The following is a 55342-nucleotide window of genomic DNA, read 5'->3' on the forward strand; positions in this document are numbered from 1 at the left end:
GGCCATCGACGAATCCCGGCGCCGCGGCTGTTCCCTGATGCAGCTCACCACGGACAAATCCCGCACGGGCGCCCACCGGTTCTACGAGCGGCTGGGCTTCACGGCAAGCCATGAGGGGATGAAGCTGGTCCTCTGAGCCTGGTCCGACACAGGCTATCCCCGCTCCGGCCCCGCGTGCTTCGACGTCCAGGCCTGGCTGTGGAGTCGCTCGAATCCGTCCAGAAGGAGATCGAGAGTGAACTCGAACTCAAACTGGTCATCGCAGCCATGTCCGACCACCGAGTCGTCGTCGTGCCTGGCGGCCGTGGCAATCTGCAGAATGTTCGGATACAGCACGGACATCTGCTGGAACCTGACGGCCTGGACCCCCGGGGGCACCTCAGCCTGAGCTTCACCGTCCGGAATGGCTGGCGAATCGAACAGTTCCTGCGTAAACCCCCACATCCGGCTCCCGATGGCATGCATGACGTGGTGTGTGAGATCGACCGAGACGCCGCCGGCCAGGAACATGCCAATGAACGAGTCCATGTACTCAAGTACGGCGGGGGTCTGCTTGGTGCGGGTCTCGAGGACCTGACGGGCCCATTTGTGGTGCTGGAGCACGCGCCTCGCGGAGAGCACTCGAAGCCGGACTGCGCTCTTCCAGTCGGTGCCGCCGGCTGCCGGATCGATCTCGCCGACGATGACTTCAACCATGCCATCGAGAAGTTCTTCCTTGTTGGCTACGTGCTTGTAGAGCGCCATCGGTACCACGTCGAGTTCTTGGGCGAGCCTGCGCATGCTGAGCTGGCCGATGCCCACCTCGTCGGCGAGCGAGACGGCTGCCCGCAGCACCCGGTCCCGGCTCAGGCGCATGCGCCGTTCCACTGCAATCTGCTGGGCCAATTTCCCTCCTCCTGTCGATTCCAATCTACGTCATTGACAGGTGTACGCCGTACACCTTAGTGTCATGTTCACTAGGCGTACGCCGTACACCTCAGGCGCGAACTAAGGAGTTTCCCATGAAAGCAACAAGGCGAGCCGCCGTCGTCGCCGGTGTGTTCTTCCTCCTCACCGAGATCGGCGCAATCGCCGGCATGATCCTCTACGGTCCTCTGCTGACAGGGACTGACTACATCGTCAGCACGGGCACCGACACCAACGTGCTGCTGGGTGCACTGTTCGAAGTGATCCTGGCCATCTCCAACGTCGGGACGGCGGTTGCGGTGTACCCGGTCGTCAGGCGGCACAATGAGTCCTTCGCCCTGGGCTACCTGAGCGCCCGCCTCCTTGAGGCCGCCGTCATCGTTGTCGGCATCATCAGCCTCCTCACCGTCGTGACTCTGAAACAGGATCTGGCCGGTACGCCCGACGCCGACGCAGCCACGTTCGTCACCGTCGGCAGGTCACTCCTGGCCATCCATGAGTGGACCTTCCTGTTCGGGCCGAACTTCGCGCTGGGAACCGCCACATTGCTGCTGGCCACCCTGATGTTTACGTCCCGCCTCGTGCCCCGCACCCTCGCCGTGCTGGGCCTCGTCGGTGGCGCGCTGGTCTCCGTCTCGGCAATCGCCGTGATGTTCGGAGCATACGAACAGCTCTCCACCTTTGGGTTCCTGGTGGCGCTTCCGGTGTTCGCCTGGGAGGTCTTCCTCGCAATCTGGCTCATTCTGAAAGGTTTCTCCCCCTCGGCTCTAGCCGGGAGCATTGCCCGGCGGGCCGGTACCGCCGTCGTCGCAGGAGTTTCACGGTGAGGGCCGCCACCTACCGGCAGTCCGGCCCTCCGGAGGTCGTCCGCATCGAGGAGACCGCCAAACCCGCACCGCGCCCCGGTGAAGTGCTCATCAAAGTCCATGCCAGCACGCTCAGCACCGCAGACCGCCGCGCCCGCAGCCGCAGCGTTCCCCGAGGACTTCAGGCGTTGGCCGCACTGGCCCTCGGCATCTTCAGGCCCCGGACCCGCGTCCTCGGGATGGATGTTGCCGGCGTAGTAGAGGCCGTAGGCCCGGACGTGAGCGCATTCACGCCAGGCGATGAGGTGGTCGCGATGCTCGGCGCCAGGTTCGGCGGCCATGCCGAGTACGTGTCGGTTCCGCAGGACGGGGCCATCACGTCCAAACCCCGCAGCATGGGCTTCGAGCAGGCCGTGACACTGGTTTTCGGCGGACTCACGGCACACGGATTCCTGACCAGAGCGGCTATCAGGCCCGGCGGCACCGTCCTCGTCAACGGGGCCTCCGGTGCCGTGGGTACGGCTGGGGTACAGCTCGCCAAACACCTGGGCGCGCGCGTCACCGCTGTATGCAGCGACGCCAACCGGGACCTGGTCACGTCGCTGGGCGCAGAACGGGTGATCGACTACGCCACGGAGGACTTCACCGCCGGGACACAGGCCTACGACGTGATCATGGACTGTGTCGGCAACGCCACTTGCGAGCGGGTCGAAACGTCCATCAACCCGGGCGGGGCTCTGCTGCTCATCATCGCCGACCTCAAGGCGATCCTTCTCGCGTCCGGCCGGAGCCGGCGAAGCGGAAAACTGGTCACCGCGGGCAACATCAAGTACACCGCTGAAGACTTCGTTAACTGTCGCCTCAGGGGGGGCTCGGGAGGTCGTGGAAAGGTCAGGACCTGGCGGAGCCCTTCGGCACGAACAGGGTATCGGCCTGCTCCAGGGACATGCCGTTGGTCTCCGGCACCTTGAACATCACGAAGAAGAACGACGCCGCCGCGAACAGTGCGTACATGGCGTAGGTCAGCGGAAGGGAGGCGGCGGCCATCGTCGGGAAGCTCAGGGTGATGGCGAAGTTGGCGATCCACTGTGCCGCTGCGGCGAGGCCCAGGGCGCGGGCGCGGATGCGGGACGGGAAGATCTCGCCGAGGAGAACCCAGACGAGCGGGCCCCAGGAGGCTCCGAAGCTGATGACGAAGACGTTGGCGGCGACCAGCGCGGCCGGGCCCCAGGCGCCGGGCAGGGAGATCGCGTCCCCGGATCCGGTGGCGGAGCTGAAGGCCAGCGCCATGGTGCCCAGCGAGAGGGCCATGCCGATGGAGCCGGCCAGCATGATGGGACGGCGGCCGATCCGGTCCACCAGGGCGATCGCCACAAGCGTCACCAAAATATTGGTGACGGCGGTGGCCACGGAGATGGTGAGCGAATCCTTTTCCTGGAAGCCCACGGCCTTCCACAGCGTGGTGGAGTAGTAGAAGATCACGTTGATGCCGACGAACTGCTGCAGCACGGACAGGATGATGCCGATCCAGACCACCGGCTGCAGGCCGAGGGCCTTACCGCGCAGGGAGCCCTTCTGGCCCGCGAGCTTGTCCTCGTCGATGGCATTTTTGATATCGCGCAGGTGGCGGTCCGTGTCCTGGTTCGGAGCGATCGACTTGAAGACCTTCAGGGCCTCCTCGTCCTTGCCCTGGAAGACCAGGAAACGCGGTGATTCGGGCAGCGTGTAGGCGATCCAGCCGTAGACGACGGCGGGGACGGCCGCGGCCATGAACATCCAGCGCCACGCCTCCATGCCGAACCAGAGGTTCTGGTCCGCGCCGCCGGCCGAGTTCGCGAACAGGGCGTCGGAGAGGAGAGCGGCGAAGATACCGGAGGTGATGGCCAGCTGCTGCAGGGAGGCCAGACGTCCGCGGACGTGGCGGGGCGAGATCTCAGAGATGTAAGCCGGGGCGATCACGGAGGCCAGGCCGATGCCCAGCCCGCCGACCAGGCGCCAGAAAATCAGGTCCCAGACGCCGAAGGCGAAGCCGGTGCCGATGGCGCTGATGAGGAACAGCAGCGCGCCGATCTTCATCGCGGGGATCCGGCCGTAGCGGTCGGCGACCTTGCCGGCCAGGTAGGCCCCCGCCGCGCAGCCGAGCAGTGCAATGGCCACGGCGAATCCGGTCACCGCTTCACTCAACGCAAATTCGTCCTTGATGGCATCAACGGCACCGTTCACCACCGAGGAGTCGAATCCGAAGAGGAAGCCGCCTACGGCACCGGCAAGCGCAAGCCACACCACCCGCTGGGGGATCTTGGCGGTGGTTTGCTCCTTGGCGATGGACATGGGGCTCCCTGGGGGTGGGTTGGGTTTGTGCTGTGCGGACGTCGTCGTCGGAAGTCGGCCCTGTTGGCCGGCGCACACGCGCTAAACAGTGTGGCACGTCACCGCCGGCGGTTCCACTTCATTTCCGGACAAGGGCGGCGACGGCGAGCCCTGCGTCCGGTGAGCGTCGCCGCTGCGGGGGCCACCCGCCGTCGTACGCTTCTAACGTTTCTGGTGAGCCGTCACATCACGCAGACTTTCACCCGCGCTGAACCGTGGCGGCCCGGATTTCCGGGGGTACGGCAACGGCAGGCAGTCCAAAAGACTGCCTGTCGTGACGCGGGGCGGTGCCGGGAGGTCCTAGCGCTCGAACCTAGTGCGCGGCCACGGACTCGGCGCCGGCCTTCGCTGCGGCCTTCGGGTCCGTGAGCTTCTTGTTCGGCAGGGCGAAGCTGATCAGGAAGGCGATGCCGGTGAGCACGGCTGCGGTGAGCATGACGGCGTCGATCGACTGGGCGAAGCCTTCGGTGATGGGCCGGGTCAGGGTCGGGTTCGCCTGGTGCAGCCAGCTCGTGTCATTGAGCGAATCGTTGCTCGCGCCGTTCTTGAAGAACGCGTAGAGCGGGGCGTTGGCCGGGTCGGCGGCCACTGCGGGGTCCTTCAGGACCTTGAGGAAGTCCGCGTTCTGCATGGCGTCCTTCATGCCGCTGGCGACCTTGTCCGCGGCCAGGCTGAACAGCATGGAGATGAACACGGCCGTGCCCACGGCGCCGCCCATGGAGCGGAAGAACGCCGCCGAGGAGGTCCCCACTCCCATGTCCTTCGCCGGCACCGAGACCTGCATGGCCAGGGTGAGCGGCTGCATGCAGAAGCCCAGGCCGAGGCCGAAGAACACCGCGATGGCACCCGGGACCCAGAGCGGGGTGTCCACGCCGAGCGAGAGGCCCATGACGGCGGCGGCTCCGGTCAGGATGGCCGTGCCCAGGATCGGGAAGACCCGGTACGTGCCCGACGCCGAGATGGTCCGGCCCGCGGTGATGGAACCGGTGAGGATGCCCACCGTGAACGTGATCATCATCAGGCCGGCCTCGGTGGGGGTGAGGCCCTTGACCAGCTGCAGGTACATCGGCAGCATCGCGATGGCCCCGAACATCCCGATGCCGATGATGAAGTTCAGCAGCGAGGACAGGCCGAAGGTGCGGTTCTGGAACAGCCGGAGCGGGATCAGGGCGTAGTCGCCGGCACGCTTCTCCGCCAGCAGGAACGCCACGATTCCCACGACGCCCAGGCCGATGCAGAGCAGGGAGCTCACGGAGGTCCAGCCCCAGCTGCGGCCCTGTTCGGCCACGAGCAGCAGCGGCACGATCGCCAGGGTGATGGCCGCGGCGCCCCAGTAGTCGATCTTCTGCTTCACGTGCTGGGTCGGCAGGTGCAGGTAGAGGAACACGACGGCGAGGGCGGCGAGGCCGATGGGCAGGTTGATGAAGAACACCCAGCGCCAGCCGTCGAAGCCCAGGATGTTGGCGGAACCGGCGAAGGCACCGCCCACCACCGGGCCCAGCACCGAGGAGATGCCGAACACGGACATGAAGTAGCCCTGGTATTTGGCCCGGTCCTTCAGGGTCACGATGTCGCCGATGATGGTCAGGGCGAGAGCCAGCAGCCCGCCGGCGCCCATGCCCTGGATGCCGCGGGCGATGGCGAGTTCGGTCATCGAGTGGACCGACCCGGCGTACAGCGAACCGGCCAGGAAGATCAGGATCGCGGCGAGGTACAGCGGGCGCCGGCCGAAGATGTCGCTGAGCTTGCCGTACAGCGGGGTGCTCACCGTCGACGTGATGAGGTATGCCGTCGTCGCCCAGGCCTGCAGCGAGAGACCGTCGAGGTCGTTGGCGATGGTGTAGATCGAGGTGGACACGATGGTCTGGTCCAGCGAGGACAGGAACATGCCGAGCATGAGGCCCACCATGACGGTGATGGTCTGACGGTGGGTCAGGACCTCTCCGGCCGCGCGTGCAGGGCTGGTTTTGGACATGGCTGCTCCAGGGGGAAGTTTTTGGGTTCAAGCATGAAAGTTGCTTTCAGTAACTATCCTAGGTGCTGCTTTGTTCCCCCCGCCACCAGATAAGGCCTGTCTCTCAGCCCCCTCTCAGCGTTCGACCTCAGCGTTCCCTCTCAGCGTTCGATAAGCATGCCGTCCGGGTCGCACCAGATCATGGCACCGGGCCGGATCCTCACGCCGTCAATCTCCAGCTCCACATCGAGCTCCCCGGCGCCGGCCTTGGCGCTCTTGCGCGGGTTGCTGCCCAGCGCCTTCACCCCCAGCGGGAGTTCCGCGATGGCGGTCCGGTCGCGGATGGCGCCGTTGACCACGACGCCGGCCCAGCCGTTGCTGACGGCGCTCGCCGCGATCATGTCCCCCATCAGAGCCGTGCGCAGCGAGCCGCTGCCGTCGACCACCAGGACGGCGCCGCCGCCCGGGGCGGCCAGGGTCGACTTGACCAGGGCGTTGTCCTCGAAGCAGCGGATGGTCCGGGCCGGGCCGTTGAAGTGCGAGCGGCCACCGAGGGACTGGAACTGGAGGGCCACGGAGTCGAGCTCCTCACCCCGTTCGTCGTAAAGGTCGGCAGTGTTGACGGTGGATGCGGCCATTGGTGCTCCTTGGACTGGGAAAAAGACGGCGGATCTTGGTCCCCACGATAGTCTGGTTCCACACTGATCTTCTGCCTGAGTCGTCAGTTCCGGGGGGAACCACATGAGCCTGTCCGATATACCCGGAGCAGCTCCGGATCCTGCCCTCGACGGCACTCCCGCAGGCAACCCGAACGGGCACCCGGACAGCAACCCGGACGGCCATCCCGCCGGAAGCGCGACGGCGGTGGCGCTCGCCGAGCCCGAGCGGCGCGTCCGTCCGGCCTGGACCGCGGGCGTGGTCCTGGTCAATCTCGGCATCAACGCGGCGTTCTTCGGCCCGATCCAGGTGCTGCTCGGCCAGCAGGCGGCGGCCTTCAGCGAAGGGGACAAGGAGGCCATCCTCGCCCTTGTGACCGGTGCCGGTGCCGCGGTATCGCTGGTGGCCAACCCCCTGTTCGGTGCGTTCAGCGACCGCACCACCTCCCGGCTGGGCCGCCGGGTGCCGTGGGTGCTCTTCGGGGCGGTTCTCGGCGCCGCGGCCCTGATCGCGCTGGCGGGGGCGCCGAACGTCGCCGTCATGACGCTGCTCTGGTGCCTCGTGCAGGCCGGCTGCAACGGCGCCTATGCCGCCATCACGGCCGCTATCCCGGACCGTGTGCCGGTCCCGCAGCGCGGCGCGGTGGGCGGCCTCGCCGCCATGGGCCAGACCGTGGGGATCCTCATCGGCGCGGTGATCGCCGCTGCCGTCACGGGAAACTTCGCCGCCGGGTACCTGGTCTGCGCGCTGGCGCTGCTCGCCGGCGTCGTGCTCTATTTCTTCAAGAACGACGACGTCCCGCTGCCCCCGCAGGCACGTCCCCCCTTCAGCGTGGCCGGCTTCGCCAAGAGTTTCTGGATTTCCCCGGCGCTCTACCCGGACTTCGCGTGGGCCTGGCTGACAAGGCTGCTGGTGAACATCGGCAACCACATGGTCACGCTCTACCTGCTCTTTTTCCTCAAGGACGCGGTCCACCTGGAGGAAACGCAGGGCATCGCACCCGAGTTCGGCGTGCTGATCCTGACGGGCCTGTATGCCGTCATGGTCATCATCACGAGCGTGATCGGCGGCCCGCTGAGCGACCGGATGGGCAGGCGGAAGCCGCTTGTCATCATCTCCTCGGTCATCATCGCGGTGGCCTCGCTCATTCTGGCCTTCGCGCCGACCTGGACCGGGGCCCTGATCGGCGCCTCGGTGCTGGGGATCGGCTTCGGTTGCTACCTCGCGGTGGACTTCGCCCTCATCACCCAGGTGCTCCCCACGGCGCTGAACCGCGGCAAGGACCTGGGCGTCATCAACATCGCCAATTCCCTGCCCCAGGTGCTCGCGCCGCTTATCGCCTTCCCCTTCGTGACGCTCTGGGGAGGCTACGTGTCGCTCTACGTGGCGGCCGCGGTGATCGGTCTGCTGGGGGCCGTCTTTGTGGTCAAAATCAAGGGCGTTGACTGAACCCTGAACCCGGGCACGTTGCGGCCGGGGAGCCCGGGCCGGCCCGGGCGGGCGCCCGGTCCGGTGACGTATAGTGGACGGGAATTGCCGCGGCAGCGCTGGGGAGGAACTCCTTGCGGCTGCCGAGAAAAACGACCCCCGGAACGCTGCTGATGCCTGAAAATCACTCAGACCTGCCACCGATGGCCCCTCCGCCCACCCTGCCCCGGCAGCGTCTGCGCTACACCCGGATTCTCGAGGTCGCCGCCGGATTCGTCCGCAAGGGACTCGACTCCGTGGTCCTGTCCGAGGTCGCCGCAATGGCCGACGTCCCGCTGGGAACCCTCTACCGCTACTTTCCCTCCGCCACCCAGCTCGTCCTGGCGCTGTACCGCAAGCAGCTCGCGGAACTCTACGCGGCCACGGAGGCGCCGGCCGCGACAGGGGACAGTCCGGCGCCCGGCGCCCCTGCCGCCACCGCCACCACCACCGCCACCGCCACCGCCGTACACCTGAAGAAACCGACGGGACGTTCCGCGAATCCGTCTGCGGGAAACTCCCGGGGGGAGGTTCCCGTCCAGGCGCTCGCCGGGGTGGTGATGGAGATCTTCCACATGCGCCTCATGCAGCCCGCCGTCGAGCAGTGCCTGAGCAAAGTGGTCTACGTGAAGGGCACCGACACCACCCGGCTGCTCCGCGAGATCGACGCGCTGGCGGAGAAGGCCGTCACCGCAGCCAGCGGCGACGCCGCCGTTTCCCGCGTGCTGCTGCAGACCGTCACCGGCCTGGTGCAGTCGGTCCGCTGCCGCCGCCTGTCCCTCTTCGAGGCCGAGGAGGACCTGAAGAAGGCCTGCTCCCTGCTGTCGCGAGCCCGCCAGGCCCCGTCACCGGTCTAGACCAGTAACGGCCAAAAGTCACACTTCTCAGCGAGACAAGTCGCGGCAGCACGAGGAAAAACGTTTCACCATATCTTCGCAGTCGTCTTCCGGCACCTTGCCGGCGTGCAGCGTTGCTTACCATTGCAGAACCGGAGCGGCCCCGCCGCCAGCAGTCCCCGGAGCTTCACCGCCGGCCCGCCATCCTTGGGCCGCTACCGACGTTCCCCCAGCCCATCTTGAGCATCCCTGTGCTTGAGCTTCCATGAGCCGTGCGCCCACGGTGAGCCCCAGGAGACAACGACGTGTCCACTGAAACGATCATTCCCGCCGACACCACTTCCCCCGCAGAGCCGGCAGCCGTGCTCAGCGACGAGGAAATCTTCGCATCCCACCAGGGCGGCAAGCTTTCGATTTCCAGCACCGTCCCGCTCGCCAGCAAGCGCGACCTTTCGATTGCCTACACGCCGGGCGTCGCACAGGTCAGCCGCGCCATCGCCGCCGACCCGGAGCTGGCCAAGACCCTCACCTGGGCGCAGCGCCTCGTGGTGGTGGTCAGCGACGGCACGGCCGTCCTGGGCCTCGGCGACATCGGCGCCAGCGCCTCGCTGCCCGTGATGGAGGGCAAGTCCGCCCTGTTCAAGGCCTTCGGCGAGCTCGACTCCATCCCGCTGGTGCTGAACACCACCGACGTCGACGAGATCGTCGAGACGCTCGTCCGGCTGCGCCCGAGCTTCGGCGCCGTCAACCTCGAGGACGTCTCGGCGCCACGCTGCTTCGAGCTCGAGGAAAAGCTCATCGAGGCCCTGGATTGCCCCGTCATGCACGATGACCAGCACGGCACCGCCGTCGTGGTCCTCGCCGCCCTGACGGGCGCCGCGAAGGTGACCGGACGGGAGCTGGACGGCCTGCGCGTCGTGATTTCCGGCGCCGGTGCGGCCGGAATCGCCGTCGCCGAGATCCTGCTCACCGCCGGCATCGGTGACGTTGTGCTGCTGGACTCCCGCGGCGTGATCAACAAGGACCGCGCCGACATCGCCGCTGATCCCGCCAGCAAAAAGGCCCAGCTGGCCGGGCGCAGCAACCCCCGCGGCATTTCCGGCGGCCCCGGCGAGGCGCTGATGGGTGCGGACGTCTTCATCGGCGTCTCCTCCTCCAAGCTGGCCGAGGAGCACCTGAAACTCATGAACCACAGCTCCATCGTCTTCGCCCTGTCCAACCCGGACCCGGAAGTCCTGCCGGAGGTCGCACGCAAGTACGCGGCCGTCGTCGCCACCGGGCGCAGCGACTTCCCGAACCAGATCAACAACGTCCTCGCGTTCCCCGGGATTTTCCGCGGCGCCCTCGACGCCGGCGCCCGCCGGATCACCCCGGCGATGAAGCTGGCCGCGGCCCGCGCCATCGCCGCGCTGGCCGAGGACGAGCTCTCCGCGGACTACATCGTGCCGAGCCCGCTGGACCCGCGCGTGGCCCCGGCCGTTTCGGCCGCCGTCGCCGCGGCGGTGGAAGCGGAGTAACTACAGCTGAACCGACGACGACGGCGGCGCTACCCCCTTTCCCGACGGGGCAGCAGTCGCCGTTGCCGTCGTCGCCCGCGCAGCCGGCGCCGCCCGCCGCACCACGCCCTGAACCATAGACTGGGGCGATGAACCCCGAGACTATTGTGACGATCCTCTGCGGCCTGGCCATTCTGGTGGGCGTGGCCGGGACCATCATCCCGGTGCTCCCCGGCAGCCTCCTGATAGGGCTGAGCCTGCTGGCCTGGGCGGTCTGGGGCGGCGCCGGAACCACCGGCTGGGTGGTGTTCGGCATCGGCCTGGTGTTCGTCCTGGCCGGGATGGCGGCCAGTGCCGTCCTGACCGGACGCAAGCTCAAACAGCACAGCACCCCAGCCGCTCGGTCGTGGCCGGGCTGGTCCTGGGCGTGGTGGGCATGTTCATCATCCCCGTCGTGGGGCTGTTCGTGGGCTTCGCCGCCGGGCTTCTGCTCAGCGAACTGCACCGCACCCGCGTCTTCGGCACCGCGGTGGCCTCCAGCTGGGCCGCGCTGAAGGCCACCGGGCTCGGCATGATGGTCGAGTTCGGCCTCGCCTGCCTCGCGGCGAGCACCTGGGTGATCGGCCTCTGGGTGGTGGCCGCCGCCTAGTTGATGGGTCTGGACAGTCGTGGTGGCCGCTGCGCTGCGTTCCTGCCCAGTTACTCCCGCCCGCGAGGCGCCGGCTGCTCCGGGATCGCCGGAAACGCATGGGGTTCCGGTGCGGGACGACGAAGCAACCGGGAAGGAACGACGCACTACCTGCCTCCGGACGCAGTCAGTCAATCCCGGAGCCCACTAGCATGGGTGCATGAGCGCCGGACCCGCAGAATCCGCCCCCCAGCGACCTCTCCTGTACCGCGACACCCGCGACCTGTCGCCCTTCCGCAAGCCGCTGGTCCGGGCCGGGCTCTGCTACCTGATGTCCGGGCTGCTGGCCTACTCGCACGGCGGGTACCTGCGCGCCGCCGAACTGCTCCAGCGCGGCCTGTCCGTCAGGAACGACGACGACGCAAACCGCTACGCCTCCGAGTACCTTTCCGGTGTGCTCACCCGGGTGGAGGTGGCCGAGCGGATCGAGGTTCCGGTCCTGTTCAGCGAGGAGGCCGTGTTCCTCGCCCTGTCCCACTCGCTACGGGAGACCCGGCCAGGCGGAGGCCGCGCTGGCGGCGTTTGCCGGGATGCCGGCGTCGTTGCCGATGGCCCTGGCCCGCTGCTTCCTCGCGGCCTCGCTGGGGCGGGATGCGGAGGTGGCGGCGGACACCGAGGGCCTTCTCAATGGCGACGACCTCTCGGCGGCGCTGCTGCTGGTTCGGGCCCGTTCGCTGCGGAAACTCGGCGACGACGGTGCCGCCCGGGCCGCGCTGCAGGAAGTCCTGCGCCGCCGGAAGACGGACTTCACGCTGCGCAGCGATGCCCTGACCGACCGTGCGCTGCTGCTGCTGGACAACGGCCGGAAGTCGCTGAACCCGCGGGAATGGCAGCGCCGGAAGCCGGCCGAACTGGAGAGTGAGAAAGTGGTCCGGAAGGATGCCGAGATGCACGAACTCTGGGACCGCGAATACGGCCGGGCGGCCGACGACGATAGCGGTCGACGACGATAGTGGCTGACGCTGACGTGCTCCCGTCCCAGCTCAGGCCGCATATTCAGGTGCCCGGTACCCTTGCGGGCCCAGGGAACCGGGAGTACAAACAAGGCATGAGAGACGCCGCCGCCCGCTGGGTTCAGCACTACATCACGGCCTGGGGCTCCAACGAGCCGGACGACATCCGGGCCCTGTTCACAGAGGACGCCGTCTACTTCACCCGCCCGGATGAGGCGGAGCCGTGGCGCGGGCGGGAGCAGATCGTAGAGCGCTGGCTTGCCGCCCGGGACGAGCCCGGCGACTGGACCTTCGAGTGGAAGCTGCTGGCGCTCGACGGCGGCCGGGCCTTCGTGCAGGGCCTCACCACCTACCAGGGGGACCGCCGCAGCTACGACAACCTCTGGATCATCCAGCTCACCGCGGACGGCCGCGCGTCGTCCTTCACCGAGTGGTACATGCCGCGCAAGTGACGGTTCCACCCGAAGGGCGGTGGCTCAGCCGCGCGACAGGGCCTGGCCCAGCAGCGGCACAAGCTGTTCGGAGAGCAGCACAACGCCCAGCACCACCATGATGATTCCGCTGGCGAGGGTCACCCGCCGGGCTGCTCCTGGCCGGGAGTGCAGGAGCTTCCGTGCCAGCAGCGCCACGCAGGTGTAGACCACGGCCACCAGCAGGACGAAGGTCAGGCCCAGAAGCCCGGACTGTACCGGCACCGGCAGGGACGCTTCGGGGCTGACGAACTGCGGCACCAGCGCCACATAGAACAGCAGGCCCTTCGGGTTGATGCCGCTGGTGCCCATGCCCTGGAGGAACGTCCGGAACTGGTTCGCCGGTTCAGGTCCTGGTGCGGGGAAAGCTTCAGCGGCACCGCCGCCGGAGCTCGCTCCGCGCCAGGACCGGATGGTGGTGGCTCCGAGCCACAGGAGGTAGGCAGCCCCGGCCACGGTCAGCCAGCCCAGCACGCCCGGGATGCCGGTGAGCAGGGCGGCCAGGCCCGCCACCAGGAGAACGGTGTGCAGCAGGTAGCCGCCGCAGAGTCCCGCGACGGCAGGCACGAAGCTGCGCTGCCTCAGGCCTGCGGTGATGGAATACGCCCAGTCCACCCCGGGCGTGCAGGCGAGTGCGCCGGAGACGACCATGAAGGCAAGAAATAGCTGGGGATTCATGCGGGACTCCTGAGGTGTGGTTACAGGAGAAAGTCTAGGCAATTAGGGGCCAAAAGTGTTCGCTTTTTTCGCGGTGAAACGCGTCAGCGCGGTAAGATTATTGCGTAATGGACCACATTGACAGAAATATTTTGCGCCACCTCAAAGAGGACGGCCGCATGACGGCCACGGCACTCGCCGCCAAGGTGGGGCTGACCGTGGCGCCCTGCCACCGGAGGCTTCGTGATCTGGAGGTCTCCGGCGTGATCCGCGGCTACCGGGCAGACATTGACCCGGCGGCCGTCGGACTGGGGTTTGAGGCCATCGTGTTTGTCACCCTGCGGCAGGTGGACCGCGCCACGATGGAGATTTTCGAGAACCGCGTGGCGGACAACCCCAACATCGTGGAGGCCCAGCGGCTGTTCGGCTCGCCCGACTACCTGCTCAAGGTCATCGCCGAGGACCTGCCCGCCTACCAGCGCTTCTACGACGCCGAACTGACCTCGTTGCCCGGCGTCGAACGGCTGACCTCGACGCTGGTGATGAAGAACCTGAAAACCAACATCGGGCCGCCCGTCTAGCCAAATTTTCGGATTAACCCGGCGCTGATGCTCGGATGCGGTCCGCCTCAGGCGCCCAGCAGCCCGGTAGTGCGGTACGGGATGACCTCGCGGAGGAACATGCTGGTGGAGGTCCGCACAATCCCGGGGCAGAGCCGGATTTCCTCGGAGACCCGGTACAGATCGTCCGGGCTCCGGGCCACCACCCGGATCAGCAGGTCCGTGTCGCCGGCCGGCGCGTGGCACTCGAGCACCTCGGGGATGTTCCGCAGCGCGGCGATCGCCTCGTTCAGGTGGCTCTGGTCCAGCTCGGCGCTGACCGACGCCGCGACGCCCCGGCCCAGGGAGGACGGCAGCACGCGGCTGCTGTTCGGACGAAGGGCGCCCGACGCCGTCATCCGCTCCAGGCGCGACTGCACCGTTCCGCGCGCCAGGCCCAGTTTCTGGGCCAGCACCATGATCGGCACCCGGGGGTCCTCATCGAGGGCGACCAGGAGGCGCCGGTCCGTCGCGTCGAGTTCCTGCAAAGTGACCACTTCCTGTCTGTCATCACGGCCCGCATTGGTCAGACTGACCAGTGCGAATGATGTCCATTGCACCAACTGTAGGACTTCTGTTGAAATGGTGGCAACAAAGGGACGCAGGCCACCGCCGGATCCCGATAGGCTACGGGCACCCCGGCACACCACCCGGACCCTGGATGAGGCTTCCCGCAAGGAACCCGCCGCTGATTGACTCTTGTTCACACCATCGTCATTCCGCACACACGGCAAGAGCCCCTGAGCCACCGGCGTCGGTTTTCCCGAAGTCATCGGTAGCTGAGGGGGCTCTTGTGTTTGCTCCTGTCCTGCTGGGAATAGGGTGGTCCCATGACGTCCGCCGGCCGCTTCGCCCCCAGCCCCTCCGGCGAGCTGCATGTGGGAAACCTCCGGACGGCCATCCTGGCGTGGCTCTTCGCCCGCTCCACCGGCCGGCGGTTCCTGATGCGCGTGGAGGACCTGGACCGGGCCCGGGCCGGCGCCGAGGCGGAGCAGCTCCGCGATCTGGCGGCGATCGGCGTGAGCTGGGATGGCGGCGTCGTCCGCCAGACGGACCGCGGGGCCCACTATGCGGGGGCGATCGCCCGGCTCAGTGCGGCGGGCCTGACGTATGAGTGCTTCTGCACGCGACGCGAGATCCAGGAGGCCCCGTCCGCGCCGCATGCCCCGCAGGGCGCCTATCCGGGCACCTGCCGGGACCTGTCCACGGCGGAACGTGAGGCCAAGCGGTCTGCCCGGCCCGCGGCGGTCCGGCTCCGTTCCGCCGTCACCGAAGCGACGGTGCAGGACGTGCTGCACGGCAGCTACACCGGCGTGGTGGATGACTTCGTGCTCCGGCGCAACGACGGCGTCACCGCCTACAACCTGGCCGTGGTGGTGGACGACGCCGCGCAGGGCATCGACCAGGTGGTCCGCGGCGACGACCTGCTGCCGTCCACGCCCCGGCAGGCCTACCTCGCGTCGCTGCTGAATATGCCCGTTCCGGAATATGCCCACGTGCCGCTGGTCTTGAACGCCGACGGCGCCCGGTTGGCCAAGCGCGACGGCGCCGTCACGCTCGCCGACCTCGCCCTCACCGGCGTGGCGGTGGACCGGTTGCGGGACGCCCTGCTGGCCTCCCTCGGCCTGCCGGCCGGACCGCTGGAGTACGCACTCGCGGTCTTCGATCCCGCCGCGCTGCCGCGGGAGCCCTGGGTGTGGCCGGGGCTCAAACCCGCGGGCTCAGAGCTGGCCTGACCGCGCGCGGAGCTCCGCCTTTCGGATCTTGCCGCTGGCGGTCCGTGGCATCTCGTCGACGAACACCACCGACTTGGGGATCTTGTAGCGGGCCAGCCGGCCGTCCAGATGGGTCCGGAGCTGATCTTCGGTGAGCTGGGCACCCTCACGCAGCAGCACCACGGCCCGCGGGACCTCGCCCCATTTCTCATCGGGAACGCCAATCACAGCGACGCTTCCCACCGCCTCAAGTTCGGCGATGGCCTGTTCGATTTCAGCCGGATAGATGTTTTCCCCGCCGGAAATGATCATGTCCTTGAGCCGGTCCGAGACGAAGAAGAAGCCGTCCTCGTCCTTGTAGCCCATGTCGCCCGACTTGAACCAGCCGCCGGGTGCATACGACTCGGCCGTGGCCTCGGGCCGGTTCCAGTATTCAGGGATCACATTGGGACCCTTGATCTGGATTTCGCCCACGGTTCCCGGCGCCGCCGGGTGGCCGTCAAAGTCGGCGATCCGGACGTCGGTGAAGAACTGCGGAAGCCCGGAAGATCCCGCCTTCTCCCGGGACCGGGCGGCCGGAAGCGTGGTGGCCCCGGGGGCTGTTTCGGTCATTCCGTAGCCGTTGGAGAACCGCAGGCCGCGCGCTTCATACGCTTCCAGGACCCGCATGGGCACCGCCGAGCCGCCGCACGTCAGCTTGTTCAGGGAGCCCAGCTCTGTGGTCTCCCAGGCCGGGTCCTCGCACAGCATCTGGTACGTGGTGGGCACCCCGCTGATGGTGGTGGCCCGGTGCTTTTCGATGAGCTCCAGGGTCCGCCGGGCATTGAACTTCGGCTCGAGAACTACGGTGCCGCCCTTGAGGAGCGTCGGCAGCACCCCCATGTCCAGCGACGCCACGTGGAACATCGGCGAAATCATCAGCGCCACATCCGCGGAGGAAAAGTCGAAGTCCACGATCACGTTGATGCAGTTCCAGGTGATGTTCCCGTGGGTCAGCAGGGCACCCTTGGGGCGCCCCGTGGTGCCCGAGGTGTAAAGGATCATGGCGCCGTCGTCCAGCGTGACCGGTTCATCGATGGGCCGGTCCGCGCCGGAGGCCAGCACATCCTCAAAGTCCTCCACCGCCGTCGGCCCCTCAGCGGCGCCGGACGCCGCGCCGTCCGGGGAACCGTCAACGGAATCGTCGACGGCGACGAGCCTCGCCACCGCTGTTCCGGCCGAACCGCGGGCTGCCAGCTCGCCGAGGCTGCCCGCATGGATCAGGGCCTTGGCCCCGCAGTCCTGCAGCTGGAATTGGATTTCGGGCGGCGCCAGCCGGGTGTTGAGCGGGACGAAGACCGCACCCAGGCTCCCGCAGGCGAACAGGGTTTCCAGGAAGGCGGGGTGGTTCTCGCCGAGGTACGCGACCCTGTCGCCTTTGGCTACTCCGCGGTCCCGCAGGGCGTTGGCCAGGCGGGCGCTCCGGTCCGCGAGCTGGTCATAACTGAGTTCATGGTTCCCGCTGATCAGCGCAGTCTTGCTGCCCGACTTCGGGCGGCGACGTTGCAGCCACGAGCCGATGCCAAAATTCTCCACGGCGAGTCCTTTCTATGAAGAGGTTGATACGGGTCAGGCCTGGACCGTCTGGAGGTCGTTGTCCTTCGGTTCCCGGGTCAGGAGGATGAACACGATGGACACTGCCGACATGATTGCCAGGAACCAGACCACGGACGACGTCTGCTGGCCGGAGTCCTTGAAAATCTGCGCCACGATGCCAGGGGTGAATCCGGCACCCAGCAGGGTTGCCAGCTGGTAGCCCAGGGATGCGCCGGTGTAGCGGGAGGTGGTGCCGAACTGCTCGGACACGAACGCCGCCAACGGACCGAAGAGGGTGGAGTGGATCATCAGGCCGATGGCGAAGGCCACGAAGATCAGCACGATGTTGTTGGAGGAGAGCAGCGCGAACATCGGCACGAGGTAGATGACGAAGAGCACCAGTCCGCCGATCATCACCGGCCGCCGGCCCACCTTGTCGGACAGCTTGCCGCCCAGGAGCACGAACACGATGGAGACCAGGGAGGCCGCGGCATAGGCATACAGTACGCCCTGCCGGTCGGCGCCCTTGGAGACGGTGTAAGTTACGGCGAACGTGGCCAGGACCACCTGAAGCCCAAAACCCGCGGCGCCGGCGAGCATGGTGAAGATGAGGGTCTTGGGCCGACGCAGCACCTGCAGCAGCGGCATCACCGGCTTGTCTCCGCCGGTCCCGCTCATTTCCTGCTCTGCCTTTTCCTGTTCCAGGGCAGCTTTGAAGATGGGGCTTTCGGAAACCTTCAGCCGGACGAACATGCCCACCCCGAGCAGCACGAACGAGAGCAGGAACGGCACGCGCCAGCCCCACGCGAGGAACTGGTCGTTCGGCAGGGCGGAAAAGGTGCCCATGATGAGCGTGCCCAGGACGGCGCCGGTGGGGGCGCCGGCATTGACGAACGAGGCCGCAAAGCCGCGTTTCCCCGCTTCCGAGTGCTCGAGCGCCATCAGGGCAGCTCCGCCCCACTCTCCGCCCACGGCGATGCCCTGGAAGACGCGCAGGATCACGAGCAGCACCGCGCCCCAGGGGCCAATGACCGAGGCTCCCGGTACCAGGCCGATCAGGGTGGACGCCACACCCATGACCAGCATGGAGATGATCAGCATGCCCTTGCGGCCCATCCGGTCGCCGAAGTGGCCGAAGATGATCCCGCCGAGCGGGCGGGCCACGTAGCCGGCGGCGAACGTGGCGTAGGCGGCCACAACGCCCACCCAGTCGTCCATGCCGGAGAAGAAGACCTTGGGGAAGACCACGGCCGACGCGGTGGCGTAAAGGAGGAAGTCGTAAAATTCGATGGTGCTGCCCAGGTAGCTGGAAGCGATGACGGTGCGCGCTTCCTTGCGACGCTCGGCGGTACCCATGGCTTGAAGCTGGGTGAGTCCGGACATGGTTGTTCCTTTTGAACGGAGGAGAAAAAGGGGGCTGGTCGGGGCGTTACTTGTAGAAGCGGGCCAGGAACTCAGCCACGACGGCGGGGCGTTCCTGGCCTTCGATTTCGATGACGTTGGATACCTTGATCTGGGCGCCGCCCTTGACCTCCGTGACCTCTGCGATGGTGGCCTGCATGCGGATCCGCGAACCGACCTTGACCGGGGAGGTGAAGCGGACCTTGTCGAGCCCGTAGTTGACCTTGGTGGTGACGCCGTCGACGTCGAACAGCTCGCCCCAGAACGGGATGATGAGCGAGAGCGTGAGGAAGCCGTGGGCGATCGGGGCGCCGAACGGGCCGTCCTTGGCGCGTTCCGGGTCCACGTGGATCCACTGGTCGTCACCGGTGGCATCGGCGAACTTGTTGATCTGTTCCTGGGTGATTTCGCGGTATTCGGTGGCACCGAGGTCGGTGCCGGCGAGGGTGAGCAGTTTGTCGAAGTCGACGACGAGATTGGGCATGGTGTCCTCCTGGAGGGATTGGTTAGGTAGGGAACTGTCCGACGGCGGCGCCGGAGCGGGGTGGTGCTGTTTCAGTGGGGTGCTGGTGGGGTCAGCGGGTGAAGGCGCTTTCGCCGGTGAGGGCCCGGCCGATGATCAGGGCGTTGATTTCGTGGGTGCCTTCGTAGGAGTAGACGGCCTCGGCGTCGGCGTGGAAGCGGGCGACGTCGGTGGCGAGCGTGATGCCGTTACCGCCCACCACTTCGCGGGCCAGGGCCACGGTTTCGCGCATCAGCAGGGACGTCTGCATCTTGGCCAGGGCCGAGTCCTGGTCCCGGTAGATGCCCCTGGCCTGCTGCTCGGTCAGCCGGACCACCAGGGACAGGGAGGCGGTGACGTTGCCGAGCATCCGGGCGAGCTTCTCCTGGACCAGCTGGAAGGACCCCAGCGGGCGGCCGAACTGCTGGCGTTCCGTGACGTAGCGCAGGGCCGCCTCGAACGCGCCGGCCTGGATGCCGGTCGCGATCCAGGCGACATCCGAGCGCATGGCCTTCAGCATCGCCGCCACGTCCCGGAAGGAGTTCACGTTGTGCAGCCGCATGGACTCATCGACCTGTACGCCCTCGAGCGTGATGTGCGCGTTCTGCATCATCCGCAGGGCCGTTTTACCGTGGATCTTCTCCAGCGTCACGCCGGCCGCCTCGCGGTCCACGAGGAAGGCCTTGACCTGGCCGTCGGCGACGTCGCGGGCGAAAACGGCCAGCACGTCGGCCGTCGCGGCCCCGCCGATCCACCGCTTGGCACCGTCAAGGATCCAGGTGTCATCCTCGCCGTCTTGTACACGCCGCGCTGTGGTGGACAGCCCGCCGGCGATGTCCGAGCCGGAGTCCGGTTCGGTCAACGAAAAGACGCCCTTGAGTGAGAAGTCGATGACCTTCGGCATCCACTCGCGCTGTTGTTCTGCCGAGGCGCCCACCCGGATGGCGGTGCGGAAGAGCCCGGCCTGGGCGGTGTAGTACGTGGCCAGGGAGGCGTCGGTGCGGGCGAGTTCGAAGACCCGGAAGCCTTGGTAGATCCCCCGGGCCGGGCTGCTCTCCGGTCCCGGGCCCCTCAGCTCGGCGGGTTCCATCAGGTCCAGGTCGATCAGCGGCTGGGCGAGCTGATCCGGGAATTCGCCGCGTTCCCAGTACTCGGCCAGCAGCGGCCGCGCCTTCGCGTCGAGGAAGGCCCGCAGCCTGCCGAGCACGCGGCGCTCGTCCGCGGTGAGCAGGGATTCGGCGTCGTAGTAGTCGCAGACGCCGTACAGCCGCTCGTGTATCGGGGCTCCGGCTGTATCCGCGAGGCCGGTATCCAGGCTCATCTCAGACCCCCAGCCCGAGCAGGCGGACGGCGTTGTGCTTGAGGATCTTGGGCCGGACCTCGTCCTTGAGCGGCAGGTCCGCGAAGGCGCCCAGCCACTTCTGCGGCGTGATGAGCGGGAAATCGGTGCCGAAGAGGACCTTGTCCTGCAGCACCGAGTTGGACATCTTCACGAGCGACTCCGGGAAATACTTCGGGGACCAGCCGGAGAGGTCGATGTACACGTTGGCCTTGTGCGTGGCGATGGAGTTGGCCTCGTCCTGCCACGGCACCGACGGGTGGGCCATGATGATCTGCAGTTCCGGGAAGTCCGCCGCCACCGCGTCCAGCAGCAGCGGGTTGGAGTAGCCCAGCTTGATGCCGTAGCCGCCGGGGAGCCCGGCGCCCATGCCGTTCTGGCCGGTGTGGAAGATGGCCGGCAGCCCGAGTTCCTGCAGCGCCTCCCAGAGCGGGTAGAACTGCTCGCTGGAGGGGTCGAAGCCCTGCAGGCTGGGGTGGAACTTGAAGCCCCGGGCGCCCAGGTCGGTGGCCTGGTGCTTGGCGCCCTGGATGGCGTCGGTGCCGGTCCGGGGATCGACGCTGCCGAAGGGGATCAGGACGTCGTTGTTCCGGGCGGCGCCGGCAATGAGGTCCGGGATGCTGTTCGGCTCGTGCTGGAGCTGCGTGCGGGCGTCCACGGTGAACACGACGGCGGCCATGTTCAGTCTGCGGTAGGTCTCAGCAATGGAGTCCAGCGACGGGGTGCGGTCCTCAGCCTTGAAGTACTTCGCGGAGGCCTCGGTCAGGGCCGGCGGGAGGGACTGGTGGCCGTGGCCGTCCACTTCGAGGTGGACGTGCATGTCGATCGCGTCGAGCTTTGCGGCGTCGATGCCCAGCTCGTAGCGGGTGGCTGCCATCTCAGCGCGCCTGTGTTGCTGCGGGCTGGGCGGCCTCGGGCTTGAGGTCTTCGGGGAGCGGCAGGAATTCCTCGCCCACGCTCTGCAGCCTGCCGCCGAACAGCCGGTCGAAGTTTTCCACGAGGTCCTGGTAGCCCCAGCCGCCCTCGCGGTACTCGGTAGCGGCTGCTTCCGGGTGCGTCCAGATCTGCAGCCGGTCGCCGCCGGCGCCGATGGCCTGGCCGGTGATGCCTGCCGCCGCGTCGGAGGCGAGGAAGGCGATGAGTCCGGAGACGTCGTCGGCCGTTCCGAAGCCGAGTTCGTGCCGGAAGAAGTCCGGCATGGCCTCGCCGCGCTCGTCGGCTTCGACGGCCTTCTGGAAGTACGGAATGGTCTTGGTCATAGCGGTGGCGGCCACGGGAATGACGGCGTTGGCGGTGACGCCGGCCTTCTTCATCTCCAGCGCCCAGGTCCGCACCATGCCGACGATCCCGGCCTTCGCCGCGGCGTAGTTGGTCTGGCCGAAGTTGCCGCGCTGCCCGGTGGGGGAGCCGATGGTGATGATCCGGCCGGCGATGCCGTTCTCCTTGAAGTAGCCGAACGCTTCGCGGGCGCAGGTGAAGGTGCCCTTCAGGTGGACGTTGATCACGAGGTCGAAGTCCTCATCCGTCATCTTCAGCAGGGACTTGTCCCGCAGGATGCCGGCGTTGGTGACTAGGATGTCCAGCCGGCCGAAGATCTCGACGGCGGTCTGCACGAGCTGCTTGGCAACCTCGGAGCTGCCCACCGGAGCGACGACGGCGACGGCCCGGCCGCCGTCGGCCTCGATGGTGCGGACCGCTTCGTTGGCCACCTCGGCGTCGACGTCGTTGATCACTACGGCGGCGCCCTGGCGGGCGAGCTCCCGGGCGTAGGCCAGGCCGAGGCCCCGGCCGCTTCCGGTGACGATTGCTACTTTCCCTGACAGGCTCATGGCTGCTCCTTTGCACTGCGCCTTGCGGCGGATCTCCTATGGAGTCGGCGTGTGACGGCCGTCTCCCTCTGCTGGTTCAATAAGAAACCAAATCCTTGAAAATGTCAATCATTTATTTCTGCATCCAAAATACGGCAGGTCCACAAACTTTCGCGGGCGCGGCAACAGTGCGATCATTGAATAAATCAACGGCCTAGCCGGCTCCGCGCCCGAAAGGCACCATGACACTTCAGGTAAATGACGGCATCGAAGGCGCAGGGGAGCCGTCCGCGCGACTGGCGGAATCCACCATCAGCAACGATGTGGGCTTCCTGCTGGCCAAGTTGCACGCAGCAGGGTCCCTGCTCAACAATGCCGCCCTGGCGGAGTTCGGGCTGAAGGAACGTTCCTATTCCGTGCTGGCGCTGGCGTGCGGCAATCTGGGGCCGACCCAGCGGGAACTGGCGGACTTCCTCAGCCTTGACCCCAGCCAGATTGTGGCCCTCATCGACGAACTCGAACAGCGCGGCCTGGTGGAACGGAAGCCAGGGATCTCGGATCGCCGGCAGAAACTCGTGACCGCCACTTCCGAGGGGCGTCGGATCCACGCCGCTGCCCAGAAAGCAGCCCAGGCGGCGGAAGTTGCGCATTTGAGCATGCTTACAGCCCAGGAGGTGGCCTCCCTCCGGGCTATCCTCCGCAAGACGGTGTGGGCAGCCGACGCCCCGGGGCCATGAGCCGGCCCGCGCCATGGATGCGTTGCGGAAATACTGAGGGGTTCGGGAATTCTCCGAGCAGGCCGGACCCGTAGTCTGGAAGCATGTCTGAACTTGAATTCACGGAAGCACGCCCTCCGGAACCGCAGTCCGCTCAATCGAAATTCACCGTTGAGACCGCCAAAATCCTTGCCGAAGTGGCCCACAACCGCCAGAAGGACAAACTCAAGCGGCCCTACCGCGAGCACGTGATCGCCGTCGGGGATGCGCTGGCGGACTTCGACGACGATATCCGGATCGCCGGTTACCTGCACGACATTGCCGAGGACACCCCGATGACCCGGCAGGCGCTGCTGGACATGGGCGTCTCCGAACGGGCCGCGGACATCATCGAACGCGTCACGAAGCGCCTGCACGAGAACCCGGACGACTACCAGGCCGGCATCCGGTACATCGCCGAGGACCACGACGCCACGCTGGTCAAAATCGCGGACAACGCCCACAACTCGCTGCCGGAACGGGTCAAGGCCCTGGCCGAGAAGTGGCCGGAGAAGCCGCCGGTCACCCGGTACGACGAAGCCCGCCCGGTGCTTTACGCCGCCGTCCCGGTCGAGGAAACCCGGAAGATCCTGGCCCGGGTCAACCCGTGGCTGCTCGAGGAACTGGACGACAGGCTCGACGAGGCGGACCACACGGACTACGAGAACCTCGCCTACGACGACGCCCCGGAGGCGTAATCCGTCGGGGCCACCGTAACGGGCCGTGCCGGCGGACCGGACCGTGACCGCCACAGCAGGCCGACGTAGGCCAGGTCAAAGATGCTGCAGAGGATTCCGACGCCCAGGATCAGCGGCGAGTTGCCGTACACGCCGAAGACGATGGTCGGCGCAAGGGTGCCGATCCACTTGGCCACCGCGATCAGCAGGGTCTGGCCCCGGGAGCCCCCGCGGGCGACGAACATGGCGATGAACAGCCCGGACATCAGCAGGTTCTGCAGGAAGGCCGCATAGCGGGACGCGAGCTCCCAGCCGAACTCGACGATGAACAGCAGCTGCACGGCGAAGGACGCGACACCCAGCAGGAGCGCCCAGCCGATGAACAGCCTCCGCGTCACCCAGCCCGGCAGCTCGGCGCGGCCGAACTTCAGGAAGGTGTACACGATCACGACGTCGGCCAGCCCCCACGCGATGTTGAAGACCCCCTGGGCGGTAATCCCCGTCGCGACGGAGCGTGTGGCGTAGATGGCCTCCCAGGCGAAGTTCAGCCCGAGCGCGGCGGCCGGGATCGCGTAGCTCCTGTCCCTGAACCCGATCCGGATGGCATCGACGTAGACCACCGTCCAGGCCAGACCGCTCACAATCGTCAGAAACAGGATCATGGTCTCCTCCTCTCATGCACCGAGGCCAAAACGTGCTGACACAGCGAGCATATCGATGGCTGGCAGATGCCGCTCGGCGGAGGGCCAGGGAGCAGCTGACAGCCCCGTTGCAGCGTGGCCGCAACCTTTGAAGTTCTAAGATTGCGGCCAGGACGAAGACGTCTGTTTTCCATGAGGAGTAGCCATGACTGTTTATGTCCAGCCCGGCCAAGAAGGATCCAAGGTCCAGTTCAAGGACCGCTACGAGAACTGGATCGGCGGCGAATGGGTGGCTCCTACTACCGGCCAGTACATCGAGAACGTCTCCCCGGTGAACGGCAAGCAATTCACTGAGGTGGCCCGAGGGGCAGCCGCCGACGTTGAGCTGGCGCTTGATGCCGCCCATAAAGCCGCTCCGTCCTGGGGCAAGGCTTCGGCCACCGAGCGCGCCGCCGTCCTGAACAAGATCGCCGACCGCATCGATGCGAACCTGGAGATGCTCGCCGTCGCCGAATCCTGGGACAACGGCAAGCCGATCCGCGAAACCCTCAACGCAGACATCCCGCTGGCGGCGGACCACTTCCGCTACTTCGCCTCCGCTATCCGGGCCCAGGAGGGCAGGCTGTCCCAGCTCGACGACGACACCACCGCCTACCACTTCCACGAGCCGCTAGGCGTCGTGGGCCAGATCATCCCCTGGAACTTCCCCATTCTCATGGCGGTCTGGAAAATGGCTCCGGCCCTGGCCGCCGGCAACGCCGTCGTCCTCAAGCCCGCATCCAACACCCCCGCCTCCATCCTGGTGCTGGCCGAGCTCATCGCGGACCTGTTGCCCGCTGGCCTGCTGAACATCGTCAACGGCTTCGGCTCGGAGGTCGGAAAGCCGCTGGCCTCCAGCCCGCGGATCCGGAAGATCGCCTTCACCGGCGAAACCTCCACCGGACGGCTGATCAGCCAGTACGCCAGCGCAAACCTGATCCCGGTCACGCTGGAGCTCGGCGGCAAGAGCCCGAACATCTTCTTCAACGATGTTGCTGATTCCAGCGACGCGTTCTACGACAAGGCGCTGGAGGGCTTCACCCTGTATGCCTTCAACCAGGGCGAAGTCTGCAGCAGCCCGTCCCGCGCCCTCGTCCAGGACGGCATCTACGATTCCTTCATGGCCGACGCCGTGGCCCGGACGCAGCAGATCATCCAGGGCAACCCGCTGGACACTGATACCCAGATCGGTGCCCAGGCGTCCGTAGGCCAGATGGAGAAAATCCTCTCCTACATCGACATCGGGCTCCAGGAGGGCGCCAAGATTCTCGCCGGCGGGAACCAGACGGAGCTCGACGGAGACCTGGCCGGTGGTTTCTACGTCCAGCCGACAATCTTCGAGGGCCACAACAAGATGCGGATCTTCCAGGAGGAGATCTTCGGTCCCGTCGTCTCAGTGGCGCGGTTCAGCGACTACAACGACGCCATCAGCATCGCCAACGACACCCTCTACGGTCTGGGTGCCGGCGTCTGGTCCCGCAACGGCAACGTCGCCTACCGGGCCGGGCGGGAAATCCAGGCCGGCCGCGTGTGGGTCAACAACTACCACGCCTACCCGGCCGGTGCCGCGTTCGGCGGGTACAAGTCCTCCGGCATCGGCCGGGAAAACCACACCATGATGCTGGACCACTACCAGCAGACCAAGAACCTCCTGGTCAGCCATTCAGAAAACAAGCTCGGCTTCTTCTAGAGCCGATCAAGGGCCCGCCGCCATAGCGGCGGGCCCTTGACGCACCCTTTCAACAACGGCACCACCAAGGACTCCTAAATGACGAGAATGTTGATTATTGGCCCGCCCGGATCCGGCAAAGGCACCCAAGCGGAACGGATTTCCGAGCGCCTCGGCGTCGTTGCGATCTCCACCGGCGACATCTTCCGAGCCAACGTCAAAGGCGGAACACCGCTGGGGCTGGAAGCAAAGAAGTACATCGACAGCGGCGACTTCGTCCCGGACAGCGTGACCAACAAGATGGTGCGGGACAGGCTGCTGCAGGAAGACGCCACGCCAGGCTTCCTCCTGGACGGCTACCCGCGCACCACGTGCCAGGTCGACGAGCTGGACGGCATTCTGGCGTCCGGAGACCAGGTCCTTGACGTCGTCTTGCAGCTGACTGCCGACGACGGCGAACTGGTCTCCCGCCTCCTGCACCGTGCCAAGGAAACCGGGCGGAGTGATGACAATGAGGCCGTGATCCGCCACCGGCTGGACCTGTACCACGAGCAGACGGAAGCTGTGGTGGCGAAGTATGCCGAGCGCGGGATCCTGACCCAGATTGACGGCATGGGCGGGATCGATGACGTCACGGACAGAGTGATGCGCAGACTGGAACATCCCGTCAGGGCCTCCGCCGTAAGCGGACGCTAGTAAGGCAGCGGCCGTCACCGGCCGCAAATGACGACGGCGCCGCCCACCGGAGTGGGCGGCGCCGTCGTCGTCGGATCGTACGCGGCGTTGGGCCGGTTATTTCTTCAGCGACTGGGCGATCTGGGCCATGACGGTGTTGTCCGCCAGGGTGGTCGCGTCGCCGACCTCGCGGCCTTCGGCGACGTCCTTGAGCAGGCGGCGCATGATCTTCCCGGACCGGGTCTTGGGCAGTTCGGGGACCACGAGGATGGTCTTGGGCTTGGCGATCGGGCCGATTTCCTTGCCCACGTGGTTGCGGAGCTCCTGGACGATCGCGTCGCCGGTGTCCACGGCATCCCCGCGCAGGATCACGAACGCGACGACGGCCTGGCCGGTGGTCTCGTCCGCAGCCCCGACGACGGCGGCCTCCGCCACCGCGGGGTGGCTGACGAGCGCGGACTCGATCTCAGCAGTGGAGAGCCGGTGGCCGGAAATGTTCATCACGTCATCCACCCGGCCGAGCAGCCAGATGTCGCCGTCCTCGTCCTTCTTGGCGCCGTCGCCGGCGAAGTAGATGCTCTCGAAGCGGGACCAGTAGGTTTCCTTGAACCGCTCCGGGTCGCCCCAGATGCCGCGCAGCATGGCCGGCCAGGGTTCGCGGATCACGAGGTAGCCGCCGGAGCCGTTGGGCACCGACTCGCCGAGCTCGTCCACGACGTCCGCGGCGATGCCGGGGAGCGGGACCTGGGCCGAGCCGGGCTTGGTGGCCGTGACCCCGGGCAGCGGGGCGATCATCTGCGCCCCGGTTTCGGTCTGCCACCAGGTGTCCACGATCGGGGCCGGGGTTTCTTTCCGTTCGCCGTTTTTGCCCCCGTTGGCTCCGATGACCTCGCGGTACCACATCCAGGCTTCCGGGTTGATGGGTTCGCCGACCGAGCCCAGGACGCGGATCGAGGAGAGGTCGTATTTGGCCGGGATCTCCTTGCCCCACTTCATGAAGGTGCGGATGGCGGTCGGAGCGGTGTACAGGATGGACACCTTGTACTTCTCGACGATCTCCCACCAGCGGCCCTGATGCGGGAAGTCCGGGGTGCCCTCGTACATGACCTGGGTGGCTCCGTTGATGAGCGGGGCGTAGGCGACGTAGGAGTGCCCGGTGATCCAGCCGACGTCGGCGGTGCACCAGTAGACGTCCGTCTCCGGGTGCAGGTCGAAGACCGCCTTGTGCGTGTAGGCGCCCTGGGTGAGGTAACCGCCGGTGGTGTGCAGGATGCCCTTGGGCTTACCGGTGGTGCCGGAGGTGTAGAGAATGAACAGCGGGTGCTCGGAGTCGTGCCCGACGGCGGTGTGCTCGGGGGAGGCCACCCCGACCGTGTCCGCCCACCAGTGGTCACGGCCCTCATGCCAGTCCACGTGCTGGCCGTTGCGCTTGACCACCACGACGTTCTGGACGGTGTGCCCGTCAGCATTTCCCTCGTGGGACAAGGCCTCATCAACGGCGGGCTTCAGCGCGCTGGGCTTGCCGCGGCGGTAGGTGCCGTCGGCGGTGACCACGAGCTTGGCCTCGGCGTCGTCGATCCGGGAGCGGAGCGCTTCGGCGGAGAAGCCGCCGAAGACCACCGAGTGGATGGCGCCGATCCGGGCGCACGCCAGCAGCGTGATGACGGCCTCGGGAATCATGGGGAGGTAGACCGCGACCCGGTCGCCCTTGGCCACGCCGAGGGACTCGAAGGCGTTGGCGGCCTTCTTGACTTCTTCGGTGAGCTGGGCGTACGTATAGGTGCGGGTATCGCCCGGTTCGCCCTCGAAGTAGATCGCGACCCTGTCGCCGTGGCCGTTTTCCACGTGGCGGTCCAGGGCGTTGTACGCGGCGTTGACCTCCCCGCCGGCGAACCACTTCGCGAACGGCGGGTTGGACCAGTCCAGCGCCTCGGTGAAGTCCCTGGACCAGTCCAGCAGTTCCCGGGCCTGCCTGGCCCAGAACGCGGGACGGTCCGCGTCCGCCTCGGCATACTCGCCGGCGGTGACCACGGCGTTCGTCGCGGACTCGGCCGAAGGCTCGAAACGGCGGTGCTCCTGGGACAGATTTTTGAAGGCGTCGCCTGCCTGGATAGGGGTGGATGATGCCGCGGTACGGGCGTTGGACATGGGTGACCCCTGTTCTTTCTTACATATTCTGCGGTGAAAAATGCGTGCGCGGGCGGCGTATCCCTAGGGCGTCTAGGGATACGCCGCCGCCGCAGGCAGCCGGGATTGATCAGTACTTGATGACCACGCGGCCGTCGATCTTGGCGTGCTTCATCTCGTCGAGGACGGCATTCACTTCGGAGAGCTCCCTCGTGGACACCGTGGGGTGGATCTTTCCCTGGGCATAGAAGTCGAGTGCTTCCTCCAGGTCCTGCCGGGTACCCACAATGGAGCCGCGGACCGTCAGGCCCTTGAGCACAATCTCGAAGATCGGCGCCGGAAAGTCCCCCGGCGGCAGCCCGTTGAACACGATCGTTCCGCCGCGCCGGGCCATCCCAATGGCCTGGCCGAACGCTGACGGGTGCACTGCCGTGACCAGGACTCCATGGCATCCTCCGGTTTCGCGCTGGATAACTTCGACGGGGTCTTCGTGCAGGGCGTTGACCGTCAACTCTGCACCGTGCTTCTTGGCCAGGGCCAGCTTGTCATCGGCAATGTCCACCGCAGCGACCCGCAGGCCCATGGCCACGGCGTACTGGACGGCGATGTGCCCGAGTCCGCCGATCCCGGAGATGGTGACCCACTGGCCCGGTTTGGCCTCGGTCATCTTCAGGCCTTTGTAGACGGTCACGCCGGCGCAGAGCACCGGAGCCACCTCCACGGGGTCCGATCCGGCCGGAATGCGGGCGGCAAAGCGGGTGTCGACCAGCATGTATTCGCCAAAGGAACCGTCGACGCTGTAGCCGGCGTTCTGCTGGGCCTCGCACAGGGTTTCCCAGCCGGTCCGGCAGTACTGGCAGTCGCCGCAGGCTGACCAGAGCCACGCGTTGCCGACCAAATCGCCGACGGCCAGATCGGTGACGCCCTCGCCGAGGGCGACGACCTCGCCGACGCCTTCGTGGCCCGGAATGAACGGCGGTGACGGCTTGACCGGCCAGTCCCCCTCCGCGGCGTGCAGGTCGGTGTGGCATACGCCGGTGGTGAGGACCTTGACCAGGGCCTCACCGCGTCCCGGGGTGGGGACGGGAAGGTCCTGGATCTGGAGGTCCTTGCCGAACTCGGTAACTACAGCTGCTTTCATCGTCGTCATTGTCGATATTCCTTCGTCGTTTGTAGCCGCGGCAAATAATGCGCAGGCATGAAATTTGAACATCAGGCCAGAGGCCGGGCGTGATGCCCGTTGTCCGCCGAAAGCCTCGCCGGAGGTGTGCGGGTGCGGCCCGCGGATTGTCAGGCGTCGCTGGCACTTGTGCTGTGCAGGATGATGTCCGTGGTCTAAAGCCTAGGGAAGGGAGGGTTGCGACGAGGTTGCAGCCTTGTGAGTCAGGTCACCCGGGCTGGTCTGTGCCGAGCTCGGATTCCAGGCGCTCCAGGTCGGCCACCACAGCAGCCCTCTTGGGTGAGCGCGGCGGCAACAGCTTCAGCGCCGCCATGCGGACGGCAATGTCATCGCTCGCTTCCGGAAGTTCCGCATACTGGAGCAGGGCTTCCGCGCTGCCGTCCGTTAGGACCGCCTCCCGAAGGAGTGTGGAGACGCGCCTCCGCAGCGTCACCACACCCGGAGCCTCGGAGCGAGGCAACACCGGGCCGCGATAAATTTCCAGGGCGACCCTGTGTGCCCCGCGCTGGAGGCAACTGAGGACCTGTCCGGCGTCCGGCAGTACGTCCACGGTGAGTCTGTAGGGCCGGGATTCCGGGACGGCGGCAGGATTGAACTGCTGAAGGACTTTCCTCAACCGGACCATCTCCGCGCGCAGTGTCATGGCTGAGACTTCGCCGAACAGCATGCTGCCCAGCTCTTCACCGCTGAGACCATCCGGATGGATACTCAGCAGCGCCAGCATCTCGCTGTGCCTCGGAGACAGCGATACTGTTCTGCCCTCGATGCTGAGCAGCGCGTGGTCGCGGCCGAGCAGCTGCAGGCTGTTGCGATAGAGGCTTCGGACCGGGCTGCCGGGAACCGTCCTGGGCCCGGCGGATACAGGTTTTCGCCGCCGCGCGACCCGGTCCCGCTTCGCGGCGGCCAGCTGAAGGCGCTCCACGCGCAGCTGCGCCTGCGCGGCCGCGACCGTGGCCTCCACGAGGGAAAGGGTATGCGGGGCGACTGCCATCTCGGTGCCGGTGATATCCAGGACTCCGATCACGGCCCCGGTGTCTGGATCACGGAACGGCACCGCCGTGCAGCTCCACGCGTGAACAGCCCGGTTGAAATGCTCGGGACCGGTGACCTGGATGCTGCGGCCCAGCGCCAGGGCAGTTCCGGGAGCGCTCGTGCCCACGCTGGCCTCGGACCAGTCCGCGCCCTCAACGAACATCATGTGCTCGGCGCGCCGGCGCAGGGCAGCATCCCCGTCGACCCACAGGAGTCTGCCCAGTTCATCACCGACGGCCACGAGCAACCCTTGATCGGAACTGGGCTGAATCAGCAGTTTATTGATCACGGGCATAATTGACGCCAGCGGATGGCCGCGGCGGTACTCCTCAAGGGCCTCACCATCGAGGAGTAGCGAGGACGGCGGCATGTCAGGGTTGGCCTGCAGCCGCAAGGAACGCTTCCAGGACTCTTCAATGATTCTGCGAAGCGCCCCCTGCCCGGACCTGATGCCGGGCTGCTTCGATGCTGCCGGGGGTGGGGATACCGACCGGGGACTACGCACGGTGGCTCCATAGTCGTCAAGCGAAAGTGGGGCCCAAGTATGACCCCAATCACAAGCATACCGCCGCGGGGTACCTTGATCGCGGTCTGGCCCCGTCACAACGTACTGACTGAGTCCATCTAGACCCGCCCGAGGTCGTCGATGTCCTCGAGGAACTGCTGGTGGACTTCGGCGCTGACCGTGGTCCGGGTGTCGGCGATCGCGTCGAGGTATTCCTGGGTGGACGGGCCCTTCCGGACGGCCTCGCGGACTGAGGCGCTGCCCCCGGATGCCGAGCCGCCGTCGTCGTACACCGCTTTTTCCAGCGCCCGCTGGGAGGCGCTGCGGGCCGCGTACTCGATGTCCGCGGGGGAGAAGCCCTCGGTGCGGTCCACCAGGAGCTCGACGTCGACGTCGTCCACCACGGTGGCGGGGATGAAGCGCTGCCACATGGCCTCGCGCGCCTGGCGGTCCGGCAGGCCGATCGGAATGACGTAGTCGAAGCGGCCATGGCGCAGGAACGCGGAGTCGAGGGCGCGGATGAAGTTGGTGGCGCAGACCAGCAGGCGGCCGGGCTGCTCGCGGAACGCCGGGATGATCTTGAGCAGCTCGTTGGTGACGCCCTGCAGGGGAGAGGGCGGTTCGCCGGAACGCTGGGAGGCGATCTCCTCCACCTCGTCGATGAACACGACGGCGTGCTCCAGTTCGGCGATCTCCAGGAACGTCTCGCGCAGCGCGCCCGCCAGCCCCTTGGGGTCGGAGGCCAGCCGGGAGGGGAAGACCTCCACGAACGGCCACTCCAGCCGGGAGGCAATCGCCTTCGCAAAGGTCGTCTTGCCGGTGCCGGGCGGGCCGAAGAGGACGACGGCGCGCGGCGGCACCACGCCGTACTCGTCGGCGAGGTCCGCCTCTGCGAGCGGCAGGACGAGGCGGCGTTCCAGCAGTTCCTTCTCGTTGCGCATGCCCGCCACGTTTTCCCAGAGGTCGCGGGCCAGGATCCGGCCGCCGAGAAGGCTGAGCGGCTCAAGTTCCTGGCGCTGGACCGGGATTTTCCGCTCGAAGTAGCGCAGGTTCTTCTTCAGGACGAAGCCGCGGCTCAGGAACGCCTCCACCCGGGTTTCGGATTCCGGCATCAGCGCGGAGAGCTTGTTCAGCCCGTGCGGGGCCATCCGGTTTTCGACGGCGGCGAGCAGCGAGGTGCCGATCCCGCGGCCGCGGTATTCCGGGAGGGTGGCCAGGAAGACGATCCAGCCTTGGTCGTGCGCGGCCCGTCCGACGGCGGCGCCCACCAGCTGATCGCCCTGCACCGCGACCACGGCGTGGTCCTTTTCGCAGGAGGCGAGCACCTCGGAGAGCGCGTAGACCGGCTCGACATTGCTGGCCTTGAGGGACTCCCAGAGGTGGAGGATCCCGTCAAGATCGGCCGAGTGGAAATCCCTGATCCGCCAGTTGGTCATGTGGTGTCTCCCGGGTGGTTCGTCGCTGAGCCAAGTTGAGCCTGTCCGCTGAGCATATGCGAACCGGGGGCACGACAGGTTGCGGGGACGTTGCGTTACGCCCGTACCTGGAGGCCCGGTGGGGAGACGCGACGGCCGGGCTTCGGGGCCGGCCTAGAGGTGCTGGATGCCTGCCCGCTGCATGGCGTCCTTGTAAACTTCGACGTTCTTCGCCAGGAGTTCGTCCTGCTTGGTGGCCGAGACGGCGAAGGCGCGGCCGCCGAGGGCGGTGGCCTTGTAGATCTTGACGCCCCGGTTCTTCAGTGACGAGTGGTAGGTCTTCTCGAAGAGCGTCAGGAAGGCGTGGGCGTCGGCGCCGTGGGCGATGACGGCCGAGACGCGCTTGTTGATTTTCAGGAACTGGCGGAAGGGCCGCAGGCCGTCCGTTTTCTCCTGGACGTTCAGGGCGGAGGGGAGCTCGGGGTCGCGGACCCAGGGGTAGGCGTTCCACGGCATCACGTAGCGGGGGTCGAGTTCGACGGCGTCGTAGATGGAGGTGGCGCGGCGGGCGGCCTCGTCGTCGTTGAAGTGGGAGACGAAGCCCGACTCGGTGCCCTTGCCCGGGGCGATGTGGAGGCTGACGATCCGGCACTCGTCCTCGTCATGGACGGGATCGATGTAGGGGACGACCGACCCCGGCTTCTTTTCCATCAGTTCGTCGCAAAGCTGCGTTACGGCGGCGATGTTCGGTTCCTGCAGCAGGGCCTTTTTTTCGTCCCAGTCAATCGTCACGATTTCTCCCTCAGCGCTCAGCGTCCAGAAACAGGCGTCTGCTTCCACTCTACGCTTTTGGGCGCGGGGGCGTTTTTGAGGGGCGATTTGGGTCACAGGATGGGCGCTGACGGAGCCGATCCGCGGCGCCGGCCCAAGAGACGCCCGACCACTGGTCATGGCCGATCGCCGGGCGTAGGCTTAAAGCGCCTGCAGGTAGCCATCTGATTTAGTTGGGTCGTTCAGGACACGTAAGTGTCCGAGCCATCTCCATAGCGAGATCGCGAAGGTACCTGCAGGCCCTTCGTTTAAGGGGCGTTGCGTTTAGGGGGCGTTGAGCCCCGAGCCGCCGATTCAGTTTCCGTAGTGGTAATGGCAGGCCGCAATCAAGACCTCGACGCCACCGGGCGTCTCGACGAACTTGTAGACCAGCCGATGCTCGTCGGTGATGCGGCGGAACCAGTAGCCGTGGAAGCCGTGTTTGAGCGGCTCGGGTTTTCCGATTCCTTCATTGCCGTTGCGCGCAATGTCCTTGATGAGCGTGTTGATCCGCTTGAGGATCCTGCGGTCCTGGGATTGCCACCATAGGTAGTCTTCCCACGACGCCTTGGACCAGACAAGCCTCATTCAGCCAGGTCCCGCACCACACCACGGCCGGCTTCCAGTTCTTCTATCGAGCCCAGGATTCGTCGGGCGTTGGCTGGGTTGCGGAGCAGGTAGGCCGTCTCCCGCAGCGATTCGTAGTCGGACCGGGACACCATGACGACGTCTTCTTTTCCCGGGCGGGTAATAACGACGTCCTCGCGGTCGTCGGTGACCGCGTCGAGGGTCTCCTTGTAATGCGCGCGTGACTGGGAATAGGTAAGGGTTTTCACGGGACCTCCTTGCGTACAACTTATTGTACGCCTGCTAGTCCGGTCGGATCATGCCTGCAGCTCCTCGTAAACCAGCTCACTCAGCATCTTGAGCAAAGCGCGGCCGGAGCTGCCGGGCCTCGGCACGCCGTGGGGGACCCCGACGACGGTCAACTACAGCGAGGGATCCGACGTCGGCTACCGCTGGTTCGCGAAGACCGGGCAGGACCCCCTGTTCCCTTTCGGCCACGGGCTCAGCTCCACCCGGTTCGACTATGCGGACCTGACAGTGCAGGGCCGGAGCGGGGTGCGTGCCGAGTTCACCGTCACCAATGCGGGGCCGCGACGCGGGGCCGATGTGCCCCAGCTCTACCTCCTCGAGGATCCTGCGGGGACCCGGATGCGGCTGCTCGGCCTCGAGCGCGTGGACCTCGAACCCGGCGAATCACGGACCGTCTGGCTGAACGTCGATCCGCGGCTGTTGGCGTCCTACGACACCGGCCGCGGGCAGTGGCATACCCCCGGTGGCAACTACCGCCTGGCGCTCGGGCACTCGGCCGGTGACTACACCGTGGTGGCTGACGTGTCACTGGCCGAGTCCTGGTTCGGGCGATAGCCGGCCGGCCAATTCAGCAGCGTCTCAGGCCGCTGCCGCCGCCTTTGCCGTGGCCCTTGCCGATGCCCTTGCCGAGGCCCGAGGTCCGGCGCGCTTGCGCACCTTGGCGAGGTGCCGGAGTTTGTGCCGGTGGCGGGATGGTGCTGTTTCGGGAGACGAAGATCCCGGCAACGGCGGGGCGGTGGACTGGTAGCTGTGCCCGGTCGGCGTCGTGAGTTGAAACGTGTGCCGTGGCCCCGGCCGGGGTTGCGCGCTCCAGCCGGGCGCTTCCTTAGCGTGGTTGCAGGCTTCACAAAGCCCCGCGCCGTTAATGTTGGTGGTCGTGCCTCCGCCGCTCCACGGGCGGATGTGATCCAGATGCCGGATCGGGGCGTCGCAATATGGCGTACGGCAGGTGTGGTCCCGGGCCTGGACAAAGCTGCGCAGCCCGGGCGGGAAGAGCCGTGCCCGGGAGTCCATCGCGACGAGGTCGCCGGCGCCGGGGGCGGTGTAGAGCCGCCGGAGCCAAAGGTTCATGGCCTGGTCTTGGTCTTGGTCCTGGTTTTGGTCCGGGACGAGGATCTCCCGGGCCCACCCGGCGGGGACGATGCCGTAGCCCGGGAGCCGGGCGGGTTCGCCGTCTCCCTGGAACAGGGTGCGGTCGGTCATGACGAGCTGGATCTCGATGCCGTTGATTCCACCTGCCTTCCCCGTGTTGCGTTCAACCAGTGCATCGGCCATGATCTGCCCCCGGCCCCGGGGGTCTCCGCCGGCGACGAGCGCGTCGGCATGGCGGCTCAGCGCCGCGTACGCGGCCACGCCCGCGGCGACCGGGAGGAGGGCCGTCAGATAGCACATGGTGTCGGGCGCCGGGCGGAGACTGACATGGCGCTCGGCGGCGGCGTGGCTGGCGCGGTCCGCAACGGACCGCGGATCCCGTCGGTAGGCGGCGGACCGGGCCGCGGAAACAACCGCACGGTCGCCCGCTCCACTGAACGTCCCGGCGTCGGACGCCAACTCCTCGTCGACGGCGCGGCGGTCGGTCGCGGACAGGCAGGCGGTCTCACGCACTAACAGTGTGGCCCGCCATTCATTGAGCTGGCCCGTCTCCAGCCCGGCGAGGGTATGCGGCATCTCGGTGACGAGCGCCTTGGCCAAACCCAGGAGCCGGCTGCCCCTGGCCGGTGATTCCCGGCGGGCGAGGGCGATCTGCGCCGCGATGCCAGCGCCCAGCTGCTCGGCCGGCACGCCCGCGCCGGCCTGGTCGCGGCGCTGCCGCACATCAAAGGCGACGGCGATCCGGGCCTGCAGCGCGGCCGCAGCGGACTTCAAATCCTCGAGGTTACGGAGCTGGTCAATCATCCCGGCACCGTCCGCGGCCGGCCGTGCGTCAGCCAGGTTACGGATCATCTCCGTGACCGCCACACCAACCGCTGCTTTCGAAGCCACTTCGGGCCCTTGCTCGCCGTCCATGAACCCACTCTAAGAGGGGGCACCGACAATAAAGACCACCGACATTAATGCGGCCACCGAAGCTGCGTATCCGTAAAATTCGAAGGAACGCCCCGCGCCCCGATCCAAGGAATCCATGCCGATCAACAGACAGACCCTGAAAGCCGACGGGTTCACCGGTTTCCGGCCGCTGGCGGACCTCGAGATCAACCGGATCCCGCAGAAACCCGGGATCTTCGCGGTGCTGCGGCCCGAGGGATTCCGGCCGCAGTTCCTGTCCAGGAGCACGGCAGGCATCTTCAAGAAGAAGGACCCCACCCTGCGGGCGGACGCGCTCGCCGCCGAATGGGTGGACGACGCCGATATCCTCTACGTCGGGAAGGCCGGACCCGGCAGCAAGGGCAACCGCGGGCTCCGCCGGCAGATCCAGGAGTTCGTCGACTTCGGCCAGGGCAAGCCGCCGGGGCACTGGGACGGCAGGCTGATCTGGCAGCTCGCCAGTGCAGGATCGCTGATCATCGCGTGGAAGGAACTTCCCGCAGCGGAGCTGAACGCCGCCGAGGCCGGGTACCACGCCGAGTTCCGGGAGGAGTTCGGCCGCCTCCCGTTCGCGAACCTGGTCCAGGCCCGCGTCAAAGGCAGCTAGTCGCCGCCGCAGCAGGTGAATCCCGGACGAGCTAGCCGCATTTTCTCGCGGCGGGGACGCGGCTCGCCTCCTGCCGACTAAAATCTTGCCTTCCGCTAGATTAATTGTTGCGAACGTTGGCCGGTTCATCTTCCTTGACTTTCAGGCCCAATTCAAGGCATCGTCTTAAATGTTCATTTCCCAAGACGAAAGAATGCAAGCGATGCGGCCCATTGCGTACCCTGAGTTCCCCTTCAGCTCGCCGCTGGCCAAAGCCATCATCCAGCTGGAGCGGCTCAGGGGTGACTTGGGGGACGGAACCACTCGTCCCGTCGTTTTCGGACAGTTGAAGTCGCTCTTCCAGTTGCTTTCGACGATTATGAGCGCCCGGATCGAGGGCAACCGCACTTCGATTGTTGATGCGGTGGCGGGTGTGGCGGCGTCAGACAAGGCCGTCGACGGACGGGCGAACGACGAGGTACAGGAGATTGTTCAACTCCATGAGGCAACCGCGTTTGTGGATCGCACCGTGGAGCGCGGCACCACTCTCAGTCATGGCTTCGTCAGAGAGCTGCATCGCATTTCAGTTTCCGGGCTGGAGCGGGAGGGCGACAAGACGCCTGGGGCCTACAGGGTGGGTGATGTGACTATCAGCGGCTCGCGTCACCGTCCGCCGTCCCCAGGGGATGTGCACAGCGACATGACGTTGCTACTGGACTTCATCAATGAGGATGTCGAGCAGAACTACGACCTTTTGAAGATTGCGCTGGCGCACCACCGGTTTGTCTGGATACACCCGTTCGGAAATGGCAATGGTCGTGTGGGGCGGCTCCTGACATACGCAGCAATGCGGCGGCAGGGTTTCGCGGACGTCGCCGGATACCGCGGATTGAACCCCACGGCAGTCTTCGGCGAGAACCGCGAGCTCTACTACGATCGGTTGGAGGACGCGGATTCCCTGGAACCGGACGCCCTTATCAGATGGTCAACCTATGTTCTCGAAGGGCTGCTCGCTGACTTGGGGAAACTGTCGATGCTTGGCAAGCAGGAGTTCGTGACCAACAAGCTCCTGCTCCCCGCGATTGACCGTGGACTGCGTTCAGCACGGTTCACCGTGCCGGAAGCCGCAGCGCTGGGGATCATCGCGCGGATCACTGAGGCTAAGGCCGCCGACCTCAGGACCGCCTTTCCAGGTTCGGCGGCAACCCGTAGCCAGGGCATTCGCAAGCTCCTGGACCGCGGCGTCATTGAGCCAATTGGCGAGGGAAAGCGAAGCTATCGTTTGCGCTTGGCGCCAAGTGACCTGACCGGCTTACTGGTGCAACAACTGAACGAGCTGGATTTCCTGCCGAGGATTCTTCGCGACGGTGCGTGACAGGACCGGGCCCTACGTTAGACACCGCCGCCGTGCGTGAACCGCCCCGCCACTAGCGTCGCGGCTACCGGCATCGCCGCGAACGCCGCATCGGACACGTCGAACGGGTCGCCGTCGAGCACCGCGAGATCAGCCGGGTCACCAAGCCTGATTCTGCCCCGCCCGCGGGTTGAGGCGGTCAGGGCTTCCGTCCGGGTGAGGGCCTGCTCGGGATGCCACGTATGCCACGGCACCCTCCCGTCCTGGCGCGCCCGCGTGGTGGCCGCGGACATGGCAAGCCAGGGCTCCAGCGGCGCCACCGGGGCATCGGAACCGAGCGCCAGCGTGGCGCCGGCAGCCAGCAGGGACCGCAGCGGGAAGGCCCTGTGGGTGCGTCCGGCCCAGTTCGAATCGGCGGCGTCACGGTCATCCAGGGCGTGGGCGGGCTGGACGCTCGCGGTCAGGCCCAGCTCGCCGAAGCGGGCGAAGTCCTGGCTGCGGACAAACTGGGCATGCTCGATCCTGCCGCGGACCCCGGCGGCAGCGAACGCGTTCAGGGCCACCTCGTTGGCGCCGTCGCCGATCGCGTGGACCGCCGGAACAAAGCCGGACTCCCGGGCGCGGACCAGCAAGTCCAGCAGCTCCGCCGCACTCAAAGTGAGCAGGCCGCGGCCGCCGTGCGGATACGGGTCCACGCAGTACGCCGTACGGGTGTTCAGCGAGCCGTCGATCAGCACCTTGAACGGGCCAACCCGCAGCAGTCCCGCCCCGCCGTCGAGCACCTGCCCGGTGCGTAGGCCTTCTGCCACGGCGCGGTCCAGGTCCTGCGGGTAGACACCGGCGTCTACCCGGAAGGAGCCGAAGCCACCCGCCACCCGACGCAGCCACACGTCCCGGTTCCAGGTCATTTCGAAATCGACGATCCCCACGATGCCGCGCGCGGCCGCTGCCTGCGCGGATTCCCGGACCCAGGCATCCACCACCGGGTCGGGCAGTCTGCCCAGCTCGCGGGTCAGTTCAAAGGCCGGCTCCTCGCGGAGCAGCCCGGACGCGTCCACCGGCATCCCGTAGCGTGCGGCCGCCGCGCTGTTGAGCCAGACGCAGTGCAGATCGTGGCTGAGCAGGGCGGTCGGCAGGCCGCCGGTGACGCCGTCGAGCAGGTCCAGGCTGGGAACGTCGCCCCAGACGGCGTCCCGGAAGCCGACGCCCACCACGGCGCGGCCGCCGGCGTCGCTGTTGCCTTCTGCAGGGCCGTGGTCCGCGATATTCGACCGGACGACGTCGGCCGCCTCGCGGGCCGAGGCGGCGCCGGACAGGTCAATCCGGTTGGCGGCGAGGGCCCACTGGGTCATGTGGACATGCTCATCCCAGAGCCCCGGGATGACGTACCGTCCGTCCAGGTCCAGCACGCGGGATCCGGGGACACAGGGCAGTTCCCCGGCCGGAGCGATCCGCGAAACCAAACCGTCCAGCACGTGGACATCGCGCAGCGCCGTTTCGCCGGGGAGCCGCACGGCGGCAAGAACGAGGCTGGTCGCGGCATCGGCAGGCGTCTCAGGCATAGGAAACAGGCTAGGCGCCGGAACGCCCCGCGCCAATCCGGACTCGCCGCAGCGCTCCGTCCGCAGCGCTCCGTCCGCAGCGCTCCGTCCGCAGCGCGCCAATCCGGACTCGCCGCCCCGCCCCGACCGCACGCCGCCGGACAAGGGACTTTCGCCCCTTACCCGGGCCGCAAGCACGCCGCATGCTGTATTTGGGGCGGTTCCTGCACGGCCATTGGGGGACGAACCGCCTTTGTAACGCAGTACTTTTCTAACGCAGTACTGGTCTCGCTGGAACCTTGGGGAAGGAAATGGCGCTTCGCACTTTCCCGCGTCGGCAGGAAATAGCAGGAGACCACGGCCATGAATGTACAAAGAAGACCACTCGAGATCCAAGACCGCTCTCATCTGCGCACTGGCGGGCTCATGGAAACCCACGCCAGGAGTCCCCGGCTGAAAGTGACAGTCCGGATCAACGACAACTTGGAGACGTCCCGGATCGAGGTCCATGGTGTCGTGTCGGCCGCCAACATCCGGGCCCTGTATGTCGTCTGCCGCCGGGTCAGCACCAAATTGCCCGGCCATGAAATCGTGATCGATCTTGCCCACGCACGGGTGACAGCCGGCGCCATCGAGGAACTGCGCGAACGCGCACGGCTGTCCCTGCTGTCCTCCGGAATCGATGCCTCAGTGACGCCCTGCCGCCTGCGGATCGTGGACCCCCCGAGCATCATCAGAACCAACGAGATCGCATGAAAGTCCATGTTGTCTACGATTCCGCCTACGGGAACACGAAGTCGGTAGCCGAGGCGATCACGGACGCACTCGACGGCCTGAAGGCCACCGCAGTCCCGGTGGGGGATTTCAGTCCCGGCGTGCTCGCCGCGGGGGACCTCCTGGTGGTCGGCAGTCCCATTAACGGTTGGCGTCCGACGCCGAAAATCACCGAGCTGCTCTCGGCCCTCGGGGACGGCTCGCTCAAGGGGGTCAAAGCGGCCGCGTTCGACACCCGCGTGAGGATGTTCATCCACGGGGATGCCGCGAAGAAGATGACCCAGGCCCTCCGCTCGGGCGGCGCCGAGATCGTTTCCGAACCCATGCCCTTCTATGTCAAGGGCACCGAGGGGCCCCTGCGCAGCGGCGAGATTGGGAAGGCCACGGCCTGGGCGCGGGCCCTGCTGACGTCTGCGGGAGGGTGAGGCAGCGTCCAGGCTGAACGGGGAGTCCTGAAAAGGACCTTGTGAAAGGACGGCGGTCATGCGACCAGGCCGGATTGTCATGCTCGTGCTGGGCACGCTCAGCGCACTCCTGGGACTGGGGCTTCTGGCCGGTGCCGGCGCCGCCGGGTGGGCCAACTACCAGCAGCGCGACAACGGATTCTTCAGTACGCCCTCGGAGCGCTACGCTGCCGATTCCTACGCCCTCACTTCTCCACGCCTGGACGTCATGACCGAGGGCCGCTTCCCCGAGACGGGTCCTGTCAACGTGCCGGGCAGCATCAAGATCCGGGGCTCCGCGGCCGATGCGGCTAAGGCGATCTTCATCGGGATCGCCCCGCAGGCCGATGCGGCGGCCTATCTGGCCGCCGTAAAGCACACCGAGCTCATCGAGGTCAGATTCTCCCCCTTCCGCGCGCAGTACCGCGACGTTCCCGGCACCAAGACCCCGCCGCGGCCGGCCGATCAAAGCTTCTGGACAGCGTCGGCCACCGGGCCGGGGGCCCAAGAGCTCCAATGGAACCTGCGGTCCGGGAACTGGGCCGTCGTCATCATGAATGCCGACGCCAGCACGCCGGTGGCCGTTGACCTTCGCGCCGGCGCCCGCTCCGACCTGCTCTGGCCGATCTTCCTTGGTCTGCTGATCGGCGGGATTGTGCTCCTCGCCGTCGGCGTGCCGCTGATTGTGGCAGGCGCCGCGGGACTGGGACGCGCCGGACCGCCGCCGTCCGGGCCGGGGCACCCCGGGCAGCCCTACGGGGCGCAGGGCTATGGGCAACCCTATGCCGGGCCTCCCTATCCAGCCCAGCCGTATCCAGCCCAGCCCTATCCAGCCCAGCCCTATCCGGCGGGTGCCCCGGCCGGCGCCGGCCCGGTGGTGTACCCGGCCCGGCTCAACGGTGTTCTGGACCCCGATCTGTCCCGCTGGCTGTGGCTGGTGAAATGGTTCCTGGCCATACCGCATTTCATCATCCTGTTCTTCCTCTGGTTCGCCTTCATCGTGGTCACCATCGCGGCGTGGTTCGCCATCCTCTTCACCGGCCGCTATCCGCGCTCGCTGTTCAACTTCAGCGTCGGCGTGATCCGCTGGAACTGGCGGGTGTCCTTCTACGCCTACGGGGCGCTGGGCACGGACCGCTACCCGCCGTTCACCCTCGCCCGCACGGACTACCCGGCGGACTTCGACGTCGACTATCCCGAGGGGCTGTCCCGGGGCCTGGTGCTGGTGAAGTCCTGGCTGCTGGCCATTCCCCATCTGCTCATCATCGGCGTGCTGACGGGTGCGGCACGGACGTGGGTGGTGCGCGACGGCGAGTCGGTGCAGCAGGGCGGTGGCATTTCGCTCCTTGGTCTGCTGGTGTTCATCGCCGGCGTCATCCTGCTCTTCACGGGGCAATACTCGCGCGGCCTGTTTGACCTGCTGCTGGGACTGAACCGCTGGATCTACCGTGTTGTCACCTACGCAGCCCTGATGCGGGACGAATACCCGCCGTTCCACCTGGACATGGGTCCAGTGGACCCGGCGGATGCCCAGGCGCTTCCCCACGCCGGGCCTCCCGCCTGGCCCGCGGCGTCCGCCGGCCCGGCGGACCATGGGGGAACGGGCGGCCACGTGGAACCGGACGGCCCACCTGAAGCTGAACCTGGGCCCGGAACCCCGCCCCGGCCCTAGCGTCTCCTGCCCCCTTGCCACCGCGCCCGGGCGAGAACATAGTTGAGGGAATTTACCACTCCGCAGCGGGAGGCAGGCGACCATGCAGAACGTCGAGGTGCCGGGAAACGGTTTGCTGCTGGGCAAGACCGCCCTGATCTACGGTGCGGGCGGCGCCATCGGAGGGGCCGTGGCCCGGGCCTTCGCGGCGGAGGGTGCCTTTGTTCACCTCGCCGGGCGCACCGAACCGCCGCTGGAAAAAGTCGCCCGGGACATCCACCGGGACGGTGGCAAGGCGGAGACCGCCGTCGTCGACGCCCTCGACGAAGAGCAGGTCGACGCGTTTGTCGCCCGGGTGGCCAAGAAGAGCAGGCGGATCGATATCTCCTTCAACGTCATCTCCTTTGGCGACATCCAGCAGCCGCTGATGGAGATTGACGTGGACCACTTCACCCAGCCGGTGACGCTGGCCACGCGCACCCATTTCCTCACCACCCGCGCCGCGGCCGCGCACATGATCAAGCAGGGCTCCGGCGTCGTGCTGATGTTCGGCGGCTCCGGGCCGCAGACGCTGCCCGGGCTGGGGGGCTTCAAGGTGGCCCTGGACGCGATGGCGGGCCTGCGCCGGCAATGGGCCCTTGAGCTGGGAAGGCACGGCATCCGGGTGGTCACGATGGTCTCCGGCGGCATTATCGAGACGATTCCCTGGCAGGCCGAGGGGCGGGAGGAGATCGTGGCGGAGATCGCCAAGGCCGCCCACCTGAACCGGACCGCCACCCTGGCCGACGTCGGGAGCGTGGCGTGCTTCGTCGCCTCGGACAAGGCCGGGGCCATCACCGACGCCACGGTCAATATCTCCGCCGGCGCGATCGTGGACTACTGACGCAGCTTCTCACCGCCCGCGGCGTTCCGGCCCGGGCCCTCACCGCGCTCGCCGAGGATCTCCCGCAGTTCCCGCAGGATTTCCAGCTGCTGGTTGTTGAGCGCGGTGAGCCGTTCGATCTCGGCCTTGGCCTGCAGGTCCGTGTCGTAGTCGTGCTGCGCCATTGCGGCGGCAATCGCATCCTGGCGCTTGGCGGCGATGAGCAGGATGGCACCCTGCAGCCCGGCGAGCATGGACAGGAAGAGGTTCAGCAGGATGTAGGGGTACGGATCCCAGGCCACCGTGGCCAGGACCACGGAGTTCAGCAGCGCCCAGACGATCATGAAGCCCACAAAGGTACCCACGAAGGGCCAGCTGCCCATGCCGTTGCGCATGACGTCCGCTGCGCGCTGGCCTTTGCTGAGCCCCTTTTTATGTTCCGCGTGCCAGGTTCTTCTTTGCTCGGTCATGTGCCCAGCGTAAGCGCCCGGGAAGGCGGGACGGGGAAACGGCTATTCGACGCTCACCAGGATCCGCTGCACCGCGTTGTTGCCCATGCCCTGGTAGTTCCACACCTGTTCCAGCGGCTGCGTGGCACCGCTGGCATCCGTGGCGCGGCAGGACAGTTCGTGTTCGCCCGCGTCGGCCACCCACGGCATCGACCAGGCGCACCAGGCGAAGGGAGCGGCGGGGCGCTCCAGCTGGGCCGGTGCCCACTTGCCGTCGATCCCCACCTCGACGCGCTGCACGGCGCCCTGCCCGGACCAGGCCCGGCCGGTCAGCATTACCGGTCCGGCGGGCAGGATCCGGCGCCGCGTGAAGAAGTCCGGTACCCCCGGCGGGACCATCAGCGAGCGGACCTTGATCCACGTGACCGGGGAACCGGCGTCGTCCGCGTCCTGCTGGTAGCGGTACGCGACCTGCTGCTGGAACCCGTCGAAAGGCCTGGTCACCACCTTGATCGAGGTCAGCCACTTGACGCTCGCCATGCCGTACCAGCCCGGGACCACCAGCCGGAGCGGGTACCCGTGCTGCGGCGGCAGCGCGGTGCCGTTCATCCGGTAGGCCAGGACGACGTCGGGCCGGAGGGCCTCGGCGATCGGCAGGCTCCGGGCGAACTGCTGGCTCACACCGCCCTGGATCCCGGAATCCGCCCCGGTGAACACCACCTCCACGGCGTCGTCGTCCACGCCCGCCTGGGTCAGCAGGTAGGCCAGCGGCACGCCGGTCCACTCCGCGGTGCCAACTGCCTCCAGGACCCACGGCTGGCTCAGCGGACGGGGCGTGAGCAGCGAACGGCCGTTGCCCGCGCACTCCAGGGTCACCGGAAGGGTGATGCTTGGTGCCCGGCGGAGCGCCCGGATACTCAGTTCGACGGCCCGCTGAACGGCGCCGCCGATCCGCAGGTGCCAGTGGTCCGCATCGATGAACGGGATGTCGAAGTGGTTCAGCAGGTAGTGCAGCCCGGCCGGTGTGATGTCATTCCGCAGCGCCTCCAGCGGCATCGAATGGTTCCGCACGGCGAGCTGGAGCTCCTCAGCGGTCAGCGGCCCGTGGCTCGGTTCGCCGGGATGCGGCGTGAGCCTCTGGGCCTCGCGGCGAGGGGCCTTCAGGACGGACGAGTGTCTGGACATCTGCTTCGGCATGGCGTGCTGCGATTCTGCTCCGGACCAGCCCGGTTTTGGCCGGTGTCATCTGCTTTCAGGTCTACGCCGGAGCGCGGATGCCGTCAATACTGGGCCAGCCGGCGCGGCGCAGGGCAAACTCTTGACGTGGATAGCAGCGGTAAGCCGTGGTTAGCCGTGGTGCGTCGGAGGAGTCGGGGGCTCTCCTGGCATCTGGTATCCAGCGGGATATTGCTGTGTCTGCGGCGGTACGGGGTGCTGGTTGGCCGGTGCATTCCAAGCAGCCGGGTTGTTCGGACCAGTCTGGAGGCCGGCTTGAGCGCCGCTCGGAGGCGAACCGCCCTGAAGTCGGACCAACTCAGCGGTATTCTCCGCGGTGCGGATGCCGGCAACGAGCGATTCCAAGCCAATCCTCGCCAGGGCGAGGTAAATGATCACAAACAGGGGCCCGATCACCAGTAGAACCAGAACGCCCAAAACGGCATTGCGGCTGGCGAAGGCCGCGATGACGAAGCCCAAGTACATCACGCCCAACGCGATCATGATCAGGATATAGACGATCTTGGCGATCGATGGAGAAACGAATCGTGTAAAAGACAGGTCGAATAGGTTTTTCAAAATTGCCCCCAAAGTTGTTCCGGCGAAGGTGACGGTTCCATGCATCTCACGCAGAGCATACCCGCAAGGGGCCGGTGCCGCCGGAAGATGCAACTCAGGAGTACACGTGCCTAAAGTGAGTGTGACTCGGCCAGGAACTGGGCCAGTCCCAGCGGCTCGCGGCCGGTGAGTTCGTGCACCGCCGACGTCGGGCCGGCGAGCTCACCCGCGGCGATCGCGGTGTAGGTGCTCACCCAGGCGTCCACCTGCCACGGCGGCGCGCCGTAGGGCGCCCGTGAGGCGTAGGCCTCCTCGAGCGTTTCGTTCCGGAAGGTGATGGTGCGGCCGGTCCCTGCGGTCAGGACTTCAGCGGCCGTAGCCAGCGAGATGTCCTCGGGCCCGGTGAGGTCGTAGGTCCGGCCCACGTGCAGGGCCGGATCCCGGAGCACCGTAACGGCGGAGCGGGCGATGTCGGCACGCGCGACGGCGGCCATCACGCCGTCCCCGGCGGGTCCGCGGATGAGGCCGTCTTCCGCGGCCAGCAGCGGCAGGAAGTCGAGATAGAAATTGTCCCGCAGGAAGGTGTAGTCCATTCCGGAGGCCTTGATCCGCTCCTCCGTGGCGTAGTGGTCCCGGCCCAGGGTGAAGATCGAGTCGGGGGCCGCTCCGAAGAACGAGGTGTAGACGATATGCTGCACGCCGGCGGCGGCGGCCGCGTCCACAAAGGTGTAGTGCTGCTGCAGCCGGTCCTCGGCTTCGGCTGCGGAGACCATGAAGAGCGTCGTCACCCCTTCGAGTGCCGCCTTTGCGAGCATCGAATCCGCGTAGCTGAAGACCACCGGAACGGCGCCCTCCAGCTCCGGTGCCCGGCCGGCGTCGCGCACCAGCAGCCGCTGCGGGCTGCCGGCGTCGGCCAGCTCGCGGGCCACCAGCCCGCCCAGGTACCCGGTGGAACCGGTGACGGCGAGTTCAGGAGCAGATGCCATGGCCTAGGCCTCCCGCGAGGCGGGCGACTTGGTCTGCGCGGGGTCGCGCTCGGCCAATGAGCCGATGGCGGCGTCGATCTTGTCCATGATGACCGGATCCAGCTTCACGCCGGCGGCCGCCACGTTCTTCTCGATCTGCTCCGGCCGGGAGGCGCCCATGATCGCGGACGCCACGTTTTTGTTCTGCAGCACCCAGGCGATGCTCAGCTGGGCCATGGTGAGCCCGGCCTGCTCGGCAATCGGTTTGAGCTGCTGCGCGCCGGTGAGGACCTCGTCGGACATCCAGCGCTCGATCATCTTGGAGCCGCCCTTGGCATCCGTGGCGCGGCTACCCTCCGGCGCCGGCCTGCCCGGGTGGTACTTCCCGCTCAGCACGCCCTGCGCCATCGGGGACCAGACGATCTGGGAGACGCCCAGCTCCTCGGAGGCGGGGATCACATCGGCCTCAATGACCCGCCAGAGCATCGAATACTGCGGCTGGTTGGAAATCAGCTGGAAACCGAGGTCCTTGGCCAGGGCGTGGCCGTCGCGGATCTGGCCGGCCGTCCACTCGCTGACGCCGATGTAGAGCGCCTTGCCCTGCCGCACGATGTCCGCGAAGGCCTGCATGGTTTCCTCGAGCGGGGTCTCGTAGTCGTAGCGGTGGGCCTGGTACAGGTCCACGTAGTCCGTCTGGAGCCTGGTCAGCGAGCCGTCGATGGACTCCATGATGTGCTTGCGGGACAGGCCAACATCGTTGTGGCCTTTGGGGCCGGTGGGGCCGAATACCTTGGTGAAGATTTCCAGCGACTGCCGCCGCTCGTCCTTGAGAGCCTTGCCCAGCACGGTCTCCGCAGCCGTGTTCGCGTAAACGTCCGCCGTGTCAAAGGTGCTGATACCGGCGTCGAGCGCTGCCCGGACGCACTGGGTGGCGACGTCGTTCTCCACCTGGGAGCCGTGCGTGAGCCAGTTGCCGAAGGTGATTTCCGAAATCTTGAAGCCGCTGTCCCCGAGGTATCTGAATTCCATGGGTTTCACCGTAGCGGACTTGCCAGCCGGGGGTAAGGGCTCAGCCGGCTTTGCGCTCCTGCACGGGACGCTTGTCCGTTCCCAGCGGCAGCCGGCCGAGTGACACCAGCGAGCCGGTGTCCAGCAGGGACTTCGCGGCGGGCATGGGCGGCTTCTTGAAGGCCCGCGGGACGGTGTGGAGCTCGCCATTCCGGTCCGTGGCCGACTCCACGAGCGGGGCCACTTTCGTGATGTCCCGCGCCGGAGCCGTGGGGCTGGGCAGGTCGCGGACGGAGACCTTGACGGCCGGGGCTGCCTCGGCCCTGGACCTCGCGGCGGCGCGTGCATCCGCCCGCGCGACGGCGGCGGCCCACTCCGGTGACAACTGCGGGGCTTCCTTCCGGGCGGACCGGGCCGGCTTGGGAAGTTTGGAAGACTTCGCGGAAGACGCGGGCTGCCTGGCACTCGCGGGACGTCCAGCGTTCGCGAGGCTGGCGGTGTTAGCGGGCAGTGCGGGCCGGGTGGTTTTGGTGCGCGCTCCGGCGGGCCTGGACAGGACGCCTGCGGTGGCCATGACGATGAAGACCGTCAGCCGCCCGATCCCGGCGAACACCAGCGTGGCGCCGAATACGGCGAAGAGGCCGAGGAACATGACGAACGCCACACCGAGGGTCCCGAGGAAGGTCAGGTTTGCGATGGTCGTCAGATCTCCCACTTCACCTCTCCAATCTGGCCTGCAGAATCGTCCCCGCCGTAAAGGTTGTGGCGGGCAACAGCACCCCTTAACCATACGGACTTTTTCCCCCGGACACGCAGGGATCACCGTTGTCCGCCAAGACGTTTCAAAGCTGTTATCGGCCGGGGCGCGGGCCGGGGCGCGGGCCGGTCGCGGAGGCCAGCGTCTATAGTCGGAACAAGCCCCCGCCGGCGTCGTCCGGCCTGCCGGAAGGATACCCCCGTGACGCGTCCTGCTTCCACCACTCCCGGGCCGGACGCCCACCGGCACCGCGGCACCTTTGAAGGGAACTGCCCGTGCCTTTCGGGGGAGCAGTACGGCGATTGCTTCGCCCGTTTCCACTGCGGGGAGGCGGAGGCGCCGACGGCGGAACAGCTCATGCGCTCCCGCTACAGCGCCTTTGTGGTTCTGGACGCCGCGTACCTACTGCGGACCTGGCATCCCGATACCCGGCCGGCCGGGCTGGAACTGGATCCGGAGATGCGGTGGCGCCGCCTGGACATCGTCTCCACCAGCCGGGGAGGCCCGCTGGACAGCGAGGGGACCGTCGAGTTCAAGGCCCACTTCCGGCACGACGGCGAACGCGGCGTCCATCACGAAACGAGCCGTTTCCTGCGGGTGGATCGCCGGTGGTATTACCTTGACGCCCTTGGGGCAACCTGACGCGAGGGCACCTGACGGGACGGACCCTGGCAGGATCCGGACCCTTCGCTAAGCCGGCGGCCTAGCGGTCCTCGACAGTTTCCACCGGCGTGAAGCCGACGCGGTCCACCCTGCGGTGGAAGTGCATGCCGGCGAGCCCGCCGAGCACGGCGCCGATCAGGGCAATCACGGCAATCACCACGGCAGCGATGATACTCATGGTGTTGAGCTGGCCCTCGTTGACCGGGATCCGCGGGAAGCTGTTCAGATTGGCCAGGATATTGTATTTCTGGCCGGCTACGAGGCCCAGGATTGCCACCACGATTGCGGCGATGATGGCCCAGACCCACACCATGAAGCCCTGCCTGGCGCCATTGAAGCGCGCCATCCGCCCGGCCACGTAGCCGCCGCAGTAGTAGGCCACGAACAGGATGATGAGCAGAGCGATGACGCCGACGAGTCCCACAGTTTCGTTGCCGCCGCTGACCGCTTCGTTGACGTCGGTGTTCGTGGCGAGTCCGACGGCGGTCCCTGCCGCGGCGACCAGCGCCGTCAGCAGCACGGCGGTACCGGTGGCCGCCAACCAGCCGAAGAACGCCGAGCCGATCTGGATGCCGCCAAACTGCTCCTTCTCACGGGCCACCACGGTCTCGCGGGTGGGTACCTCTTCGCGGATCGCGTCAGTTCGGGTGTCGTGGGTCCGGCCAGAGGGTATGGGCTTCTCGCCGTGGACGGGAGCGTCCATCCGGGATGTTGCCGCGCCGGCCGCCGGGGCTGTGGGGAAGGCCCGGGTGTCGTCGGTCCGGCCGTTGCGGACGGGCTCATCCTTGATGGGCTCGCTGCTGACGGCGTCCTGGTGCGCTGTGTCCTGGCGTGCGTCGTGAATCCGGCCCGCATGGGTGGGAGTCCCGTCCTCGGGGCGACGGGGCGATCGACCTTCGGGGCCTGCTGTGCTGCTCATGAGGATTGCTCGCTTTCACTGGCTGACCCGGATTCATGGTTTGAACCGGCACCTCAAGGCGGAGACCGGTGTGTAGGTCTTATCTCCACCTAACCACGCCGAAAAGCCGGTTAGCAAGGATGCTTACCATGTCTCGACCTGGGCTTGGTCCGGGTCCGAAGCCGTTCATCCCGTTCCACGCTAGAGCCGGGCGCCCAACAGCGTCCTTGTGTTGGCGACGGAGCGGATTTCAATGCGGCTGATGTCTGCTGCCTTGATGCCGGTGGTTGCCGTCGGCGCCACAACCATTCCCGGCCCGGCCGTCCAGCTCGCGACCTGGGTTGTGGCGCCGCGTGTGTCAACCACCACGAGGCTGTACTCCACGGCTCCGGGGTCATTGGTGACGGAAGGTGATGGATAGGCTTCGGGGGAGGGCCCGTAACTGCATTGCCAGTCAATCCGGGTTCCCCACGGCTGCTCGGTGATGGACCCTGTGGCGGTCAGCGGACTGGCACCGGCTGCCTCAAAGGTCAGCCTGGTTGCTGCCACCGCCGGTGCCTGCACGGTGGGGGTAGCGGGGGTGGTGACCGCCACGGTTAGCCCTACGGTGGCCGCACTGGCGCCGAGCACGAGTCCGGCGATGGCCAGGTGCGTCCGCTGCCGCCGCCGTCGCAGCTTTTCCGCCAGCCCGGTTAGCAGCTGCGGGGGCGTGTTTGTGCTGCCAGCCCTCTCCAAGGCCTCTGCCTCCTCCGGAGCCAGGACCGCCAGCAGACCAGACATCCCGGCAAGTTCGTCCACAGCGGCCGAGCAACCGGCGCATCCGGAAAGATGCTCCTCGAACTCCTGGCGCTCGGAGGGAACCAAGGATCCTAAAACATATGCGGCATCCCACTGGCGGTACTTGTCCGCCCCGTTCGGGTTCATCGCGTTACTCCTCTTTCTTGGAGTGCCAGCCGCATGGCCCGGACCGCGTAATGGAGCCTGGACTTCACCGTGCCCTCAGCAATTTCGAGTCGTTGGGCGATTTCAGCGGTTGTTTCGCGTTGATAATAGGAGTGCAAAATGACTTCCCGATGTTCAGCGGAGAGTCCGGCGAGGGCATCCGCTATCAGCCACGCGTCCAGAATCCGGTCGGTCGGATCCGCAGCTGGCATCTCCGGCACCTGGTCGGCTCCTTTTTCATGGCGTTGCCGGGCGCTGCGCCACTCATCGATCACCAGATTGCGGGCGACCCTGAAGAGCCAGGCCAGCACCGCGGGCTCGGTGCCCTGCAGAACTTCGGGGTGTTTCCACGCGCGGATGAGTGTTTCCTGCACGATATCCTCGGCCAGGGCGCGGTCCTTGGTAAGTCCCGTGACGAATCGCCACAGGGCCGGCGCATGGGTCCCGTGCAGCGAGCGCAGCAACTCTGCCTCCTGATCAGGCATCTTCACCTCCCTATCTAGGACGATGTGGAGCCGTCAATGGTTCATCTGGGGGTTGAACGAAGTGCAGGTCCCATCCCGTTCTACGACTCGCAGCGGGACTCTTTGTATTGACGACGCTCAAGACGGGCAGGGTCACGGGCGTCGCCTACTCGGCCAGATAGGAATCCACCGCCTGCTCCAGTAAGGGACTGTAAACGTCCCAGGATTCGGCGGGAGCAGCCACGACCAGAACACTGCCGCCCCGGGTGCCTGCCACAAGGCAAGCTATTTCACGGTACCGGTGGGCGCCGATGCGGGTCACATAGCTGTCGGCCACGCACGAACCGGTGCCCCCACGGAATACCATTCCAGTTCGGTTAGAGATCCGGGTCGCGGATGCGGCGTTCTCGCCCGTGAGGTGGTCGAGGCGGAACTGGGGCCAATTGACCTGCGACTCTTCGCCCTGCCGGGGGGTGGCGTTGAGGTAGACAAGGAGGTCACCGTTCGGAGCAGTGATTCCTGCGGATACGCTGCCGGTGTCGCTTTGCACCGGGGATGCGCCGGCCGGGATGGACAGCACTGCCGTACCGTCTGGAAGTTCCATCGTTTTCCACCCGTCCGGGGCCGGACCAGCCTGGAACCAAGCGAACGGTGTTGATGCGGATGGGGCGGCCGCTGGCATCTGGTTCTGACCCGGAGAACTGCAGCCACTCGTGACCATCACCGCGGTGGCCCCGAGCAGCCCGGCGAACAGCTTTGCCCTGCGGCGACCCACCGAACTTCCGGACAACGATGCCTTCGATCTGACCACGCGCCGATGCGACAAGCGCGCGTCCGGATCACTGGAAAAGTCAGTTCTGGTGACTGGATATTCCGGCTGGCGGGGCTGGCGGGGCTGGCGGGGCTGGCGGGGCTGGCGGGGCGGGCAGGGCGCCCCCTGCGCGCTACTTGTTGCCATCACCGTCGTCCGGGCCCCCGTTGTTGTCCGCGTCATGATCGCTACCCATGGGTGCCCGAGGGGCAGGGGGCGGAACAACCGGCCGTGCGGCCGGCGCAGGTGGCGGAACAACCGGCGGTGCGGCCGGCGCAGGTGGCGGAACAACCGGCGGTGCGGCCGGGGCCGGAACAACCGGCGGTGGTGTTGGTTCCGGGGTCGTTGTCCCGGCGTTGTGCTGTGGGGACGGGGTCCCTGTGCCTGGGACTGTGGTGACGGTGGACGGAGCCGGTGCCGGCGCCACTGCTTGTCCACCGAAGCAGGCTCCTAGCAGTAGGGTGGTGCCCAGTGCTGCCGTGGCAAACACCGGACGAGGATTCTTCATCGTGCCCCTCCTCGGGTATGGCCCGACAGGAACGTCGGGCTCGTTTTATAGACGATCCCGGGAGCCTGCGCGTTCAAAGCCCGGGCGGAATTTTCAAGCTGGCAACAAGATCGCCGAAGGTGGCCTAGAGGCATCCGGCTCCGGTCCGTCAGGTCCAGGTTATTGGCGGCCGCCTCATGCAGTCCCACCATGCCGTGCTGAGGGAAGCTCGCCCGTCGACCGGTAGCGCGGGGCGTCCGTTACGGTCCGGTTTCAGCGGTACTTCCGGTGCAGGTTCTCCTTCACCGAGGCCCGCGGGCTGGCGTCGGAAATCCACGGTCCGGTGCCCTCGGACTGGTCCAGTACGCCGGTCTCAAGCCACACGTAGTCGCCGTCCAGCACCCTGCGGGAAAGCACGTGGTCGCCGTCGTCCGTGTTCCTCCACAGCTGGTCGAAGTATTCGTCCACCCGCACGCGGGCCTGCTCGCAGTACGCCTCGGCGAGCTCGAAAGCAGACGCGCCCCGCTCCGGCGCGGTACGCAGCAGCATCTCCGCGCGGGAGCAGCAGGCAGCCATCGCGAACAGCTCGGCCCCGATATCCACGATCCGGCCCAGGAACGCCTGCTTGTGCTCCAGCTTGGCCTGCCAGCGGCCCATCCCGTAGAAGGTCTGGCGGGCCAGCCGCCGGGAGGACCGCTCCACGAAGCGCAGCTGCTTCCCAAGCCGGCCGAAGTCGCGGTAGGAGCGCGGGTCCATCCCGGCGCCGGCGACGAGCTTGGGCAGCCACTTGGCGTAGAAACCGGAAGCCCCCACTGCGGCCTTCGCCTTGTCCGACAGGCTGGCATCCTCCGAGGCGAGGTCCCCGGCCGCCGCCAGATGCGCGTCCACGGCCTCCCGTGCGATCAGCAGTTTCATGATTTCCGAGGACCCCTCGAAGATCCGGTTGATCCGGAGGTCGCGCAGTTGCTGTTCGGCCGGCACGGCGCGCTCGCCGCGGGCCTCAAGTGAGTCCGCCGTCTCGAAACCGCGGCCGCCGCGGATCTGGACCAGCTCGTCGGCGATCCGGCAGCTGATCTCCGTGGACCACAGCTTGGCGAGGGCCGCCTCGATCCGGACGTCCTTCTGCCCGGCGTCGGCCAGCTCGGCAGTCAGCTCGAACACGGCGTCCAGGGCGAAGGCACTGGCGGCGATGAAGGCGATTTTCTTGCCCACGGCCTCATGCTTGCCTACCGGCCGGCCCCACTGGGTGCGGGCATTGGACCATTCACGGGCTATCTTCAGGCTCCACCGCCCGGAGGCTACGCAGAGCGCAGGAAGAGCGAGCCGGCCGGTGTTCAATGTGGTGAGCGCGATCTTCAGGCCCTGGCCCTCCTGCCCCAGCCGGTTGGCCGCCGGCACCCGGACCTGGTGGAAGCGGGTCACGCCGTTTTCGATGCCGCGCAGCCCCATGAAGGCGTTGCGGTTTTCCACTGTGATGCCGGGCGAGTCCATCTCCACCACGAAGGCGCTGATCCCGCCCTTGTGGACCGTGCCGTCAGCATCGGTGCGGGCCGGGACGAGCGCCATCACGACGACGAGTTCGGCAATCACTCCGTTGGTGGTCCAGAGCTTCACGCCGTCCAGGACATACGACTCCCCGTCATCCGAGGGGACGGCGGTGCTGCCCATCCGGGCGGGGTCGCTGCCGACGTCGGGCTCGGTCAGGAGGAACGCGGTGATGGCGCCGGCGGCACAGCGGGGCAGGTACTCCTGCTTCTGGTCCGGGGTGCCGAACACCTTGACCGGTTCGGGGACGCCGATGGACTGGTGGGCGGAGAGCAGGGCGCCCAGGCTGGGATGGACCGAGCCCAGCAGGGCCAGCGCCCGGCCGTAGTAGACGAGCGAGAGGCCCAACCCGCCGTAGTCGCGGGGGATCTTCATCCCGAAAACGCCCAGCTCCGCGAGGCCCCTGAGGTACTCGTCCGGGATCAGCGCGTGGCGCTCGATGGTGCGTCCGGACATCGTCCGGCAGTAGGCGGTCAGGCGGGCCATGAACGATTCGCCGCGTTCGACGTCGTCCGCGGGGGCTTCCGGCCAGGGGTGGATCAGGCTCAGGTCGAAGCTGCCGAGATACAGCCCCTTGGCGAAACTGGGCCTGTCCCAGCTCGTCTCGCGGGCTGCCTCTGTGATGGCCCGCGCATCGGCCTCCGTGGCCTCCGGGCCGATTGCGCCAGGCGAGACCGGACCACCCGCCGCGGGACCGTCGGCGGCGGGGCCGTTGAGGGGAATTTCAGGTGAGGGATTTTCAGT

Annotated in this window: 54 protein-coding genes and 2 pseudogenes (2 of these 56 cut by a window edge); 23 read left to right on the forward strand and 33 right to left on the reverse strand. The window is 67.0% G+C overall.

The window, feature by feature from the left end; all coding sequences use genetic code 11:
• On the forward strand, window positions 1-136 hold the 3' end of the coding sequence (locus tag ABIB26_RS02160) for a GNAT family N-acetyltransferase (RefSeq protein ID WP_354239129.1). The gene continues 398 nt to the left of window position 1, outside the view; the window shows 136 of its 534 coding nt (coding positions 399-534); the start codon falls outside the window, past its left edge; the stop codon is at window positions 134-136.
• Between the two features lie 17 nt (window positions 137-153).
• Here ABIB26_RS02160 and ABIB26_RS02165 read toward each other — a convergent pair whose 3' ends face one another.
• Window positions 154-855, reverse strand: a complete 702-nt coding sequence (locus ABIB26_RS02165) for a TetR/AcrR family transcriptional regulator (protein ID WP_354239286.1) — start codon at window positions 853-855, stop codon at window positions 154-156.
• Between the two features lie 146 nt (window positions 856-1001).
• Between ABIB26_RS02165 and ABIB26_RS02170 the strand changes: the two genes are divergently transcribed.
• The gene (locus ABIB26_RS02170) at window positions 1002-1733 is read left to right on the forward strand and encodes a DUF4386 domain-containing protein (RefSeq protein ID WP_354239131.1); all 732 of its coding nucleotides are present in this window, start codon (window positions 1002-1004) and stop codon (window positions 1731-1733) included.
• On the forward strand, window positions 1730-2683 hold the full coding sequence (locus ABIB26_RS02175; RefSeq protein ID WP_354239133.1) for an NAD(P)-dependent alcohol dehydrogenase: 954 nt from the start codon (window positions 1730-1732) through the stop codon (window positions 2681-2683). The genes ABIB26_RS02170 and ABIB26_RS02175 overlap by 4 nt, the downstream gene beginning before the upstream one ends.
• Here the strand turns inward: ABIB26_RS02175 and ABIB26_RS02180 are convergent.
• The 3 genes from ABIB26_RS02180 to rraA form a co-directional block, all read right to left on the reverse strand.
• The gene (locus tag ABIB26_RS02180; protein ID WP_354239134.1) at window positions 2604-4043 is read right to left on the reverse strand and encodes a sugar porter family MFS transporter; all 1440 of its coding nucleotides are present in this window, start codon (window positions 4041-4043) and stop codon (window positions 2604-2606) included. The genes ABIB26_RS02175 and ABIB26_RS02180 overlap by 80 nt on opposite strands.
• Before the next feature lie 352 nt (window positions 4044-4395).
• The gene (locus ABIB26_RS02185) at window positions 4396-6057 is read right to left on the reverse strand and encodes an MDR family MFS transporter (RefSeq protein WP_354239136.1); all 1662 of its coding nucleotides are present in this window, start codon (window positions 6055-6057) and stop codon (window positions 4396-4398) included.
• A 140-nt stretch (window positions 6058-6197) separates the two neighbouring features.
• Entirely contained in the window at window positions 6198-6674 is a 477-nt protein-coding gene (rraA, locus tag ABIB26_RS02190; RefSeq protein WP_354239138.1) for a ribonuclease E activity regulator RraA, read from the reverse strand.
• Between the two features lie 103 nt (window positions 6675-6777).
• Here rraA and ABIB26_RS02195 point away from each other — a divergent pair, with 103 nt between their 5' ends.
• The 6 genes and pseudogenes from ABIB26_RS02195 to ABIB26_RS02220 all read left to right on the forward strand — a co-directional run bounded on the left by ABIB26_RS02195 (window position 6778) and on the right by ABIB26_RS02220 (window position 12585).
• A complete protein-coding gene (locus tag ABIB26_RS02195) occupies window positions 6778-8142 on the forward strand; it encodes an MFS transporter (RefSeq protein WP_354239140.1) in 1365 nt (454 codons plus the stop codon).
• A 152-nt stretch (window positions 8143-8294) separates the two neighbouring features.
• Window positions 8295-9017, forward strand: coding sequence for a TetR/AcrR family transcriptional regulator (locus tag ABIB26_RS02200; protein WP_354239141.1), 723 nt, complete (start codon window positions 8295-8297; stop codon window positions 9015-9017).
• A 302-nt stretch (window positions 9018-9319) separates the two neighbouring features.
• Window positions 9320-10513 carry an NAD(P)-dependent malic enzyme gene (locus tag ABIB26_RS02205; RefSeq protein ID WP_502913606.1) on the forward strand — a complete coding sequence of 398 codons (1194 nt, stop codon included), beginning with the start codon at window positions 9320-9322 and terminating at the stop codon, window positions 10511-10513.
• A 128-nt stretch (window positions 10514-10641) separates the two neighbouring features.
• Window positions 10642-11141: pseudogene (locus ABIB26_RS02210) on the forward strand (DUF456 domain-containing protein).
• Between the two features lie 292 nt (window positions 11142-11433).
• Window positions 11434-12133 (forward strand): annotated as a pseudogene (locus ABIB26_RS02215) (hypothetical protein); the annotation flags it as partial.
• A 95-nt stretch (window positions 12134-12228) separates the two neighbouring features.
• Window positions 12229-12585, forward strand: a complete 357-nt coding sequence (locus ABIB26_RS02220) for a nuclear transport factor 2 family protein (RefSeq protein ID WP_354239145.1) — start codon at window positions 12229-12231, stop codon at window positions 12583-12585.
• 24 nt (window positions 12586-12609) lie between these two features.
• Here the strand turns inward: ABIB26_RS02220 and ABIB26_RS02225 are convergent, their stop codons facing one another.
• Window positions 12610-13281 (reverse strand): LysE family translocator, encoded by a 672-nt coding sequence (locus ABIB26_RS02225; protein WP_354239147.1) that lies wholly within the window; start codon window positions 13279-13281, stop codon window positions 12610-12612.
• A 107-nt stretch (window positions 13282-13388) separates the two neighbouring features.
• Here ABIB26_RS02225 and ABIB26_RS02230 point away from each other — a divergent pair, with 107 nt between their 5' ends.
• Complete coding sequence (locus tag ABIB26_RS02230; protein WP_354239149.1) at window positions 13389-13841, forward strand: Lrp/AsnC family transcriptional regulator; 453 nt, start codon at window positions 13389-13391, stop codon at window positions 13839-13841.
• A gap of 47 nt (window positions 13842-13888) precedes the next feature.
• On the opposite strand, the gene ABIB26_RS02235 is transcribed toward ABIB26_RS02230, so the two are convergent.
• Window positions 13889-14347, reverse strand: coding sequence for an Lrp/AsnC family transcriptional regulator (locus ABIB26_RS02235; protein ID WP_354239288.1), 459 nt, complete (start codon window positions 14345-14347; stop codon window positions 13889-13891).
• 342 nt (window positions 14348-14689) lie between these two features.
• Here ABIB26_RS02235 and gluQRS point away from each other — a divergent pair, with 342 nt between their 5' ends.
• Window positions 14690-15595 carry a tRNA glutamyl-Q(34) synthetase GluQRS gene (gene gluQRS, locus ABIB26_RS02240; protein WP_354239151.1) on the forward strand — a complete coding sequence of 302 codons (906 nt, stop codon included), beginning with the start codon at window positions 14690-14692 and terminating at the stop codon, window positions 15593-15595.
• On the opposite strand, the gene menE is transcribed toward gluQRS, so the two are convergent.
• The 6 genes from menE to ABIB26_RS02270 all read right to left on the reverse strand — a co-directional run bounded on the left by menE (window position 15581) and on the right by ABIB26_RS02270 (window position 22220).
• Window positions 15581-17149 (reverse strand): o-succinylbenzoate--CoA ligase, encoded by a 1569-nt coding sequence (gene menE / locus ABIB26_RS02245; protein WP_354239153.1) that lies wholly within the window; start codon window positions 17147-17149, stop codon window positions 15581-15583. The two genes, gluQRS and menE, sit on opposite strands and share 15 nt — an antisense overlap.
• A gap of 33 nt (window positions 17150-17182) precedes the next feature.
• Window positions 17183-18532, reverse strand: coding sequence for an MFS transporter (locus ABIB26_RS02250; protein WP_354239155.1), 1350 nt, complete (start codon window positions 18530-18532; stop codon window positions 17183-17185).
• 46 nt (window positions 18533-18578) lie between these two features.
• Window positions 18579-19034 carry a MaoC family dehydratase gene (locus ABIB26_RS02255; protein ID WP_354239157.1) on the reverse strand — a complete coding sequence of 152 codons (456 nt, stop codon included), beginning with the start codon at window positions 19032-19034 and terminating at the stop codon, window positions 18579-18581.
• Between the two features lie 91 nt (window positions 19035-19125).
• A complete protein-coding gene (locus ABIB26_RS02260; RefSeq protein WP_354239158.1) occupies window positions 19126-20373 on the reverse strand; it encodes an acyl-CoA dehydrogenase family protein in 1248 nt (415 codons plus the stop codon).
• A 1-nt stretch (window position 20374) separates the two neighbouring features.
• Window positions 20375-21268: an amidohydrolase family protein gene (locus ABIB26_RS02265; RefSeq protein ID WP_354239160.1), complete on the reverse strand. Its 894-nt coding sequence runs from the start codon at window positions 21266-21268 to the stop codon at window positions 20375-20377.
• 1 nt (window position 21269) lies between these two features.
• Entirely contained in the window at window positions 21270-22220 is a 951-nt protein-coding gene (locus ABIB26_RS02270) for an SDR family NAD(P)-dependent oxidoreductase (protein ID WP_354239162.1), read from the reverse strand.
• Window positions 22221-22441: 221 nt separating this feature from the next.
• Between ABIB26_RS02270 and ABIB26_RS02275 the strand changes: the two genes are divergently transcribed.
• Window positions 22442-22936, forward strand: coding sequence for a MarR family winged helix-turn-helix transcriptional regulator (locus ABIB26_RS02275; protein ID WP_354239164.1), 495 nt, complete (start codon window positions 22442-22444; stop codon window positions 22934-22936).
• A gap of 83 nt (window positions 22937-23019) precedes the next feature.
• Window positions 23020-23652, forward strand: a complete 633-nt coding sequence (locus ABIB26_RS02280; protein WP_354239166.1) for an HD domain-containing protein — start codon at window positions 23020-23022, stop codon at window positions 23650-23652.
• On the opposite strand, the gene ABIB26_RS02285 is transcribed toward ABIB26_RS02280, so the two are convergent.
• The gene (locus ABIB26_RS02285; protein ID WP_354239168.1) at window positions 23628-24293 is read right to left on the reverse strand and encodes a transmembrane-type terpene cyclase; all 666 of its coding nucleotides are present in this window, start codon (window positions 24291-24293) and stop codon (window positions 23628-23630) included. The genes ABIB26_RS02280 and ABIB26_RS02285 overlap by 25 nt on opposite strands.
• 184 nt (window positions 24294-24477) lie before the next feature.
• On the opposite strand from ABIB26_RS02285, the gene exaC reads away from it, so the two are divergent.
• Both exaC and ABIB26_RS02295 read left to right on the forward strand, forming a co-directional pair.
• Entirely contained in the window at window positions 24478-26001 is a 1524-nt protein-coding gene (gene exaC / locus ABIB26_RS02290) for an acetaldehyde dehydrogenase ExaC (RefSeq protein WP_354239170.1), read from the forward strand.
• An 87-nt stretch (window positions 26002-26088) separates the two neighbouring features.
• A complete protein-coding gene (locus ABIB26_RS02295) occupies window positions 26089-26676 on the forward strand; it encodes an adenylate kinase (protein ID WP_354239290.1) in 588 nt (195 codons plus the stop codon).
• A 96-nt stretch (window positions 26677-26772) separates the two neighbouring features.
• Here the strand turns inward: ABIB26_RS02295 and acs are convergent, their stop codons facing one another.
• The 7 genes from acs to ABIB26_RS02330 all read right to left on the reverse strand — a co-directional run bounded on the left by acs (window position 26773) and on the right by ABIB26_RS02330 (window position 34560).
• Window positions 26773-28803: an acetate--CoA ligase gene (acs, locus tag ABIB26_RS02300; protein ID WP_354239172.1), complete on the reverse strand. Its 2031-nt coding sequence runs from the start codon at window positions 28801-28803 to the stop codon at window positions 26773-26775.
• A gap of 109 nt (window positions 28804-28912) precedes the next feature.
• Window positions 28913-29923 (reverse strand): alcohol dehydrogenase AdhP, encoded by a 1011-nt coding sequence (gene adhP, locus ABIB26_RS02305; RefSeq protein ID WP_354239291.1) that lies wholly within the window; start codon window positions 29921-29923, stop codon window positions 28913-28915.
• A gap of 247 nt (window positions 29924-30170) precedes the next feature.
• Window positions 30171-31445, reverse strand: a complete 1275-nt coding sequence (locus ABIB26_RS02310) for a GAF domain-containing protein (protein WP_354239293.1) — start codon at window positions 31443-31445, stop codon at window positions 30171-30173.
• A gap of 173 nt (window positions 31446-31618) precedes the next feature.
• Complete coding sequence (locus tag ABIB26_RS02315; RefSeq protein WP_354239174.1) at window positions 31619-32935, reverse strand: ATP-binding protein; 1317 nt, start codon at window positions 32933-32935, stop codon at window positions 31619-31621.
• A 153-nt stretch (window positions 32936-33088) separates the two neighbouring features.
• Window positions 33089-33706, reverse strand: a complete 618-nt coding sequence (locus ABIB26_RS02320; RefSeq protein ID WP_354239176.1) for a uracil-DNA glycosylase family protein — start codon at window positions 33704-33706, stop codon at window positions 33089-33091.
• Window positions 33707-34039: 333 nt separating this feature from the next.
• Window positions 34040-34312 (reverse strand): Txe/YoeB family addiction module toxin, encoded by a 273-nt coding sequence (locus ABIB26_RS02325; RefSeq protein WP_354239178.1) that lies wholly within the window; start codon window positions 34310-34312, stop codon window positions 34040-34042.
• Entirely contained in the window at window positions 34309-34560 is a 252-nt protein-coding gene (locus ABIB26_RS02330) for a type II toxin-antitoxin system Phd/YefM family antitoxin (protein ID WP_354239180.1), read from the reverse strand. Before ABIB26_RS02330 ends, ABIB26_RS02325 begins: the two co-directional genes overlap by 4 nt.
• A gap of 88 nt (window positions 34561-34648) precedes the next feature.
• On the opposite strand from ABIB26_RS02330, the gene ABIB26_RS02335 reads away from it, so the two are divergent.
• Window positions 34649-35155, forward strand: a complete 507-nt coding sequence (locus ABIB26_RS02335; RefSeq protein ID WP_354239182.1) for a fibronectin type III-like domain-contianing protein — start codon at window positions 34649-34651, stop codon at window positions 35153-35155.
• Window positions 35156-35179: 24 nt separating this feature from the next.
• Here ABIB26_RS02335 and ABIB26_RS02340 read toward each other — a convergent pair whose 3' ends face one another.
• A complete protein-coding gene (locus ABIB26_RS02340; protein ID WP_354239184.1) occupies window positions 35180-36607 on the reverse strand; it encodes an HNH endonuclease in 1428 nt (475 codons plus the stop codon).
• Window positions 36608-36722: 115 nt separating this feature from the next.
• Here ABIB26_RS02340 and ABIB26_RS02345 point away from each other — a divergent pair, with 115 nt between their 5' ends.
• Both ABIB26_RS02345 and ABIB26_RS02350 read left to right on the forward strand, forming a co-directional pair.
• Window positions 36723-37232: a hypothetical protein gene (locus ABIB26_RS02345; RefSeq protein ID WP_354239186.1), complete on the forward strand. Its 510-nt coding sequence runs from the start codon at window positions 36723-36725 to the stop codon at window positions 37230-37232.
• Window positions 37233-37401: 169 nt separating this feature from the next.
• On the forward strand, window positions 37402-38586 hold the full coding sequence (locus tag ABIB26_RS02350) for a Fic family protein (RefSeq protein WP_354239188.1): 1185 nt from the start codon (window positions 37402-37404) through the stop codon (window positions 38584-38586).
• A 17-nt stretch (window positions 38587-38603) separates the two neighbouring features.
• On the opposite strand, the gene ABIB26_RS02355 is transcribed toward ABIB26_RS02350, so the two are convergent.
• Window positions 38604-40127 carry an amidohydrolase gene (locus tag ABIB26_RS02355; RefSeq protein WP_354239190.1) on the reverse strand — a complete coding sequence of 508 codons (1524 nt, stop codon included), beginning with the start codon at window positions 40125-40127 and terminating at the stop codon, window positions 38604-38606.
• Window positions 40128-40532: 405 nt separating this feature from the next.
• Between ABIB26_RS02355 and ABIB26_RS02360 the strand changes: the two genes are divergently transcribed.
• From ABIB26_RS02360 to ABIB26_RS02375, 4 genes are all read left to right on the forward strand, one after another.
• On the forward strand, window positions 40533-40862 hold the full coding sequence (locus tag ABIB26_RS02360; RefSeq protein ID WP_354239192.1) for a hypothetical protein: 330 nt from the start codon (window positions 40533-40535) through the stop codon (window positions 40860-40862).
• A complete protein-coding gene (locus ABIB26_RS02365; RefSeq protein ID WP_354239194.1) occupies window positions 40859-41305 on the forward strand; it encodes a flavodoxin family protein in 447 nt (148 codons plus the stop codon). The genes ABIB26_RS02360 and ABIB26_RS02365 overlap by 4 nt, the downstream gene beginning before the upstream one ends.
• Before the next feature lie 58 nt (window positions 41306-41363).
• The gene (locus tag ABIB26_RS02370) at window positions 41364-42995 is read left to right on the forward strand and encodes a DUF4389 domain-containing protein (RefSeq protein ID WP_354239196.1); all 1632 of its coding nucleotides are present in this window, start codon (window positions 41364-41366) and stop codon (window positions 42993-42995) included.
• Between the two features lie 82 nt (window positions 42996-43077).
• Window positions 43078-43857: an SDR family NAD(P)-dependent oxidoreductase gene (locus tag ABIB26_RS02375; protein ID WP_354239198.1), complete on the forward strand. Its 780-nt coding sequence runs from the start codon at window positions 43078-43080 to the stop codon at window positions 43855-43857.
• Here ABIB26_RS02375 and ABIB26_RS02380 read toward each other — a convergent pair.
• From ABIB26_RS02380 to ABIB26_RS02405, 6 genes are all read right to left on the reverse strand, one after another.
• The gene (locus ABIB26_RS02380) at window positions 43851-44306 is read right to left on the reverse strand and encodes a DUF1003 domain-containing protein (protein WP_354239200.1); all 456 of its coding nucleotides are present in this window, start codon (window positions 44304-44306) and stop codon (window positions 43851-43853) included. The genes ABIB26_RS02375 and ABIB26_RS02380 overlap by 7 nt on opposite strands.
• Window positions 44307-44348: 42 nt before the next feature.
• On the reverse strand, window positions 44349-45470 hold the full coding sequence (locus ABIB26_RS02385; RefSeq protein WP_354239295.1) for a sulfite oxidase: 1122 nt from the start codon (window positions 45468-45470) through the stop codon (window positions 44349-44351).
• Window positions 45471-45632: 162 nt separating this feature from the next.
• Window positions 45633-46124, reverse strand: coding sequence for a DUF4282 domain-containing protein (locus ABIB26_RS02390; RefSeq protein WP_354239202.1), 492 nt, complete (start codon window positions 46122-46124; stop codon window positions 45633-45635).
• Between the two features lie 65 nt (window positions 46125-46189).
• On the reverse strand, window positions 46190-47044 hold the full coding sequence (locus ABIB26_RS02395) for an SDR family oxidoreductase (RefSeq protein WP_354239204.1): 855 nt from the start codon (window positions 47042-47044) through the stop codon (window positions 46190-46192).
• 3 nt (window positions 47045-47047) lie between these two features.
• Entirely contained in the window at window positions 47048-48052 is a 1005-nt protein-coding gene (locus ABIB26_RS02400) for an aldo/keto reductase family protein (protein ID WP_354239206.1), read from the reverse strand.
• A gap of 40 nt (window positions 48053-48092) precedes the next feature.
• On the reverse strand, window positions 48093-48746 hold the full coding sequence (locus ABIB26_RS02405) for a hypothetical protein (protein ID WP_354239207.1): 654 nt from the start codon (window positions 48744-48746) through the stop codon (window positions 48093-48095).
• A gap of 243 nt (window positions 48747-48989) precedes the next feature.
• Between ABIB26_RS02405 and ABIB26_RS02410 the strand changes: the two genes are divergently transcribed.
• Window positions 48990-49430, forward strand: coding sequence for a YchJ family protein (locus ABIB26_RS02410; RefSeq protein WP_354239209.1), 441 nt, complete (start codon window positions 48990-48992; stop codon window positions 49428-49430).
• A 61-nt stretch (window positions 49431-49491) separates the two neighbouring features.
• Here ABIB26_RS02410 and ABIB26_RS02415 read toward each other — a convergent pair whose 3' ends face one another.
• The 5 genes from ABIB26_RS02415 to ABIB26_RS02435 form a co-directional block, all read right to left on the reverse strand.
• The gene (locus tag ABIB26_RS02415) at window positions 49492-50370 is read right to left on the reverse strand and encodes a hypothetical protein (protein ID WP_354239211.1); all 879 of its coding nucleotides are present in this window, start codon (window positions 50368-50370) and stop codon (window positions 49492-49494) included.
• Between the two features lie 180 nt (window positions 50371-50550).
• Window positions 50551-51273 carry an anti-sigma factor family protein gene (locus ABIB26_RS02420; RefSeq protein WP_354239213.1) on the reverse strand — a complete coding sequence of 241 codons (723 nt, stop codon included), beginning with the start codon at window positions 51271-51273 and terminating at the stop codon, window positions 50551-50553.
• Window positions 51270-51776, reverse strand: a complete 507-nt coding sequence (locus ABIB26_RS02425; protein ID WP_354239215.1) for a sigma-70 family RNA polymerase sigma factor — start codon at window positions 51774-51776, stop codon at window positions 51270-51272. The genes ABIB26_RS02420 and ABIB26_RS02425 overlap by 4 nt, the downstream gene beginning before the upstream one ends.
• Before the next feature lie 145 nt (window positions 51777-51921).
• A complete protein-coding gene (locus tag ABIB26_RS02430; protein ID WP_354239217.1) occupies window positions 51922-52359 on the reverse strand; it encodes a hypothetical protein in 438 nt (145 codons plus the stop codon).
• A gap of 967 nt (window positions 52360-53326) precedes the next feature.
• Window positions 53327-55342, reverse strand: partial view of an acyl-CoA dehydrogenase family protein gene (locus ABIB26_RS02435; RefSeq protein WP_354239219.1) — the 3' portion only. It continues 27 nt past the right edge of the window; only the last 2016 of its 2043 coding nucleotides appear in the window; its start codon lies beyond the right edge, outside the window; the stop codon is at window positions 53327-53329.

Source organism: Arthrobacter sp. UYEF20 (assembly GCF_040546335.1).
Taxonomy (GTDB): domain Bacteria; phylum Actinomycetota; class Actinomycetes; order Actinomycetales; family Micrococcaceae; genus Arthrobacter.

Coding starts and splice junctions, on each gene's coding strand:
- ABIB26_RS02165 (WP_354239286.1), bottom strand. CDS start 855: ATGCGCCTGAGCCGGGACCGGGTGCTGCGGGCAGCCGTCTCGCTCGCC.
- ABIB26_RS02170 (WP_354239131.1), top strand. CDS start 1,002: ATGAAAGCAACAAGGCGAGCCGCCGTCGTCGCCGGTGTGTTCTTCCTC.
- ABIB26_RS02180 (WP_354239134.1), bottom strand. CDS start 4,043: ATGTCCATCGCCAAGGAGCAAACCACCGCCAAGATCCCCCAGCGGGTG.
- ABIB26_RS02185 (WP_354239136.1), bottom strand. CDS start 6,057: ATGTCCAAAACCAGCCCTGCACGCGCGGCCGGAGAGGTCCTGACCCAC.
- rraA (WP_354239138.1), bottom strand. CDS start 6,674: ATGGCCGCATCCACCGTCAACACTGCCGACCTTTACGACGAACGGGGT.
- ABIB26_RS02195 (WP_354239140.1), top strand. CDS start 6,778: ATGAGCCTGTCCGATATACCCGGAGCAGCTCCGGATCCTGCCCTCGAC.
- ABIB26_RS02200 (WP_354239141.1), top strand. CDS start 8,295: ATGCCTGAAAATCACTCAGACCTGCCACCGATGGCCCCTCCGCCCACC.
- ABIB26_RS02220 (WP_354239145.1), top strand. CDS start 12,229: ATGAGAGACGCCGCCGCCCGCTGGGTTCAGCACTACATCACGGCCTGG.
- ABIB26_RS02225 (WP_354239147.1), bottom strand. CDS start 13,281: ATGAATCCCCAGCTATTTCTTGCCTTCATGGTCGTCTCCGGCGCACTC.
- ABIB26_RS02230 (WP_354239149.1), top strand. CDS start 13,389: ATGGACCACATTGACAGAAATATTTTGCGCCACCTCAAAGAGGACGGC.
- gluQRS (WP_354239151.1), top strand. CDS start 14,690: ATGACGTCCGCCGGCCGCTTCGCCCCCAGCCCCTCCGGCGAGCTGCAT.
- ABIB26_RS02250 (WP_354239155.1), bottom strand. CDS start 18,532: ATGTCCGGACTCACCCAGCTTCAAGCCATGGGTACCGCCGAGCGTCGC.
- ABIB26_RS02255 (WP_354239157.1), bottom strand. CDS start 19,034: ATGCCCAATCTCGTCGTCGACTTCGACAAACTGCTCACCCTCGCCGGC.
- ABIB26_RS02260 (WP_354239158.1), bottom strand. CDS start 20,373: ATGAGCCTGGATACCGGCCTCGCGGATACAGCCGGAGCCCCGATACAC.
- ABIB26_RS02265 (WP_354239160.1), bottom strand. CDS start 21,268: ATGGCAGCCACCCGCTACGAGCTGGGCATCGACGCCGCAAAGCTCGAC.
- ABIB26_RS02270 (WP_354239162.1), bottom strand. CDS start 22,220: ATGAGCCTGTCAGGGAAAGTAGCAATCGTCACCGGAAGCGGCCGGGGC.
- ABIB26_RS02275 (WP_354239164.1), top strand. CDS start 22,442: ATGACACTTCAGGTAAATGACGGCATCGAAGGCGCAGGGGAGCCGTCC.
- ABIB26_RS02280 (WP_354239166.1), top strand. CDS start 23,020: ATGTCTGAACTTGAATTCACGGAAGCACGCCCTCCGGAACCGCAGTCC.
- ABIB26_RS02285 (WP_354239168.1), bottom strand. CDS start 24,293: ATGATCCTGTTTCTGACGATTGTGAGCGGTCTGGCCTGGACGGTGGTC.
- exaC (WP_354239170.1), top strand. CDS start 24,478: ATGACTGTTTATGTCCAGCCCGGCCAAGAAGGATCCAAGGTCCAGTTC.
- ABIB26_RS02295 (WP_354239290.1), top strand. CDS start 26,089: ATGTTGATTATTGGCCCGCCCGGATCCGGCAAAGGCACCCAAGCGGAA.
- acs (WP_354239172.1), bottom strand. CDS start 28,803: ATGTCCAACGCCCGTACCGCGGCATCATCCACCCCTATCCAGGCAGGC.
- adhP (WP_354239291.1), bottom strand. CDS start 29,923: ATGAAAGCAGCTGTAGTTACCGAGTTCGGCAAGGACCTCCAGATCCAG.
- ABIB26_RS02315 (WP_354239174.1), bottom strand. CDS start 32,935: ATGACCAACTGGCGGATCAGGGATTTCCACTCGGCCGATCTTGACGGG.
- ABIB26_RS02325 (WP_354239178.1), bottom strand. CDS start 34,312: ATGAGGCTTGTCTGGTCCAAGGCGTCGTGGGAAGACTACCTATGGTGG.
- ABIB26_RS02340 (WP_354239184.1), bottom strand. CDS start 36,607: ATGGACGGCGAGCAAGGGCCCGAAGTGGCTTCGAAAGCAGCGGTTGGT.
- ABIB26_RS02345 (WP_354239186.1), top strand. CDS start 36,723: ATGCCGATCAACAGACAGACCCTGAAAGCCGACGGGTTCACCGGTTTC.
- ABIB26_RS02350 (WP_354239188.1), top strand. CDS start 37,402: ATGTTCATTTCCCAAGACGAAAGAATGCAAGCGATGCGGCCCATTGCG.
- ABIB26_RS02355 (WP_354239190.1), bottom strand. CDS start 40,127: ATGCCTGAGACGCCTGCCGATGCCGCGACCAGCCTCGTTCTTGCCGCC.
- ABIB26_RS02360 (WP_354239192.1), top strand. CDS start 40,533: ATGGAAACCCACGCCAGGAGTCCCCGGCTGAAAGTGACAGTCCGGATC.
- ABIB26_RS02365 (WP_354239194.1), top strand. CDS start 40,859: ATGAAAGTCCATGTTGTCTACGATTCCGCCTACGGGAACACGAAGTCG.
- ABIB26_RS02370 (WP_354239196.1), top strand. CDS start 41,364: ATGCGACCAGGCCGGATTGTCATGCTCGTGCTGGGCACGCTCAGCGCA.
- ABIB26_RS02375 (WP_354239198.1), top strand. CDS start 43,078: ATGCAGAACGTCGAGGTGCCGGGAAACGGTTTGCTGCTGGGCAAGACC.
- ABIB26_RS02380 (WP_354239200.1), bottom strand. CDS start 44,306: ATGACCGAGCAAAGAAGAACCTGGCACGCGGAACATAAAAAGGGGCTC.
- ABIB26_RS02385 (WP_354239295.1), bottom strand. CDS start 45,470: ATGTCCAGACACTCGTCCGTCCTGAAGGCCCCTCGCCGCGAGGCCCAG.
- ABIB26_RS02390 (WP_354239202.1), bottom strand. CDS start 46,124: ATGCATGGAACCGTCACCTTCGCCGGAACAACTTTGGGGGCAATTTTG.
- ABIB26_RS02395 (WP_354239204.1), bottom strand. CDS start 47,044: ATGGCATCTGCTCCTGAACTCGCCGTCACCGGTTCCACCGGGTACCTG.
- ABIB26_RS02400 (WP_354239206.1), bottom strand. CDS start 48,052: ATGGAATTCAGATACCTCGGGGACAGCGGCTTCAAGATTTCGGAAATC.
- ABIB26_RS02415 (WP_354239211.1), bottom strand. CDS start 50,370: ATGAGCAGCACAGCAGGCCCCGAAGGTCGATCGCCCCGTCGCCCCGAG.
- ABIB26_RS02420 (WP_354239213.1), bottom strand. CDS start 51,273: ATGAACCCGAACGGGGCGGACAAGTACCGCCAGTGGGATGCCGCATAT.
- ABIB26_RS02425 (WP_354239215.1), bottom strand. CDS start 51,776: ATGCCTGATCAGGAGGCAGAGTTGCTGCGCTCGCTGCACGGGACCCAT.
- ABIB26_RS02430 (WP_354239217.1), bottom strand. CDS start 52,359: ATGGAACTTCCAGACGGTACGGCAGTGCTGTCCATCCCGGCCGGCGCA.